The following is a 55447-nucleotide window of genomic DNA, read 5'->3' on the forward strand; positions in this document are numbered from 1 at the left end:
CGCGCTGCTCGGGCCGAAGGCCGCCGCCGTCGCCGGCCGCCGTGGCACCGGCCTGATCTCCTTCGGCCTGCTGGACCCCACCGCCTGGCACGCACCCGCGCGGCGAGGTGGTGCCCGAGCACCGCGGAACGGCCGGCGACTGGGAAGACCTGGTGTTCAAAAGCGACAAGCTGGGCCGTCGGCGGGTGGTGCGGATGGCGTATGAGATCGTCACCTTCCAAGCGCTGCGCGAGGCCCTGCGGTGCAAGGAGATCTGGGTGGTCGGCGCCCACTCCTTCCGCGACCCGGAGGAGGACTTGCCCAAGGACTTCGCCGCCCGCCGCGTGGAGAACTACGCCGAGCTGGGCAAGCCGCTGGACCCGAGGCGGCCCGGGGGTACGGCGGGCGGCCGGTGCCGGTCTGGGACGATCTGAGGCATGGCGCGTGGCGATGGTGGCGGCAGGGATGGCTGAGGTGAGCCCGAGTGGCGGCCAGTGAGCGACGTGGACATGATGACCGCGGTCGTCATGGAACAACTGGGCGCCAACCGCGATCAGTTGCGGACCCTGATCGATCCGGCACGGCGAGCCCCGCTCATGCGCGACGGCCCCGTCCAGGTGACGATCTTTGCAGGGTCGTGGATAGCGCGGCCGGGCCGCCACCGCTCCAGCCTCTGCGACAGGGCCTTGTCCAGCCCAGTGATGCGCAGCGTCTGCAACAGCAGCAGGCCGCCGGCGTGTGAGACCAGCCCGCGGCCATCGGCAGACACGGTGATCTTGCGGCGGGAAGCGGTAGAGTTCACGCGGAAAGTGCCTTCTGATCTGGGGTGGACGGGGCCTTAGACAAGTCCGATCATCCCAGCTCAAGGGCACTTTTCTTATGTGAACGATCAGGTCGGCTCAAATTCGCCGCGAAAACCGCAGGCTAACCCGGGGATCGACGGGCGGACGCCCACCCGCCCTCGACCCTGAGCTCTATCGGCTGCGTCACGCCGTGTTTGCCGCGCCGTACAGCGGCCCGATTCGTCGGGCGCCAGAAGGCGCTCGCGGCGTTGCGGGCGACGTTGGAGATCGGCACTGGCAAGGCCGTGATCACACAGGCGCTGCTCCCACGGAAGGCCTCGATCCGGCTGCTGGCCCAGTTCGTCGGCCCACCCGGCGCCTCCGACTCCAAAGGGCTGGACGAGCTGGCTGACCAACTGGGGGACCTCCCGCTGGCACTGACCCAGGCCGGCGCCTAAATCGCCCACACTCCCCGCGTCACCCTGCGCCGATACCTGAACCTGCTCAAGAACTCCCCGCGCGTATGTATGCCGCCGCGCCCGTCGACGGCGACACCGAGCGCGTGGTGGCCAAGGTCTGGACGCTCAGCCAGGCCCGCGTCCACGAGGTCAACCCGCTGGCCGCACGTCTGCTGAACCTGCTGGCCTGCTACGCCCCCGACCACCTGCCCTGCACCATCCTGGCTGGCCTGCACGACGCCGACGAGCTGCAAGTGGACGAAGCCCTGGCACTATTAGCCCAGCTTTTTCAGCCTGACAGCCTGCTTGAGGAAGACGATGCCGTCGATCATGTGGAGCTGGGCCGGGTCCAGCGGGAAATAGGCGAAATCGTGGGAGGTGCGCGGGGCGGGCTTCGTGACGGCCTCGGCCAGACGGCGGGCGTCGATGAGAGAGTGGTCCCACGGGAGCGTCGACAGGAGGCCCTCGACGGTGTCCGGGGACGGGGTGTCGTCGCCGACCCTGCCGAGGGCCGAGGCCAGGAAGGCGTACCGGTCGCCCAGGTGTGTTTCGGCGATCGCCCCCGCGCTCCACCACTCCAGCGTCTGGCCGCCGAACGACATGAAGGTCTTGTTCCGCTGTAGGTGAAGGTTGCTCGCGAAGACCAGGGCCGGGCCTTGCTCGGCGATGGCACGCAGGTTGGCGGCCATCATCGCGCCCCGCAGGGCCGACAGCCGGGGCCACCGTGCCGGGGACGCGTCGGCCAGCCAGTAGTGGTAGCGGAGCAGGCCGGTGGCGGTGCGCCCGTACAGTGCCGCGCGCTCCCTGTCCTCCGCGCTCAGCCGCGGTGCCTGCGTGTCGAGCAGCGCCACCAGGTCGTCGGCGATCAGTCGCAGCCGCTGGGCGTCGGCGGACTGGCCGATCGACTGGGACGGATCCATGGCCGTGGCCTCGTTCGACCACCGGTCGTCCGGGCCCAGCAGCGCGTCGAGAGTTTCCATCGTGCACGGGAGCGGGCCGTCGAGGAGGGCGTGGAGGGCGGTGAGCGCCTGGCGCGGGCTCGCCGCCCAATACTCCAGCGGGCCGTCGAACCCGAAGAACCGGAGCTTTTCGTCGTGCTCCTGGTTGTACGCCCGCATCCAGCTAACGAGCTCGCGGTTGGCCGGGGACGCGCCGAAGCCGTGGCTGAAGCCGCGTTCCATGACGTCATCGAGCGTGCCCGCGCCCGTCGCGATGTAGTCGTCCACCACGAGGCCCATGAGACAGTCGCTCTCGATGGCGAACGACCGGTAGCCCTCGTGCTCGACCAGATGCCGGAAGATCTCGTTGCGCGACTCGCCCAGCTCTCCCACGAAGTGCCTGGCCTCGCCCAGGCCGAGCAGCAGGGGCGTGGCGGGAAGCGAACGGAGGAACGCCGAGACGCCCGTGCCATTGAGCGGCCGGGCTGTGTCCTTGATATCCATACCTTCAACGGTATCGTTGAACATTCGGTATAAACTTTTCCGTGGAAACCCACCTCTCGTCGCGACGGACCTTCAATCGGCGATGCATCCATGAGGCCAGCGTTCTCGGCTCGCCCCACGCCCGTCTACGGCGCCGACGGCGGGACCAGCGGCAGCGACCGCCGCGCCCTCAGATGGCGGCGGTCAGGGCCAGGATTCAACACCGGCCCTCACCACGCACAATGACGGCAAATTGTGGATCTTCCTCCGCGACATGGACGGCATCCTGCGTGCGGCAACCCGGACCAACGACACGTGGAGCGCAACCCACTACGTGAGCGAACCAAAGCCATCAAGCTGACGGACGAACCCGCCTCCCACGGTTGCAAGCTGTACGTGATGTATCGCCGCTGACCACACCGCACCTGTCGAGCAGAACACTCCCGCCTCCGCACGACGGAAGCGGGAGCCGCGCGGCGCAAGCACACCGCCGACGCAGATGCGGTCCTACACCGGCGAGCACGACCGCGCGTTCGTCGAGGCGCGCCTGGCCGAGATCCGCAAGTTCCTCGACGACGACTCCCTGGCCGACGCCGCCGTCGAGGTGGCCCGCGTGGACACCGTGGAGGGTTACCGGATCTGGTCGCAGACCTACGACGGGCCCAACACCACGTTCGACCTCGACGAGCCCTTCATCAGGGAGATCGTCGACACGCTGCCGACTGGCGACGCGCTGGACGCGGCGTGCGGCACCGGCAGGATGACGGCTTACCTGGCCGGTCGCGGCCATCGGGTGCGCGGCGTGGACGGCTCGCCCGACATGCTGGAGCGGGCGCGCCAGCGGGTGCCGCAGGCAGAGTTCCGGCTGGGCGACCTGTCTTCCCTGCCGGTGCCCGACGAGTCCGTCGACCTGGTGGTCTGCTCGCTGGCGTTGACGCATGTGCCTGTCCTGGCCCCGGTGCTGGCCGAGTTCGCCCGGGTGTTGCGGCCGGGCGGGCATGTGGTGATCGCCGACATCCATCCCGAGGGTGTGGCGCGGGGGGTGGTCCCGCCCGTACGGCTGCCGGACGGGCGGCCGGGGAGGGTGGCCACCTACCGCCACCTGGTCGGGGACTATGTACGAGCCGCGCTGGCGGCCGGGCTCCAGGTGCGGTGCTGCGAGGAGCTCCGGCACCCGTCAGGGGAGCCGCGCGAGCGGACCGACGTCCTGGAGCCGTGGGACGTGTGGCCGTGGGCCCTGTGCGACCTGGCGCCCGAGGCGGCGCACGCGGCCGTCGCCGGGACGCCGTCAATGCTGTTCTGGCACTTTCAGCGCTAGCCAGCTCTCCACGGACCGCGATCGTGGTCTGGGTTGTCAAGCGATCTACCTGGTCAGAAGCTTGAAAGGGGGCAGACCAAGTAAGCCGGAAAGGGCTAATAGGGCTGGTCATAGCCTGTGATGGCTGCGCGAAGAACCCTGCCACGACCCGAGCACCTTCCCAGCAGCGGCGTGTCCGGCCGGGGAACGCGCTCAGGATCGGGTCTTCGCCTCCGGTGGGTCTTGCTGCCGGTTTCCCGTGGGTCAGGAGTCGGCCGGGCCGTTCGCGGGCCACATCGCAGCGGTGGTCGACGCAGCCTGCGGGAGTTTCGAGAGTCAACGCGCGCGTGCGTGCGCGAGGTCGAGGAGCTCAGTGCGGGCGAACCCGCCCTCGACGGGCGTCCAGGCCGCTACGGTTCGCCCAAGAATAGTGAGGGACCCATCCTGAACAACAGCGACCTGCGCGCGGTGCTGAAGAAGTTCGGCCTGTCCGGCGACCATCTGGACAAGGACGTCAAGCCGCTGGTGCGGCTGCGCAAAGGCCCGCTAGTGGCCCGGCGACTACCCTGTGGCCTTGTCTCGGACCTCCGCCGCAACAGTCCTGGTGATCTTTCGCTGGTAGCTTGGCACGGTGAGGAGTGACGTGCCTCTGAGCTTGGTGGTCGTGGCGTCCCTTGAACTACTGGCTGGGTCGAAGTCATCTTCAGGAGGTTGCGCCCTGAGAACACACCGGGCAGTGGCGACGCTCACCTGCCTGCTCGTTCTGCCGGCATGTACAGCCGGGCCCCCGCCCGCCGCGAGTCCGCCGCTGTCGGCCGCGCCGCAATCTCTCGAAGAGTCCATGGTGGCTTCCGGGTGGTATCGGGTCGCGCCCGAGGCCGACCTCGTCACGCCGGGGGGCCATGTCAGGGTGACGGGCCTGAGCGATGTTGTGGCGACGGGCCCGGATACCGCGTGGGCTGTCGGTTACTACGCCGATGCGTACGACGAGCCCCGCCAGGGCGTTCTTCTGCGAATGGACGGCAAGAGGTGGCGAATAGAGGAGAGGCTCTGGAAGCGCTTCCCCGAAGCGAGCGACACAGGGATGGGAGGTATCGACGCTGACGGCCCGGGAAACGTCTGGGCTGTGGGGAACGCCGGCGTCGGGGACAATGAGGAGGACGCGCCCTTCGCCCTGCGTTTGGACGGTCACACATGGCGGACGATCAAACCCTTGGGCGAAGGGAAGAACCGCTCTCTGAGCGATGTCGCAGTAGACGGTTCACGAGTCGTGTTGACCGGCAAGCGGTGGGAGTACACGGATGACGGCCCTTCGTTTACCCCAATCCTTCTGTCGTGGAACGGCAAGCGTTTTTACAAGCAGGAGTTCGAGCGGGGAGGGAGCTTCGACGCCGTGGACGCCGGTGCCGGACATACTTGGATAGCCGGGAGCCGGACCCCCGAGGGGTGTACCGGTTCACGTCCGGCAATCTGGCACAGGTCTTCTCCCCAGGAACCGCTTGTGAAGATGCGTCTCCCGGCAATGGGCGCTGGCGCACTCAGAGGCATCTTGCAGAAAGGTCCGTCCGATGTCTGGGCTGTGGGTGAGGCCGGCACGGGCTGGCGCTGCGGGGGAGGAGGTGTCGTCCGTCCGCTGGTATTGCATTGGGATGGGGTCTCCTGGAAGCAGGCCGAGCTACCCGGCGGACAGGGCAGCTTGCACAGTGTGACCGCTTTAGGCAGCGACGACGTGTGGATGGTGGGCTCCTCCGAGCGCAATTCCTGGGGGGTCATGCTCCTGCATTACAGCGGGCGGAGGTGGACGCGCGAGTTCCTCGCCGTTGACGGCTCGGTGGAGGAGCAATGGAACGAGTACGCACTGACTTCGATCCCTGGAACCTCGGGCCTCATACTGGTCGGTTCGGCGGGCGCCGAGGATTCCGAGGAGGCGATCGTCTACCGCCGCCGCTAGCGGTGGTTTGTTGGATCAAGGTGGGAGATAAAGGTGTAGGCCGTGGCTGCGCCGACGGCGTCGATCAGCGCTTGCAGCTCAGCAGGCGGGGGCGCCATCGACCACGCTCGCCACCAGCGCATGAGCGTGATGGCCGGGGTAAGCCAACTGCGGACCGCGCGCAGCGTGTGGGGCCAGCTCGGTGCCGGTGGGATGCAGTGAAGGCCCCGGGAACCTTGGGAATCGGCGCGTGTGCCCCCTCTCTGCCGCTTCGACAGCAGATGGCCCCGGTGGGGAGACGAACCAGGTGGCCCAGCAGAAGGAGAAGGCGCAGTTCACCAGCGCCTGATGGCGGCGGATGGCGATGTCGGAACGGACCTGGAAGTCGGCCCAGCCCAGCTCGTCCTTGATCTGCTTGTAGCTTTGCTCGACCCAATGCCGCAGGCCGTAGAGGCGGACGAGTTCGCAATGGACGGCCGGCTGCTGGGCGCCAGCAAGTGGCTCGGCCCCGGCCAAGGCCGTCAGCGTCTTGTTACGATCGCGTGGCGCCAGCAGTCCGGTCAGGTACTCGCGAAGCCCTGGCCGCTGCGCCAGATGCGAGAACAGATCGTCGAATCGGGCCGCGTACCCCTCTAACGGTCCCGGTGCCGGTGGGCACGGTTTGGGTTTGGTCGTGGCCGGCTCCCTCCGCCAGGGAACCCCCGCATAGGCGGATTACCCGCCATACGGCTTGATCCAACAAACCACCGCTAGCGGAGCTCGTACTCGACCGACTCACGGATCTCGTCCGGGAGGCCTTCGTACGCGGCGAGCCGGGCGAAGGCTGCCCGGGTCTCGGGTACGGATTTGGTGCAGCTGAGTGCGCCCACGGCTTTCGCGGCGGCCATGCCGCGCCCGACGTAGAGCTCGGCGAAGTCCATGAGCCAGGGCGTGAGGGCGGCCTCGTCGTCGACCATGAGGCCGCACCAGTAAAGGGTCTGCTCGGCGATCCAGGCGGTGATGCGGCGGGTCCAGACCTCTTGGAAGCCGCTCGTGGCGAGCCCCCGGCGGGCGCACTCGGCCTCGGCGTCGGCCATGCGCTCGGCCGTCACGTAGCGGGCGTAGGGCATGCGCTCGCGCAGGACGGCACGGATCGCAGTCCACTCGGGGTACTCGTCGTCGTAGGAGTCGTGGACGATCACCTCGTCCGGCGGTTCGGGCGTGGCGAGCGGCTCGGGCGGAAGGCAGGCTTCTAGCACGGCCCGCGCGTAGGCGAGGATCTGCTCGTCCTGCTTCTCCGAGGTCCAGATGAAGGCGTTGTCCCACGGGTACGGGTAGGCCCGTAGCACCTCCGGCAGCAGCGGCGTTTCGTGGGCGGCGGTCACTTGACTCCCAGGTATTCCATCGCGTTCTTGGGATCGTTCATCTTGCCGGAGTCCAGCGCCGCTTGTCGGCGTCGCTCCTGGCGTTCCACGCGTCGTCATCGTCCAGGACGTTCTCCGACCTGGACGACTACATGTGGAAGTTCACCTACAAGTGGGCCAAGCACAGCCACCCGAACAAGCCGAGGCGCTGGATCGTCAAGCGGCACTTCGGCAAGTTCAACAAGTTCAGGAACGACAAATGGGTGTTCGGCGACCGCGAATGCGGGGGCCTACCTGCCGAAATTCTCCTGGACGAACATCGTCCGGCACCCCTGGTCATAGGCGGGGCGTCCCCTGACGACCCCTCCCAGGCCGACTACTGGGCCCAACGGCGAAAGCGGGTCCGGACCTTCCTCGCCTGGCTGGAGGCCAGCGGCCTCGACGGCGACCCGCTCACCGACGCCCACGACCGCGACTTCGCCATCCGCGACTACAAGACCCACATGAAGACCGTGCTGCGCCGCGCGTCGAATACCGTCAACGCCCACCTCACCGCGTTGGACCACTTCTTCACCCAGCTCGGACTCGGCCCCGCCGTCGTCCGCCGCGACGACGCCCCCAAGCTCTCGCCCCGCGCCCTGGACGCCCGCCAGCAGAAGCGCTACCTGCGCGCCGTCGAACGCCGCCCCCTCGCCCGCGACCGCGCCATTGGCCGGCTGCTGTTCTACTCCGGCGTCCGGATCGCCGAGCTCGTCGCTCTGGACGACGACGACGTCCCGCTCTCGGCGCGCAAAGGCAAGGTCATCGTCCGCTCCGGCAAGGGCGAGACCTCCCGCGAGATCCCGCTCCTGGACGGCACCGCGCGGACCTCCATCACCGAGTGGCGCACCGACCGCGCCTCCTGGCCCGGCGCCGGCACCCCGGCGCTGTTCCTCAATCGCCGCGGCGGGCGTCTGTCGGCCCGGGCGAATGACCGGTATCGGCGTCGACTGCAGGATCTGTCGTGCGCTGGCCGTCCGGTTCAGGTCGAATTGGAGGTCCGCCGGTTCATCTGCGACAACTCGGCATGCCCAGTGGTGACGTTCGCCGAGCAGGTGAGCGGGCTGACCGCCAAGTACCAGCGGCGCACGGTAGGGCTGCACAACCTGCTGGAGCGGGTCGCGCCGCGCTAGCCGGCTGCGCGGGGGCTCGGCTGGCGCGGGTACTGGGCGCGATCGTCTCCCGGTTCACGCTGATCCGCCTGCTCAGAGCGATGCCTGACCCCGAGATCGGGCAGGTCACCGTGCTCGGAATCGACGACTGGGCCAAGCGGCGCGGCCAACAGCAGGCACCAGATCCTCAGCAGGTGGCCGAGCAGGCGAATGCCACCCACGCCGATAACCGGCCCCGCGTGGTGCGCGCCCGCCAGCTCTACGAGCGAGTACAGGGCCTGAAAGCCGAGGGGAAGAACGTTACCGCGGTCACCAGGGAACTTGGCCTGGCCCCCGGAACCAGCCGCCGCTATTACCACGCCGCCAACGTCGAGGAGGTGACGGCGGCCTTGCTCACTGGGTGGCCGAGCATGCTGGATGATTACAAACCCCACCTGCACCAGCGCTGGAACGCCGGATGCACCAACATCCAGCAACTGCACCGCGAGGTCACCGCGCTCGGCTTCCGCGGCAGCTACACCACCGTCTACGCCTACCTGGCACCCTTCAAAGGCAAGGCCGCGCCCCCCGCCGTCCCGGCACCGCCCAAAGTCCGTCACATCACCAGCTGGATTCGCCGCCGTCCCGGACAACCTTGACACCGATGCGCAGGTCAAGCTCAAGGACGTACGGGCGGCCTGTCCGCACTTGGACGCCCTGCACACTCACGTGAAGACGTTCGCGGAGATGATGATCGGACGGCACGGCGAACGTCTCGACGCCTGGATCGTCGCCGTCCGCGCCGACGACCTGCCCCACCTGCACACCTTCGCCAACGGACTCGAACGCGACCACAGCGCCGTCCTCAACGGGCTCACGCTGCCCTACAACTCAGGCGCTGTCGAGGGCAAAGTCTGCAAGATCAAATTCTTGAAGAGGCTCATGTTCGGCCGAGCCAACTACGACCTCCTCAGAAAAATGGCACTGCTGAACTGAGCCCCGATCACCGACCGTGATCACTCCCATAAAGCGCACCAGACCCGGCTTGATGGCGTGAGTTACCCGACGGTATTTGGCGTCTTGTTGGTGGGGCCGCTCAGTCGGTGCGGCGGGGTGGGGCAAGGACGCCGGTGACTTCGGCGATGGCTTCGCCGCCGGGTCGGACATAGAGCATGGCGGTGCGCGGGTTCTTGTGGCGGGTCTTGGCCATGATGAGGTTGACCGGGCGGTGTCGATCTCGTCTTTACCAGCCGCTCCGCCCCCACCCGCGCCCAAGACCACGCGCGCCATCCGACTGATGGGCGATGTCCCGGTTGTAGAAGGCCTCCCGATTGACGTAGGAACCCCAGTAGCCGGGCACCATCGTGGTGTGCGTGGAATCCGTGAGGCGCCACCACTCCGGTTCGTGTCCCAGCATCGGGTTCCCCGGGTAGAACGTCATGCCCAAGGCCCGGTTCTTGCCCCAGTTGAAACCGTCGTTCAGCGTCGCGTTCGGTGAATCGATGGTCAGCGCGCTGGTCGGCGGCCCCGCGTATGGCTGGATCGTGATTTTGTCGACGCGCGGCGTCTCGCTGGCGGACGCGGCCGTCAGCTTGACGGTGTCACCGGTGTTGAGCGTGACCTTGCTCGACGTATGGGTGTCGATGTTCACCGGATTGGTGTAGTCGCCGCCGTTCCGCTGCGACGTTTCCCATGAATCCACGGTGGCGGAATTCACGGAAATCGTATACGTCACTCCGCTCGCGGTCTTGCCGTTGTAGCGCGTGATGATGTCGTAGGTTCCTGTGGTGCCGGTGAAGGACTCGGTAGCGGTGCTCGTCTGCCCTGACACGCCCTGGATGTAGGTGACGGTCTCGATTGTCGCGCCGTTATAGGTGTGGTTGACTGTGGCCGTCGTGAAGTTGGCCAGCGTCATGCTCTCGGCTTCGACAACGTACGGCCCCGCCGCCTCGGCAGGTACGCCGGGCAGGACAAGTACAGTGAGGGTCGATGCTAATAAGGCAAGCAGTGCACAAGTAAATCGACGCATATGCGATCGATTCCTTTCGATAAATTCGGAGTTTCGAGACCCTCGCACACCATCTGGTTTGCCGTGAAACGTGCCGGGACAGAACGGCGCCGGCAGCCGTTGGCGGTCCGGACGACCTGCGTTTGCATGCCGCCGGTCACATCGCCGAGGAAGTCGGCCGATCCGGGCAGCGCAGGGCGACTCCAGGGCTCTGCCATCGGCGAGTGCGGGTGCGACCGCCCGTGATTGCGTCGATGCCGAAGTGCGGCCGGGGTACCTCCGGCCGTGCGAGATCACCTGAGTGGTATGCGCTGTCGCTCAGGTCTGCTTGCCGACGCTGCTTCGCGACCGGCAGGGGCGGGGAGATCGAGGCGACGGGCCGCCCGGTTGCGAGGTGATGGTGCGGGCCATCGATGCGACGCCGGAGTGTCGTCCTTCGGCCGTTCGTCGCCGGCCCCGAGTCGCTAGCCGGAATTGAGGGAGTTCCGCGTGGTGCCGCACGAGCGGACGTGCTGGGTGGGCACGGTGACGTCCTTTCATCGGTACGCCGAACGTTACGTTGGAACAAGTTGATCTGTGTTGCCTATTGTCCGTGGCCATGTAAAAGTCGGCGGATTCCAGCGATCTTCGCAACACGGGGTCATTCGACTGTTGCGACGAGCTTAGCGAAGAGCTCGGCGGGGGTCTGCCAGCCGAGGATCTTGCGGGGGCGGCTGTTGAGTTGGGCGGCGACGGCGTCGAGCTGTTCAGCGGTGAAGGAGGACAGGTCGGTGCCCTTCGGGAAGTACTGGCGGAGCAGACCGTTCGTGTTCTCGTTCGAGCCGCGCTGCCAGGGGCTGGCGGGCTCGCAGAAGTAGACGGGGATGCCGGTGGCGGCGGTGAACTCGTCGTGGCGGCTCATCTCGCTGCCCTGATCCCAGGTGAGGGAGCAGGCGAGCTCACGAGGCAGGCCGGCGAAGGTCTCGATGAGGGCGTCGCGGACGTGCTCGGAGGTCTTGCCGTCGGGCAGGTGCAGCAGCATGACGTAGCGGGTGGTGCGGTCGACCAGGGTGCCGATCGCGGAGCGGGTCCCCTGGCCGACGATGAGGTCGCCTTCCCAATGGCCGGGCACCTGGCGGTCGTCGACATCGCTGGGCCGCTGGTGGATGAGCTTGCCAGGGTCGATGAACCGGGTGGCGCGCTCGTCGCCGCGTCGACGGCGGCGCCGGGCCTGGCGGCCGGTGCGCAGGGTCTCGGGTTGGCGTTCCAAGCCGCCGCGGTAGCTGAGGTAGATCGCCTGGTAGATGGTCTCGTGGGCGAGGTGCCGGTCGGGTTCGTCGGGGAACGCGGTGCGCAGGTCTTGGCTGATCTGCTCCGGGCTCCACCGCTGGTCGAGCCGCTGCTGGATGTAGGTCTTCAGCTCCGGGTCCCGCCGAACCTTGCCCTCCTTCGAGCGCGCTCGCCGGACGGCGGCCCGCCGCTGAGCGCGGAACGGGTGGTACTTGCCCGTGCGCTCGTCGCGGTTACGGCGCACTTCCCGGCTGATCGTGGCGGGACTGCGCTTGAGCTCCCGGGAGATCGCGCGCAGCGAGGCACCGGCACGGAGCATGTCGGCGATGACGATCCGCTCGTCCTCCGACAGGAACCGTGGCGAGATCGCGTCGTCATCGGGCTGCTCGGTGATCGGCGCGTAGACGCGGACGTTCCCCGCCCGGTCTACGATCTTCCGTCCGTACCTCCACCGGTTGCCGGTCTTACGGTTGACACCGACCTCTCGGCACGCGGCCGAGTTGCTCATTCCCTGCGCCATCAGGCGAAGGTATTGATCACGTTTGTCCGCCAGTGGAGCAGGTCCACGCTTCTTAGGCCGGCGAAACGGCTTGGTCATTGCAACATCCCCAGGGCCGGGTGTTGCGACGAGCGTTAGAACCTAAGGTCTCTCCTCCCCCCCCCGCAGGTGGCCAGTTCGAGGTCACCACTGATGGCCGGTTTTGGTCCCCATTTCTCCTACGTGCTCTTCGCGTGTCGTGGGGAGGTGTGTGCCCTGGACGGTGATCGTGACGGTGTCAGCAGTCACGAGATCACCGCCCAGGGGGTCTGCCCGGCCATGAAGTCTTCGGGGGAAGTCATGGACATCATCGCCGCCTACCGCGAGGTAGGCACCTATCGCGGGGCCGCAGAGATGTGCGGCACCACGCACAAGACCGTCAAACGCATCATCGAGCGGGCGCTGGCCGGAGACAAGGCGCCGGGCCGCAAGCGCCGCGACCACAACTACGACCCGGTCGCCAATCTGGTCGCCGACAAGGTCAAGGCCACCGCGGGCAAGATGTCGGCCAAGCGGCTGTTGCCGCTGGCCCAGGCCGCGGGCTATGCCGGGTCGGCGCGCAACTTCCGGCGCCTGGTCGCCGACGCGAAGAAGGCCTGGCGGCGCGGCCATCATCGCGGGCGGCGGCCGGCGGTCTGGACGCCGGGCGAGATGCTGGTCATCGACTGGGGCGACGCGGGTGGCGGCCTGCATGTGTTCTGCGCGGTGCTGGCCTGGTCACGGATGCGGTTCGTCCGTTTCGCCGACAACGAGCGCGCCGAGACCACCCTGGCGTTGCTGGCTGAGTGTTTCGAGGAACTTGGCGGGGTGCCGAAGGTGGTGCTGGCCGACCGGATGGGGTGCCTGAAGGGCGGGGTGGTCGCCAACAAGGTCATCCCGACCGCGGACTACGTCCGCTTGGCCACCCACTACGCCTTCCGCCCGGACTGGTGCGAGGCGGCTGATCCGGAGTCGAAGGGGATCGTGGAGAACCTGGTCGGCTACGCCAAACGCGACCTGGTCGTGCCGCTGGCCCCGTTCGATGACCTGACCGTCGCCAACGTCGCGGCCCGCCGGTGGTGCGCCGAGGTCAACGCCGTCGTGCATTCGGAGATCTGCGCTGTTCCGGCCGAACGGCTGGCAGCCGAACGCGAGGTGCTGACGGGGTTGCCGTCACTGCGCCCGGCGATCGGCAAGCCACCGATCACCCGCAAGGTCGACAAGCTGTCGTGTGTCCGGTTCGGCTCGGCCCGCTACTCGGTGCCCACCCACCTGATCGGCGCAACAGTCGCCGTCGTGGAGTCGGATGGGCGGTTGCTGATCACCGATCTGGCAACCGGTGAGATCGTCGCCGACCACGCCCCGGTCGCGCCCGGCGAGGCATCGGTCGCCGATGAGCACTACGGCGGGCCACGCCCCGCACCCCGGCGCGCCGCCCGGCCCAAGACCGAGACGGAGAAGGCGTTCCTCGCTCTCGGCCCGATCGCCGAAACGTTTCTGACCGGGTCTGCCGCCTCGGGCAACACCAGGCTGGCCGCCGATCTGGTGGAGCTGGCAGCGTTGCAGGCCGCTCACGGCGAGGCGGCGCTGCTGGCAGCGCTGGAGCGGGCGGTCGCCTTCCGCCGCTGGCGGGCCGAGGACGTCCGCTCCATCCTCGCCGCAGGAGCGGGAACACCGCAGGTCCGCCCGGCCGGAGACGCGCTGGTGCTGGAGCTGCCATACGTTCCAACCCGGCCGCTGACCGCCTACACCCTCGACCAGTTCGACGTGCTGGAGCAGATCGGGGACGCCTCATGACCGCCGCTAGTGTCCCGCCGCTGGCCTCCGATCTCGATGGCGGGCTGCGCCGGCTGAAGCTGTCGACGATCCGCCGTCTGGCGCCCGAGCTCCTGGTCACCGCCCGCACCCAGCGGTGGAACCCCGAGGAGTTCCTGCGCACGCTCATCGACGCCGAGTTGGCCGCTCGCGATGAGTCCAACGCCCGGACCAGGATGAAGGCCGCCGCGTTCCCGGTCATCAAGACGATCGAAGAGTTCGACGTCCCCGCCTCCTCCATCCCCCGGGCGACCTTCGACTACCTGGCGTCGCTGGAATGGATCCGGGCGGCTGAGAACTACTGCGCGGTCGGCCCGGCCGGCACCGGCAAGTCGCACAGCCTCATCGCTTTCGGCGTCGCCGCTATCCAGGCCGGTCACAAGGTCCGCTACTTCACCGCCGCTGAGCTGGTCGAGACGCTCTATCGAGGCCTGGCCGACAACTCCGTCGGCCGCGTGATCGAGAACCTGCTGCGCGCCGACCTGATCGTGGTGGACGAGGTCGGCTTCGCCCCGCTGGATGACACCGGAGCCCAACTGCTCTTCCGGTTCGTGGCCGCGGCCTATGAGCGCCGGGCGCTGGGAATCGGCTCGCACTGGCCCTTCGACCAGTGGGGCCGCTTCCTGCCCGAGCACACCACCGCGGTCAGCCTGCTAGATCGGCTGCTGCATCACAGCATCGTCGTGGTCACCGAGGGCGAGTCCTTCCGCATGCGACAGGCCCGGAGCCGAGGCAGCGCACGCCTCACCAAGAAGTAGTCAACTACGAAGAGCTGGGGACTTTTTCATGGCCACCAGCGGCGACACGCACTTGGCCGTTGACACCTATTGAGCACTTCACAAAGATTGATGTCAACAGTTGTTTAGTTTGACGATGCTGGCTACGCTCCTGGCCCATCTATGCCCGCATCAGGTGCGGGCTGGGCGCTGCCGTCCACGCGCGTCGCCCCAGCGCGCCGGGGTCCGATGACATCGGCCGGGCGGACCCACATGTCGGCACGTCGGCGGTTCGACGTCCCGATGCGGCCGGACGACGCCTGCTCCAGCAAGGTGACTGAGGCGGGGCGGCTACGCCCTGGAACGGCTTGAAATCCACTCTGACCGATCGAGCGAAAACTTTCATTGAATACTTGCAATCTCAGGTGTAGCGTCCTGGCAAACGCCACCCCCTCGGGAGCCGCGCCATGGATCGACGCCGACTTCTCCGGCTCAGCGCCCTGACCACAGATGGCGCCCCGTCGAGAAGCCACAGCAGCAGCAGCCGGGTGTGCGTGACTTTGAGAGCTGGTTCGCAACGACGACGGCCGGATCCCCCGACAGGGCCGTGCTGTCGTCCCGCATCTTCTGGAGTGGCCCTGCGCGCGGAAGCGGGTCCCGCTCGGAAACACGGTTTCGTGCTGTGGGTCGAGGTCTGCCGCGCGATCAGCGCGGCGGCTGCGACCATCGCGAGGTGCTGTTGCCGCTGGTCTAACCGGTTGGTGGGGTGCCTGTTCGGCCTGCTGGCGGCGCTGGTCCGCGCTGATCTGTCCAAGGAGGCCGAGCTGCCGGTGCTCCGTCACGAGAGCCAGGTGCTCCGCCGTCAACTCGGGCCGGCCATGGTGGGATCACGCCGACAGGCACCGGCTTGCGGCGTTCTCCCGGTGCGCGGAGGGCGTTCCCGGTCACTCCGGCGACGACATGAACCGGCCTGCCTTGGTCTCCAGGTCGAAGTTCTCCGTCAGCGACACGATCCGCACGCCGCGCTCGCGCAGCTCCTTGACGACGCTCAGCACGTGCGCCGCCGACCGGCCGAACCGGTCGGACTTCCAGAACGCCAACGTGTCGGCCCAGGACTCCCGAAGCCGCACTTGCGGAGCCCGGCGAGGATCGCGATCAGGTCCTGCAAGGAGCGGCCGAGCCGGTCCAGGGACGGCACGACGAGGGTGTCGCCGGCGCACAGGTAGTCCAGGGCTTTCCAGAGCTCTTCGCGTTCGACGTTTTTCCCGGACTTCTTATCGGCGAGGATTCGGATGCAGCCCGGGTCGTCAGCTCCCCGCGGCTCGGAGCTTGTCCCACATGTGGGTGAGGGCGGCGATGTCGTCGCTCGCTGTCGCGGGACTACGTGGAGGCGTTCCCCGACCGGTACCAGGCTCGATTCCGCGTCGCTCACCGCGCGGGACCACGAGGTCGCGCGTGCCGTGCGGGAGGTCGCCGGCGACCTGGGAGTGACGGCGTCGCAGGTCGCCTGGACCCGCGCCCGCTCGCGCGCGGTGCATCCGCGACGGGGAGCACAGGCTGGAGGGCCAGGGCTGAATATGTAGCAGCACTTAAAGATATTCCTCATCACCTTTCACTTGTCCTTCCGGGTGCTGTCGGGCAGCCTGGCGAAGCGGACCAGCCGGACAGGGAGGCGGAAAGTGATGATCGGGGGACGTGGCTCGCTGGCGCGCATGGGCGTGCTCGCGCTGCTGTGGGGGTCGGGCTTTCTGTGGATCAAGCTGGCCCTGAACAACGGGCTGACCCCGCTCCAGATCACCTTCGTCCGCTCCGCGCTGGGCGCCGCCGTGCTCGTCGGCCTGGCGTGGTCGGCGCGCCAGCGCCTCCCGCGCGACCGGGCGACCTGGGGCCGCCTGGTGGTGGCGGCCTTCTTCTGCAACGCGCTGCCGTTCTTCCTGTTCAGCGTCGGCGAGCAGAGTGTCGACTCGGGCGTGGCGGGGGTGCTGAACGCGACGACCCCGCTCTGGTCTCTGCTGATCGGGCTCGCGCTCGGCACGGAGCGCGGCCTCGGCCCGGTCCGCCTGGGCGGGCTGCTGCTCGGGTTCGCCGGCACGTTGCTGATCTTCGCGCCGTGGCAGGCGGCCGGGCTGCTGAGCTGGGGCGCGCTGGCCCTGCTGGGGGCGGCGGCGAGTTACGCCGTCGCCTTCGCCTACATGGCACGCCGGCTCACCGGGAAGGGCACCGCCCCCATCGCCCTGTCCGCGGCCCAGCTCGTCACGGCCGCGGGGCTCAGCGCGCTGGCCCTGCCGGCGGGCGGCGCCTCGGTGAACCTGAACGCGACGGCGGTGATCGCCGTCGTCGTCCTGGGGATCTTCAGCACCGGGCTCACCTTCTACCTCAACTACCGGCTCATCGCGGACGAGGGCGCGACCAGCGCCGCCACGGTCGGCTACCTGCTGCCGGTCGTCTCGGTGGCGCTGGGGGCGCTCGTGCTCCACGAGGAGCTCGGCCTTCGCGTCATCGCGGGGATGGCCGTCGTCCTCGTCGGGGTCGGGCTGACGCGGTGGCACAGGCAGCCGGCCGGGCACGTCCAGGCGGGCCGCGAAGCGGGCACGGCGAGCTGAGTCACATGATGGCCAGCTGACCGCCGTCGATGACCAGTTCGGTGCCGTGGATGAAGGCGGCGTCGTCGGAGGCCAGGAAGGCGTACGCGGCGGCGACCTCCTCGGGCAGTCCCGCCCTGCCGAGCGGGATGTGGTCGCGCTCGTAGGCGGAGACGAAGTCGTCGGCCAGGCCGGAGGAGATGGCGGCGTTCAACGGGGTCTGGATGTAGCCGGGGCAGAGCGCGTTGACGCGGATGCCGTGCTTGCCGAGCTCGACGGCCATGGTCCTGGTGAGCAGGAGCACACCGCCCTTGGAGGCGTTGTAGTGCGCGTAGTCGGCCTCTCCGCCGAGCCCGTTGGTGGAGGACATGTTGAGGATCACGCCGCCGGAGCCGCGTGCGACCAGGTGCTGGGCGACGGCCTGGGCCATCAGGAACATGCCGCGCAGGTTGACGGAGATGATCCGGTCCCAGTGGCCGGGGGTGATCTGCAGGAACGGCTCGCGCCAGGCGGTGCCGGCATTGTTGATCAGGACGTCGACGCCTCCGAGGGTGGCGACGGCGGCCTCGACCAGCCGGTGGACGTCGGCCTCCGAGCTGACGTCGCCCGCCAGCCCGCTCACCGGTCCGAGGGGGCTCAGCTCGGCCACGGTCCGGTCCACCTCGGCCTGGTCGAGGCCGCCGAGGACGACCCGGGCCCCCTCCTGGAGGAAGCGGCGGGCCGTGGCGGCGCCGATGCCGCTGCTGCCGCCGCTGATCAGTACCCGCTTTCCTGTCAGTCCGCGCATGGTGCCCTCTCTTCAGCGCACGGCGCCGCGGGCGGCGACGCGCAGTTTGATGTGCGGGCGGAGTTTGACGCCGTGCCTGGCCGCCGTCCGGGCCATCTCGTCCACGTTGGCCCGGACCGTGTCGAGGTCGATGATCAGTGCCGAAGTGTCGATTTCGGGATGCATCGGGGTGACCGCCCTCTCGGGTGTATGGCGAGCTCCGCCCGAAAATAGCACTTGTTCCGTGATGCGCACCACCATTCCGCTATTCGGAATATAGGGGCCGGTTTTCTGGAGTCGGTCCAGGGTCGGGCGGTCGTCCGCCTGCGAAGGTCGAGTATATGGGCGACCCCTTGACAGCCGTCCGCCCTGCTGCTGTTCTTTCGCATGTACGGAACTGCATTCTGTGATGCGGAATAGGAGCGTGTATGAGACTCGGCACGGTGCGAGCGGACGGGAGCCGCTTGCCCGCAGTGGAGCGCGAAGGGCTGTGGCACGCGCTGGACGTCCCGGCGGGCACGCCGCTGGAGGCGGTGCTGGCCGGCGGGGCCGAGGAGGTCCGCCGCCTGGCCGGTTCGGCGACCCGGCCGCTCGAAGGGGCGGCGCCCGTCGCGCCGCTGCGTCCCGGCAAGATCGTCGCGATCGGGCTCAACTACCTCGACCACATCCGCGAGGCCGCGATGGACAAGCCGGAGCGGCCGCTGGTGTTCGCCAAGTTCCCCTCCAGCGTGATCGGCCCCGGCGAGCCGATCGTCATCGACGGTGAGCTGACCGCGCGGGTGGACTGGGAGGTCGAGCTGGCCGCCGTCATCGGCGCGCCGCTGCGGCACGCGAGCCCGGCCCAGGCGCTGGCGGGCGTGGCCGGCTACACCGTGGCCAACGACGTCTCGGCCCGCGACCTGCAGTTCGCCGACGGCCAGTGGACGCGCGGCAAGAGCCTTGACACCTTCTGCCCCCTGGGCCCCGCGATCGTGACCCCCGACGAGGTCGGCGACCCGCAGGCGCTGCGGCTGCGCACGGCCGTCAACGGCGAGACCGTGCAGGACTCCAGCACCGCCGAGATGCTCTTCGGCGTCGCCGAACTGCTCGCCTACTGCTCGCGCGGCTTCACCCTGGAACCCGGAGACGTCGTGCTGACCGGGACACCCTGGGGGTGCGGTGAGTTCATGGACCCGCCACGCGGCCTGCGCCCCGGCGACACCGTCGAAGTCAGCGTCGAAGGCGTCGGCGTCCTGAGCAACCCCGTGATCGCGGGAGGTGCGCGATGAGAGCGCTGGTGTTCACCGCGCCGGGCGTCATGGAGCTGCGCGAGGAGCCCGAGCCCGAGGTGGGCGCGGGCGAGGTGCTGGTCCATGTGGTCGCCTCCGGCATCTGCGGCAGCGAGCTGCACGGCGTGAAGACGCCCGGCTTCCGGGTGCCGCCGCTGGTCATGGGGCACGAGTTCGCCGGCCGCACCGACGACGGCCGGGCCGTCGTGGTCAACCCGATCCTGTCGTGCGGCGTGTGCGACGTGTGCGCGCTGGGGCTGCGCAACGTGTGCAGGAAGCGGCAGATCGTCGGGGTGCACCGGCCCGGCGGGTTCGCCGAGCGGGTGGCCGTGCCGGAAGGGACGCTGACCACGCTGCCGGAGGGGCTCGGCTGGACGGCGGCGGGCATCGTGGAGCCCGTGGCCAACGCCGTGCACGCCTGGTCGCTGGCCGGTGCCCCGGTCGGGGCGCGCGTGGGCGTGATCGGCGCCGGCGCGATCGGGCTGGCCTGCATGCAGGTCGCGGTGGCCGGCGGCGCGTCGCGGGTCGAGATCGCCGACCGGTCGGACAGCCGCCGCGAGATCGCCGCCCGGCTGGGCGCCCACGCGGCGCTCGCCGAGCTGGGCGGCGAGTACGACGTGGTCTTCGACGCGGTGGGCGCGGCCGCCACCCACGAGCAGTCGCTCGCCCGGCTACGTCCCGGCGGGGTGGCGGTGTGGCTGGGCCTGGCCTCTCCTGCCGCCGGCTTCGACGCCGCCGACCTGGTGCGGGGGGAGAAGCGGGTGCTCGGCTCGTTCGCCTACCGCGACGCCGACTTCGCCGCCGCCGTGGAGCTGGTCGGGGAGTGGGACCTGAGCTGGGTCGACACGTTCCCGCTCGGCCAGGGCGCCGAGGTGTTCACCACGCTCATGAACGGCGGGACGTCGCCGGTCAAGGCCCTGCTCACCCCCTGAACGGAGGCGCCCCATGGATCTCCCCCTCTCCAGATACCGGCCCGTCTCCCAGCTCAGGGTGCCCGTCCACCGCGTCGAGCGGGCCCGGGTGCCCGCCGTGGACGCCCACATCCACCTCGGCCGCTGGCTCAGCGCCGACGGCGAGTGGATGGCCCCGGACGTCCCCGCGCTGCTTGACATGATGGACGAGCTCAACCTGCGCGGCATGGTCAACCTCGACGGCCGCTGGGGCAGGGAGCTGACGGCGAACCTGGAGCGTTACGACGCCGCACACCCCGGCAGGTTCGCCACCTTCTGCCACGTCGACTGGTCGCTGGCCGCCGAGCCGCGCTTCGGTGAGAAGCTGGCCGCGCAGCTGCGCGCGTCGGTCGCCGAGGGTGCGGCAGGGCTGAAGGTCTGGAAGGACGTCGGCCTGCGGGTCCGCGACGGCCGCGGCGAGCTGGTCATGCTCGACGACGAGCGGCTGGGCCCGTTGTGGGCGGCGGCCGGGGAGCTGGGCGTGCCCATCGCCCTGCACACCGCCGACCCGGTGGCCTTCTTCGAGCCGCTCGACGAGCGCAACGAGCGGCTCGAACAGCTGGCGGCGCATCCCGACTGGGTGTTCTCCGGGCCGGGGTTCCCGCCGTTCGAGCGGCTGACGGAGGCCATGGAGGCGATGGTCGCCGCGCATCCGCGGACCACCGTGATCGGGGTGCACGCCGGGTGCTGGCCGGAGAACCTGGCCTGGGTGGGGCGGATGCTGGACGCGTACCCGAACTTCCACATCGACATCGCCGCCCGCATCGCCGAGCTGGGCCGGGCCCCGCGCGCGGCGCGGGCTCTGGTGCTGCGCCATCCGGGGCGGGTACTGTTCGGCACCGACGAGATCCCGCCCGTGGCGGAGGTGTACCGGAACCACTTCCGGTTCCTGGAGACGGCCGACGAGGCGTTCGCCCACTCCCTGGAGGACCCGCCGCTGATGGGGCGCTGGACGATCTCCGGCCTCGACCTTCCGGACGAGGTGCTGGGCCAGGTGTACGCGGGCAACGCGCTCAGGCTCGTGCCGAGGCTGGCATGAGGGGCAGGCCCCGCCGACCGCGGGGCCTGCGGGCCGGGCTACCTACACGGCGTGTAGGGCTTGTCCTTGAGGGAGTAGTCGGTCGCCTTCTTGATGGCGTTGAAGTTGAGCGTGGTGGCGTTGGCCTTGGGGCAGAAGGTCGACGGGGAGGTCTTGTACTCCACCTGGAAGACCGGCTTGCCGGCCGCGACGAAGGGCTTGAGCTCGTCGCACTCCTTCCACTGGAAGCACTCCTCGTTGACCGCGTAGTCGAAGGACGAGACCAGGTCGGAGACCTGGCTGAGGTCGTTCTTCAGCGCCACGGACAGGCCGTTGCGGTGCGCGATGTCGGCCAGCGCCTTGTTGAAGACGAGCTGGGTGGCCGGGCTGACCGTCCAGCCGGTGACGGACTTCCCTTCCTCGTGCGCGTTGACGACGTCGAACTCCACGCCGTCGAAGCCGGCCTGGACGCACTTGGCGACCCGGCGCTCCGTCATCCGCAGCAGGAAGTCGCGCTGGCCCTTGTCGTTGTTGATGTTGGCCCAGCGTTCGTTGGGGAACTCGTCGCTGAACGGGTTGCCGAGCAGGGAGTTGCCGTGGCTCTTGTGCCAGTCGACGAACTCCTGGTAGTCGGGGCGGAAGTCCTCGATCGACCCGGCGTCGACGTAGCAGATGGCCTTGGCGCCCCGGGCGTGGACGGCGTTGACGCCCGCGGTGTTGAGCGTGTGGTTGTTGCCGGCGACGGCGGCGTCGACGTAGAGGTCGAAGTCGAACACGGTCGGCCGGACGCAGGCGCCGCCGGTCTGCGGGGCCACGCAGATGTCGACGTTGATGCCGCCGGTCGAGGCGTAGGCGGTGTTGCCCTGGAGCTGGTACTGCCAGCGGCTGTTGACCGGGGGTTTCCAGATGGCCGCGCGGGCGGAGGCGCCGGCCTCAGCCGTCGTGGCCGTCGTGGCCGCCTCAGCGGCGGTCGCGCCGAGCGCCACCGCGGGCGCCAGGGTCAGGACGGTCGCCACGGCCAGGCGGGCGAAGCGGCGCAGCGGGGTGGAGCTCACTGTCTGGGGGATACCCAACGCACTTACCTCTGTTCCATATAGCGGAATGATATTCCGGGATAAAGGAAATCGGGGAGCATTGGAGGTTGTCAACCTTTCTCTTGACGTCGAGAATTCCGCGTAAAAGGTGCATGACGCCCGTCCGATGACCGGCAAGGCGCGCTATCAGCGGCGTTCCGTAATACGGAATTCTAGTCTGTATCGCGGATAGATGGCTATACTCACCGCACGCAGCGGGCCGCCACACCCGCCGTGCTCCGTGGAGGGAAGAGTCCCATGGCACGCATCGTGTTCGTCGGCGCGGGCAGCGTCGAATTCACCAAGAACGTCCTCTCGGACATCCTGACGTTTCCGGAGCTGGGGGAGTCCACCCTGGTCCTGCATGATATCGACGCCGAGCGGCTGGCGACCGCCGAGGCCATGGCCACCTGGATGATCGCGAAGCTCGGCCGGGGCGCCAAGGTGGAGGCCCACCTCGACCGCCGTGCCGCCGTGGACGGCGCCGACTACTTGATCAACGAGATCGCGGTCGGCGGGCACGCCGCCACGCGCGTCGACTTCGAGATCCCGCGCCGCTACGGCCTGCGCCAGACCATCGCCGACACGCTCGGCATCGGCGGCATCTTCCGCGCGCTGCGTACGATCCCCGTCATGGTCGCGCTCGGCCACGACCTGGCCGAGCTGGCCCCCGGCGCGCTGCTGCTGAACTACACCAACCCGATGGCGATGATCCCCCGCGCCGTCTACCAGGGCACCTCCTTCCGCCGGGTGGTCGGCCTGTGCCACTCGGTGCGCGACACCCAGGCCCGCCTGGCCTCGCTGGTGGGCCTGCCGCCGGAGGAGGTGTCGTTCGTCACGGCCGGGGCCAACCACCAGGCGTTCGTGCTGCGCTTCGAGCACCGGGGCGAGAACCTGTACCCGGCGCTGGACGAGGCCATCGCCCGCGATCCCGAACTGCTCAGGACCGTCCGGGTGGAGATGTACCGCCGCCTGGGCTACTTCCCGACCGAGTCCAGCGAGCACGGCTCGGAGTACCTGCCCTGGTTCCTGCACCACGACGACCAGGTGGCGCACTTCCGCATCCCGGTGGAGATCTACCTGCGCTGGTCGGAGGAGAACCTCGACACCTACGAGGAGACCAGGAGCCGGCTGGCCGCGGGCCGGGGCGTGGAGATAGAACCGGCCATGGAGCTGGCCTCGGAGGTCATCCACTCCATCGAGACCGGCACCCGCCGGGTGGTCCACGGCAACGTGCGCAACGGCGGGCTGATCTCCAACCTGCCCGACGACGCCTGCGTCGAGGTGCCCTGCCTGGTCGACCGGGCGGGGGTGTCGCCGACCAGGGTCGGCGAGCTGCCGCCCCAGCTGGCAGCGCTGAACCAGACCTTCCTCAACGTGGGCGAGCTGACCGTGCGCGCGGCCCTGGAAGGGCGGCGCGAGCACGTCTACCACGCGGCCATGCTCGACCCGAACGCCGCGGCCACGCTCACGCTCCAGCAGATCCACGACCTCGTGGACGAGATGATCGCGGCCCACGGCGACCTGCTCCCCGAGGGGGTCCGATGAGAGCGGCGCTGGCGGCGGCCGTGCTCGTCGCCCTGGCCGCGACGGGCTGCGCCGGCGCCTCCCAGGAGCAGGCGAGCGGGCCGGTGGAGATCACGCTCTGGCACGGCCAGGAGGACAACTCCGCCAAGTCGATCGAGAAGCTGGTCGGTCAGTTCAACCAGAGCCACCCGGACATCAAGGTCAGGACGGAGTCCGGCGGGGCGACCGCCGACGGCATGCTCCCCAAGATCACCGCCGCGCTCACCTCCGACACCTACCCCGACATCGCCTACCTCTACGGCTCATGGGCGCCCAACATCGCGCGCAACCCGAAGACGGCCGACCTGTCGGAGCTGGTGAAGGACCCGGCCGTCGGCTGGACGGACTTCTGGGCCAACGAGCGCGAGGCCGTCACCGTCCAGGGCAAGGTCATCGGCTTTCCCGCCGTGGTCGACAACATGGTGGTCCTCTACAACAAGAAGCTGCTGGCCAAGGCCGGGGTGCAGGCGCCAGGGCCGGACTGGACGTGGGACGACTTCAGGTCCATGGCCAAGCGGACGACCGACCCGAAAGCCGGTGTCTTCGGCACCACGTGGGCGATCAGCGGCGGCGAGGAGGCCGTGTGGGGCCTGTGGCCGATGATCTGGCAGGCGGGCGGCGACATCCTCGATCCCGACCACAAGAAGGCGGTGTTCAACTCCGCCGCGGGCCAGCAGGCGCTCACCCTGCTCAGGAACATGACGATCGATGACAAGTCGGTCTACCTGGACTCCAGCCCGGCCGAGAAGGGGCAGAAGCTGTTCGAGTCGGGGCGGCTCGGCCTGTTCCTGTCGGGCCCGTGGGTGCTCCCCGACCTGCAGGCGGCCAAGGTCGACTACGGCGTGGCGCGGCTGCCCGGCACGAACGGCAACCACGAGACGGTCTCCGGGCCCGACAACTGGGTGGTGTTCCAGCACGACGAGCGGCGGGTCAAGGCGGCCGCCACGTTCCTGGGCTGGCTCACCTCGCCCCAGCAGCAGCTGGTGTGGATGACCGACACCGGGTCGCTGCCGATCCGCGAGTCGATCACCAAGCTGCCCGGCTACCAGGGATATCTCAAGAAATATCCGGGCATCGAGGTGGTCTCGGCCAACCTGGCCAACGCCAAGCGGGTCAGGCCGGCCACGACCAGGTACCCGCGGGTGTCGTCCTTCATGGCCGACGCGATCGCGCAGACCCTCCTGGGCAAGACCGACCCCAAGACGGCCCTGGACCAGGCGGCGGCCAAGTCGGACGCGGCGCTCGCCGTGCCGGGATCATGACCAGCTCCGCCCCGGCGCTGAGCCGCCCCACCCCCGCGCGCCGTCGGCGTCCCGACCGCCGCAAGCTGGCCGACAACCTCGCCGGATGGTCGTTCGCGGGCCCGGCGACCCTGGTCATCCTCGGGTTCTCACTGATCCCCATGGCGTGGGCGCTGGCGCTGTCGTTCACCGACTCCGACCTGATGACGCCGGGGCGCAACGTCGGGCTCGACAACTACCGGGCGCTGCTGGTGGATCCGGTCTTCTTCCAGGCGCTGCGCAACACCGGGCTGCTGCTGGTGCTGTACCTGCCGGCCTCGCTGGCGGCGGGCCTGCTCGTGGCGGTGCTGCTGAACAGGAAGGTGCGCGGGATCGGCTTCTACCGGACCTGCTTCCTGGTGCCCTACGTCGCCTCCGCCACCTCGGCCGGGCTGCTCATGGGCTACATCTTCGACCGCGACTTCGGGCTGATGAACGGGCTGTTCGTCAAGGTAGGGCTGCCGGTGCAGGGCCTGCTGAGCAGCCCCTCGCAGGCGATGTTCGTGCTCACCCTGATCTTCTTCTGGACGCGCTTCGGGTTCGCGGTGGTGATCTACCTGGCCGCCATCCAGGAGATCAGCAAAGAGGTCCTGGAGGCCGCCTCGATCGACGGCGCGGGGCGGTGGGCGAGCTTCCGGCACATCATCGTGCCGTCGGTCCGGCCGATGACGATCTTCCTCGCGGTCTGGGGGGTGATCGACGCGCTGCAGTTCTTCGACCTGGTGGTGACCACCACCAAGGGCGGCCCGGCCAACGCGACGGTGACGATCGTCTACTACGTCTGGCAGCTGGCCTTCAGCTTCTTCACCGCCGGGTACGGCGCGGCGGTGGCCTACGTCCTGTTCGCCGGGACGCTGGTGCTGATCGTGGCGGGCCTGCTGGTCGCCCGGCGCAGGGGGGTCATGCGATGAGGCGTCGCCGTCTGCCCAGCGGGTGGCATCTGGTGCTCGTGCCGATGTCTGCGGTGACCGTGCTGCCGTTCGTCTGGATGGTGCTCAGCTCGGTGATGACCCAAGGGGAGCTCAACCGCTTCCCGCCGCCGGTGTGGCCGGCGGGCATCGACCTGGGCGGCTACCGCAAGGTGCTGGAAGGCTCGGACTTCCCGCGCTGGTTCCTCAACAGCGTCATCGTCTCGGGCGCGATCGTGCTCGCCCAGCTGGCGCTGTGCAGCATGGCGGGCTACGCGTTCGCCCGGATCAGGTTCGTCGGCTCCAAGCTCACCCTGGTGCTGGTCATCGCCACGGCGCTGATCCCGTTCCAGCTCACCGTGATCCCGACATTCCTGATCTTCAACAAGGTGGGGCTGACCGACACGCTGGGGGCGCTGATCGTGCCGCAGCTCAGTTCGGCGGTCGGCATCTTCCTGATGACGCAGTTCTTCCAGTCCTTCCCCAGGGAGCTGGAGGAGGCCGCCCGCATCGACGGGTGCTCGCGTTTCGCGGTGTTCTTCAAAGTGGTGCTGCCGGTGGCCAGGCCCGCCCTGGCCGCGCTGGCCGTCATCACGTTCATCACGGCGTGGAACGACCTGTTCTGGCCGATGGTGGCGATCACCTCCGAAGCCAGGTACACCGTGCAGGTGGGGCTGACGTCGTTCCAGGGCCAGCACCGCGCCGACTGGCCGGCCATCATGGCCGGGACGGTGCTGACGACGCTTCCGGTGCTGGGCGTGTTCCTGTTCGGCCAGCGCCGCTTCGTCCAGGCGCTCACCGGCGCGGTCAAGGGCTGAGAGCGCTGGGCAGGGTCGGCTGGGGCTGCGCGGCCAAGGTCAGCTGAGGCTGCGTGGCCAAGCCCGGCAGGGGCCGTTAGGCCAGGTCGTGGTAGGGGTTGGCGGGCAGGCCGGTGCTGGAGGTGCGGCAGCGCCACAGCTGCCCGCCGGTCCGGCCGTCCCAGGCGGTGGTCACGTACAGCACGTCGAGGTCGCCGCCGCCGAAGGCGCAGCTCGTCACGTTGGTGGCGGGGATCTCGAGGCTCAGGTCGGGCCGCCCGTCGGGGCGCAGCCGGACGACCGCCCCGCCGCCCCACAGCGCGACCCACACGTGGCCGGTGGAGTCGACGGTGATCCCGTCGGGCTGCCCGCGGGTGATCTCGGCGAACACCCGGCGATCGGCCAGGCCCCCGCTGACCGGGTCGTAGTCGAAGACGTCGACCCGGCCGGTGGGGGTGTCGACGTAGTAGAGCAGCCGCTCGTCGGGGCTCCAGGCGATGCCGTTGGAGATCGTCACGTCGTCCAGCACCCGCTCGCAGCGGCGGTCGGGGCCGAGCCGGTAGAGCGCGCCCGCGCCGGGTGCGTCGTCCTCGGCCTTGGTGCCGGCGAAGAAGCGGCCCGCGCGGTCGCAGGCGCCGTCGTTCATCCGGTTGCCCGGCCGCTCGGCGGCCGTCACCGGCGCGAGCAGCTCCAGCCGGCCGCGCTCCAGGACGGCGAAGCCGTCCCTGACGGCGAGCGCCAGGCCGCCGGAGGTGGTGGGCACCGCGACCCCGACCGGCTGGCCGACGTCGATCGTCTCGTGCGAGCCGTCGGCGGGGTCGAGGTGGTGCACCAGGCCCGCGGGGATGTCGACCCACAGGAGCGTGCCTGTGCGCCCGTCCCAGCGCGGCCCCTCACCCAGCCGGGCGTGGGGCACGGGGACGATCTCCGGCTCCAACACTGGCACACCTCTGTTCTGTATAGCGGAAAGCCATTCCAATCAGCGGTCAGGACATCATCGGGAGGATCACGCTGTCAAGCGTCAGGCCTGCTCGGCGACCGCCCGCCGCAGGCTGTGGCCGAGCTCCTCCATCCGGGCCGGCGACATGCGGTCCTTGATGGCGGTGACGCTCACCGCGGCGACCGGGGCGGTGCGTCCCATGAAGACCGGCACTGCGACGCACCGCACGCCCGGCTCGTTCTCCTCCAGGTCGAGCGCGTAGCCGCGCTGGCGGACCTGGTCCAGGTGGGTGGCGAGCTTGGCCGGGTTGCTGATCGTGTTGCGGGTGCGGGTGGCCAGCGGGCCGTACCTGTCGGCCCACGCCCTGATCGCCTCGTCGGTCGGGTACGTCCAGGCCAGCAGCGCCTTGCCCACGCCGGTGCAGTGCGCCGCGTTGCGCCCGCCCACGACCGAGGTCATCGTGATCGATCGCACCGCCTCGACCTTGTCGAGGTAGACGACCTCGGCGCCGTCGAGCATGGCCATGTGCACGGTCTCGGCGAACTCCTCGCTCACCCGCAGCAGCAAGGGGCGGACCAGGGTGCGCAGGTCCATGCTCTCGTAGAACCTGAAGGCCGTGGCGAGCAGCTCGGTGCCGAGGAAGTAGGGGCCGCTGGGCTCGGGCTGGGCGGCGAAGCCGCGATGCTTCAGCGCGCCGAGCAGCCGGTGCAGCGAGCTCTTGGGCAGGCCGAGCCGGGTGGCCAGCTCGTCCAGCGTCACCCCCCTGCTGTGCTTGCCGATCTCCTGCAGGATCAGCAGGGCCCGATCGACGCTCCCCACCGGGGACTGAGCCTCACCCATGAACTCTCCCTCGCCCGTTCCGAATAATGGAATGCTAGAGCGCATTGCGGAACCGTCCAACACCTCGCTCCGGAATCCGGGCGCCGGCTGGACGTTCACCCTACGGGCTCGCCGGGCACCTCAGGGTCACGGCCCGGTTTCACCCCTGGTGCTCCAGCAGGAGCAGCGCGATGTCGTCGGTGCGCTGTCCGATGTGCGGATGGTGCTGGATGAGCGTTTCGGCCAGCTCGGCGAGGGGCTGGCGCCGAGCCCGGGTCAGCCGCCTGACCAGGCCGGCGAGCCCGTGGCCCAGGTCGGTGCCGGGCCTCTCGATGAGTCCGTCGGTGTAGAGGGCCAGCACGGCGCCGGGCGGCAGCGAGTGCTCCAGGACCGGGTAGGCGGCGCCGGGGTCGATGCCGAGCAGCAGGCCGGGCGGGACGTCGATGATCTCTACGCGGCCGTTCGGGCCTCGCAGCAGCGGCGGCGGGTGACCGGCGCTGGCCAGGGACAGGGTCTGCTGCCGCAGGTCGAGATGGATGTAGAGGCAGCTGGTGAACAGGTCCGGCTCCAGGTCGATGAGCAGGCGGTTGGTGTGGGAGAGCACCTCGCGCGGGCTGGCCCCGGCGGCGGCGTGCGCGTGCACGGCGGTGCGCACCTGTCCCATGAGCGCGGCGGCGGCGATGTTGTGCCCCTGAACGTCGCCGATGACGGCGGCGGCCGTGGTGTCGTCCAGCCGGATCAGGTCGTAGAAGTCGCCGCCGATGTCCATGCCGCTGGTGGCGGGCAGGTAGCGGGCGGCCACGTCCAGGCCGGCGATCTGGGGCAGGCTGCGCGGGAGCAGGCCGGCCTGCAGGTACTGGGCCAGCCGGTCCTTGGCGTCGAAGAGGCGGGCGCGCTCGAGCGCCTGGGCGATCAGACCGGCCAGCGAGGTGAGGGTGGCGCGCTCGTCCGGGCTGAACGGGTGGGGGTGGTCGTAGGCCAGCACGCAGGTGCCGATCGGCCGGCCCGAGGCGATCAGCGGCAGGAACGCCCAGGCGGACATGTCGTCGAGGTGCTCGGCGTGCGGGTAGCTCTGGTGGAGCTCGTCCCAGGTGGCGAAGAACGCGCCCTCGCCGGTGGTCTGGGTGCGCTCGCCGGGCGTGGCCGAGGTCAGCGGGACCCCGTCGAAGCGTTCGAGGAGCACGGGGCCGTAGCCGCGCGACCCGACGATCCGCGTCCGCCCGCCCTCGGCGAACGAGACGACCAGGGCCTGGACCCCGCACACCGGCATGACCTTGTCGGCGACCAGGTCGACGACGTCCCGCACGGTGACCGCGCGGGTCAGGGCCGCGGCGAGGTGCATGAGGTTGTAGAGCGCGTCCGCTCGCGCCGGCCTGTTGGCCACGGTCACGGGGCCGGCTGTCTGCCAGGACGCCCAGCCGCCGGAGTGCTCGGCGATCGGTGCCCGCTGCTCCGGCGGCGCGGCGTCGGAGGTGATGCGCAGGCTCACCCCCGACGGGTCCGGATATAGGTGGAAGGTCAGCTTCGGGCCGTCGGGATGGCGGGCGGTCCAGGAGGTGACCTGCTGGCTGACCACCGCCGCGCGGTGACGGTCCTCGAAGGCTGGGTCGCGCAGCCACGAGAGCACCTCCCAGGGCGCCCTGCCCAGCACGTCGGCGGCGGCGCAGCCGAGCAGGTCGGCCGCGGCGGAGCTGATGAAGGTGACGCGGCCGTCCAGGTCCAGCGCGGCGCAGCTCTCGGGCAGGCGGTTGAGGCAGTCCATCGCGGCGAAGGCCTGCTTGGGGCCGGCCGCCCGGGCGCGCGCCGGGCTCAGCAGGCGCGGGCGGGGGCCGGGAAGGACCGGACACCCGCGGTCGGCCGCCTCCCGCATCAGGGCCCCCATCTTGCGGCAGGTGGACTCGATCACCTTCAGCTCGTGCCGGGTGAGCTGCTGCGGATGCAGTTCCGGCCACAGCAGCAGCAGAGCGCCCCAGTCGTCGGCGCCGGTGTGAATGGGGGCGGCGGCCATCGCGCACCGGTACGGCAGGGCCAGCGCGGCTCCAGGGAAGCAGCGGGCCAGCTCCTGGTGGTCGGAGAGCCACACCAGGGACCGCTCGCGGACGGCTTCGGCCGCCGGAACCTGGCCGTGCAGCCCGACCCTGGCCCACGGCCTGGCGATCTGGGTCGGAAGCCCGATCGCCGCGTCCATCACCAGGACCTGCTCGCCGGGTGACAGGAGGTAGATCGTGCCGATGTGCGCTCCGGCGTCCCGGACGGCCTGAACCAGCAACGCGTCCAAACCGGGCGCGTTCCGTTTGGATCCGGTGGCGAAACCGGCCTGGCTCCGCATGCTCACTCAGTCTCACTCCTGCGGCGGGATCAAAACCTCAAAACACCGCATAGTTGGACAATATGCCCAGGTCGGGGGGTGGAGTCGACCCCTGGTGGGCTGCTGGTGCCCGCATGTCCGAAACATGGACAGCCGTTCATCGGCCCCCGAGCACCTCGGCCGGGCGTGAGAAACCGCAGGACGCCGGTGCCCGGCTACCCCGTGCCGGAGCATCCGAAGTCGCTGGGCGCGTATCCGCTGTACCGCGGCCCGGGCTTCACCCGTACGGCCGTACGCACACCTACGAGAAGGACTGAGACCCGAGACGGCGGAGCAGGCGCTCTCGCCGGTCAGCCGGAAGGAACGCCGCGGCGGCCGCGCTGAGCTGCGCGGACCGGTCGTCCGCGCCGGTCCAGCCGAGCTCGCGGCGCAGCACCGCGAGCTCGTCGCCGAGGGTGGTGCCGGAGACCGTGCGGGCGTCGGTGCTGACGGTGACCGGGACCCCGCGGGCCATGAGCCGCCGCGCCGGATGCGCGGCCAGCGACGGCACGGCGCCGGTCTGCAGGTTGGACGTCGGGCAGGTCTCCAGCGTGACGGCCTCACGGGCGAGCCTGTCGACCAGGGCGTCGTCGTGGACGGCGCGGACCCCGTGCCCGATCCGCCGCGCGCCCAGCTCGTCGAGGGCCTGGCGGACGCTGTCGGGGCCCTGCGTCTCGCCCGCGTGGACGGTGACGGGGAGCCCGGCCTCGTGGGCGAGCCGGAACGCCGCCGCGTGCGGCGCCGCCGGGATCGCCTCGTCGCCGGCCAGGTCGAGCCCTGACACGCGATGGGCGTTCTCGGCGGCCAGTTCGGCGACCCGGATGCTGGTCGTGACGGGGTCGGGGCGCAGGCAGCAGAGGATCAGCCCGGTCCGCACGCCCGTCGCGGCGGCGCCCTCGGCGAGCCCCTCGCTCACCGCGTCCAGGATCTGGGGGAGAGTGAGCCCCCGCCGCTGGTGCAGTTGCGGCGCGAAGCGGGCCTCGCCGTAGACGACGCCGTCGCGGGCCCAGTCCTCGACGAGTTCATGGGCGGTGCGGCGCAGCGCCCCGCCTGTCTGCATGACCGAGAGGGCGACGTCGATGCGGCTGATGTAGGCCGGGAGGCTGAGCGGCCGGGCGGGCGCCACGGCCAGGTCGCGTACCGGGCCGGGCAGGCTCACGCCCTGCTCCTCGGCGAGCTGGGCGATGGTGGGGACGCGGACGCTGCCGTCGAGGTGGCAGTGCAGCTCGATCCGCGCGCTCATGCCGCAGAAGCCGTCGAGGCCGGTCGCCGTGCGGCACCAGTCGGCCACGGCGGCGTTGACATCGAGCTGACCAGGCGCAAGGGGCCTCCCAGAAATCTACTCGAGTAGATTGGGATGCTACACGAGTAGAATCCGTCCGGACGAGGGAGGTGCGGGCGCTGAGCAGGCCGACTCGTGACGACGTGGCACGCCTGGCCGGCGTGTCCACCGCGGTGGTGAGCTACGTGCTCAACGAAGGCCCCAGGCCGGTAGCCGAGGCCACCCGCCGCCGGGTCCTCGACGCCGTCGCCGAGCTGGGATACCGGCCGAGCGCGCTCGCCAAGGCGCTGCGCTCGCAGCGCACCAACCTGCTCGGGCTCGTCGTCCCCGACTGCGCCAACCCGTTCTTCGCCACGCTCACCAAGGACGTCGAACGGGCCGCGTTCGCGGCGGGTCTGCTCACCCTCGTCGGCAACGCGGCGTTCGACGAGACCACCGAACTGGCCTACCTGCGCGCCTTCCTGGAGCTGGACGTGGCGGCGGTCGTGCTCATCGACGCCGTCGGCACCCCGCCCGTCCGCGAACTGCTCGCCGGCCATGCCGGCCGCGTGGTGATGCTGCACCGGAGCCTCCCCGGCGTGCGCGGGATCTCCGTCGTCAGCGACAACCGGCACGGAGGCCGCCTGGCCGCCCTGCACCTGCTCGGGCACGGGCACCGCGCCGTCGCCTGCCTGACCGGGCCGGACCGCCTCGCCCCCGTACGGGAACGGGAACGCGGCTGGCAGGAGGCCCTGGAGGAGGCCGGGCCCGCGGCCTGCGGCCCGCTGGTGCGCTGCGACTACAGCCGGGACGCGGCCGCGGAGGCCACCCTGCGGCTCCTCGACCAGGCCGAACCGCCGACCGCGATCTTCGCGACCACCGACGAGCTGGCACTCGGCGCGCTCGCCGCGGCGAGCAGCAGGGGAGTTCCGGTCCCCGACCGGCTGGCGGTGGTCGGCATGGACGGCATCCCCGAGGCCGCGCACTCCCATCCGCCGCTCACCACGGTCGCCCAGGACGTCGCGGGCCTCGCCGAGCAGGCCGTACGCGCGGCCGCGGGCCGGCTGCACGAGCCGGTGACCCTGCCGGTGACCCTGATCCCGCGCCGCACCTGCGGCTGCTGACCCCGGCTGTGGTGCGGCCCGCGTTGAAGGGGAAGGCCCTGGGGTGAGCACGGACGTGAGGGGAGGGCGATGACCAGGAAGATCCGAGTCCGGGTACGCCGGGTCTACGAGGAGCCGACGACGGACGACGGCACGAGGGTGCTGGTCGACCGGATCTGGCCACGGGGGCTGAGCAAGGCCGACGCCGCCCTCGACGAGTGGTGTCGGGAGGTCTCCCCGTCGACCGAGCTGCGTCAGTGGTACCGCCACGACCCCGGCCGCTTCGCCGAGTTCGGCCGCCGCTACCGCGACGAGCTGCGGCAACCCGAACGCGCGGCCGCGGTGGCGCACCTGCGCGAGCTCGCGGAGCACGGGATGCTGACGCTCCTGACCGCGACCAGGCAGGCGGAGATCAGCGAGGCGGCCGTACTCGCCGAGCTCCTCCAGGAGTGAGCCGGCTGCTCCATGAGCCGGGACGCTCCACGGGTGGCGCCGCTCGTGTCGGGGCGTCCCCTTGGGTGCCGGACGCGCCGAGCCGCCCAGGTGACCAACGGGTGTATCCGCTCCGCCTCGTGGGGCCGCGTCGGGGCACAGTTGAGCAATTGACAACCAATAGTTGGATTTGGCATCAAATGCGGTCAATTTTCACAGAAAGTATCAAACGCCACTAGCATCACTGCGCGTGTCCCCTGAGCAACCCCATACGCCAGCCGTCTTCGTCGACCAGAGCGGGCGCCGGAGGCGGCTGATCATGGTCGGCTCGATCATGTCGAGCGTGCTGACCCTCACGGTGCTCGCCGTCCTGATCGGCGGCGCGTTCTCCGGCACGAAGCTCTCGGTGAACGGATGGCCGGGCGATCGCCCAGGAGCGGTGGGCGCCACGGCCTCGCCGGATCGCTCGGCGACCGCTCGGACGAGCCCGTCCGGGCGTCCGACCCCCACGCCCACCCGGACGACGGCGCGCCCCACCCCCAGCGAGCCGGCCAAGTCTGCCGAGCCCACCTCGGCCGAGCCCACCACGTCCGCCGTGCCGCCCCACGAGCCGGCGCCCCGGCGGACTACCCCGTCGCGGCGGCCCTCACCCACCGTGCGGCCGAGCACGCCGGAGCCGAGCGAGGAGCCCACCGCCGAGCCCACGCCGGAGCCGACCGAGAACGGTGACCAGCCGCCTGGAGCGCACAGGACCCCGCCAGGGCTCGACCCGAACCGGACAAAAGGTCCAAAAAAGTGAGCGGCAAGGACGTGCAGGTCTGGCCGCCTCCGCCGGTTCCGGCCTGGCAGGACCCCTCCACGATGCAGGCGCCGGGCCGGCCGGCCCCGACGCTGCCAGGCCGGCCGAGCCAAGGCTCGACACCACCGGGCCGGCCGATCCCGACGCCGCCGATCCCGACGCCGCCGGACGAGCTGATCCCGATGCTGACGGAGCCGTCGCGTGTCATGCCCGCCGACCCCCGGGGCCACTGGTTCCTGCTGGCCTTCGGCATGCTGCTGGCCGCCGCCGCGCTGCTGCTCAACGGATTCGTGACCAACGTCGTCGGAGAGACCCGCGCCGCCCCGCCCGTCGCCGACCACCCGTCTCCCCAACTGGAGAAGGTCCGGCAGGGCGGCCCCATCCTCAACCTGACGGGCGGCGAGCCCTCCAGCGCCCGCCTGCCGGCCAGGACGATCGCCCTGACCTTCGACGACGGCCCCGATCCCGCCTGGACTCCGCAGGTGCTCGAGGTGCTGAGAAAGCACGGCGCGACGGCGACGTTCTTCACCGTCGGCTCCAAAGTGGCCCAGTACCCCGACCTGGCGCGGCGGATCGTCGCCGAGGGCCACGAGCTGGGCAACCACACCTACACGCACGCGGACCTGGCCACGGTTCCCGGCTGGCGGCTCAGGCTGGAGCTGTCGCTGACGCAGAAGGCACTGGCCGGGGCGACGGGGGTGCACACGACGCTGGCCCGCCCGCCGTACTCCGCGACGCCCGCCGCGATCACCGGCCCGCAGTGGGAGGGCATGAGGTCGCTGGCGCGTGAGGGGTACCTGGTCGCGCTGACCGACCTCGACACCAAGGACTGGGGCCGCCCCGGCACGGAGAAGATCGTGGCGTCGTCGCTTCCGCCCGGCGGGCGGGGCGCCGTCGTCATGATGCACGACTCGGGCGGTGACAGGCGGCAGACGGTCGAGGCCCTCGATCGCGTCCTGACGGAACTGTCCGGCGACGGCTACCGCGCGGTCACGGTGACCAGGGCGCTCGGCATGCCGTCGGCGCACCGGCAGGCCGGGGGAGCGGACCGGTTCGCGGGCGCCGTCCTGAACGCGGCCCAGCGCGCCTCGGGGCTGTTCGCCGGCGCGCTGTCGTGGGTGCTGTTCGTGGCGGGGGCGCTCACCCTGGCGCGATTGGGCTTCTTCGCCGTCCTCGCGTGGGTGCACGCCCGCCGCAACAGGGGCGGCAAGCGGCGAAAGGGCCGCGCGCCCGCCTGGCCCGAGCCCCCGCCGGTGACGGTGATCGTGCCCGCGTACAACGAGGCGGCGGGGATCCAGGCGACGATCCGCTCGCTCGTCGACACCACCTACGCGGGGGAGCTGGAGGTCCTCGTCGTCGACGACGGCTCGACGGACGCGACCGCCGAGCTGGCCGCGGAGCTGGGGCTCGGCAACGTCCGGGTGATCCGCCGTCAGAACGGCGGCAAGCCGGCCGCGCTCAACACCGGCATCGCGCAGGCCAGGCACGAGCTGCTCATCATGGTGGACGGCGACACCGTCTTCGAGCCCGCCACGATCGGCCATCTGGTCCGCCAGCTGGCCGACCCCGCGGTGGGCGCGGTCAGCGGCAACACCAAGGTCGGCAACCGGCGCGGCATGATCGGGCGCTGGCAGCACATGGAGTACGTCATCGGGTTCAACCTCGACCGGCGCGCCTTCGAGCTGCTTGACTGCATGGCGACCGTGCCGGGCGCGATCGGCGCGTTCCGGCGTTCGGCCCTGCTGGCGCTGGGCGGGGTCAGCGTCGACACGCTGGCCGAGGACACCGACCTGACGATGGCGCTGTGCCGGGCCGGTTGGCGGGTGGTCTACGAGGAGAAGGCACTGGCCTGGACCGAGGCGCCGGCCTCGCTCGGTCAGCTGTGGAAGCAGCGCTACCGCTGGTGCTACGGCACCCTGCAGGCGATGTGGAAGCACCGGCGCGCGGTGCTCGAGCCCGGCCCGTTCGGCCGCCGCTGCCTCGGTTACCTGGCGCTGTTCCAGGTGGTGCTGCCACTGCTGGCGCCGGTCGTCGACCTCATGGCGATCTATCGTACGGCGCTGGGCGATCCGCTGCCGGTCGTGGCGGTGTGGGCCGGGTTCGTCGTGGCGCAGGCGGCGACCGGCTGGTACGCGCTCCGCCTGGACGGCGAGCGCGTCTCGGCGCTGTGGGTGCTGCCGTTGCAGCAGTTCGTCTACCGCCAGCTCATGTACCTGGTCGTCATCCAGTCGGTGGCGACAGCGGTGCTGGGGGTGCGGCTGCGCTGGCACACCATCCGCCGCGAGGGCACCTTCGACGGCACCGGCCGGCCGCACGCCAACCCGGCGATCAGCCCTTGACGGGTAAGGCGCCACACGGGGAGGCGTCCGAGCGGTTGCGGCGCGGATCGTCGTGTGCCTAAGCTCCCCAGGGCTTGATGATCGAGGAGGGGGCGGCGTGAGCAGCGGATTCGCCTCGGGTGAGGAGCAGTGGCGGGCCCGGCTGGGGACACTTCGCCAGGTCGTCCGCCAGGAGGTGGTGGCTCGGCAGCTCGAGGCGCACCTTCCGGACGAGCCGTCCCGGTCCGTCCTCGACGTGGGATGCGGCCAGGGCACGCAGGCCGTGCGCCTGGCGCGCCGCGGCCACCGCGTGACCGGGCTGGACTCCTCCGCGCGGCTGCTCGGGGATCTCCAGAGCGCTCTGGAGGCGGAGGCTCCCGAGGTCCGGGAGCGGGTGCGGGCCGTCCGCGGCGACGCCGAGCGGCTGACCGACGTGTTCGGGCCGTCGAGCTTCGACGCCGTGCTCTGTCACGGCGTTCTCATGTACTTCTCCGACCCGGGGCCGCTGCTCGACGCCGTCGCGCAGGTCGTCGCCCCGGGCGGCACGGTGTCGCTGCTGGTCCGCAACGGCGACGCGCTGGCGATGCGGCCAGGGCTGCTGGGTGACTGGGAGAGCGCCGGGCAGGCGTTCGACGGCGCTTCATACCTCAACCGGATCGGGGTGGCCGCCCGCGCCGACCGTCTCGACGACCTGACCGCCGCGCTCGCCGGGCGAGGGCTGTCCGTACGCGAGTGGTACGGCGTCAGAGTGTTCACCGACGCCGCGGCCTCCGACGCGCCCGTGCCCGGCCACGAAGAGCTCGGGGCTCTGCTCGCGAGCGAGGAGCGGGCCGGAAGGACCGACCCCTACCGCCGGGTGGCCGCCCTCCTTCATGTGATCGCCGTACGGGAGTAGGCCGCCCCGCGTCAGAGCCCCCGGGTCAGAGCAGGGTGGACGTCACTGGCGTCGCGGACGCATCGACGACATGTCGAGCCCGCCTTCGAGGACGCGCCCGATCAGGAAGCCCAGCACGCCGAGGACGAGCACGATCAGCAAGGCGACGAGGCCGCCGAACGCTCCTGCCAGGCCGACCACGGTGCCGAAGAGCAGCCCGGTGACAGACCAGATGGGGAAACCCTCCATGATGATCTTCCCTTCTTTGCGGGCTTCGCGAAGCGACCTACCCGGCGGTTTGTCCGCGTAAGGCTGGTTTTGTGTAGAGCAATCCTTGCTTCGAGGCCTCCGCCAGGTAATCTGCGTCGCGCGCCGGTACGGAGTCTGACGGACCAGAGCGCGTCAAAGGAAGCCATCGGACTCTTCACACTTGGGGGACAGGTGCCAGCGGCCCAGCGGATCACCTCTCGCAACGCCCGGTTCCAGCAGTGGCAGGCGCTGCTCACCAACCGCGGCAAGCGCCAGCGGGCGGGGGAGTTCCTGGTGCAGGGCGTGCGACCCATCTCACTGGCGGTGGAGTACGGCTGGCCGGTGCGTACACTGATCTTCGATGGGGGCCGGAGTCTGTCGCGGTGGGCTCAGGAACTGCTGCGGGCGGTACGGACGGAGCAGATCGCCATGGCTCCGGATCTGCTGGCGGAGCTCGGTGAGAAGAACGAGTCCGCCCCCGAGGTGATCGCCGTGGTGGGCATGCCCGCCGACGACCTCGGCCGGATAGCGGTCGGGGACGACTTCCTCGGGGTGCTGTTCGACCGGCCGACCAGCCCAGGAAACATCGGGAGCATCATCCGCTCGGCCGACGCCTTCGGCGCGCACGGCCTGATCGTGGCTGGGCACGCCGCCGACGTCTACGACTCCAAGTCGGTTCGCGCCAGCACCGGGTCACTGTTCGCCCTGCCCGCCGTCCGGGTACCGTCGCCCCGCGAGGTGACCGACTGGGTGGCCGTCCAGCGTGCCTCGGGGCGGCCGGTCGTGCTGGTTGGGACGGACGAGCACGGCGACTGCGACGTCTTCGACTTCAACTTCACCCAGCCGCTCCTGCTCCTGGTCGGCAACGAGACCAGCGGACTCAGCAACACGTGGCGCGAGTTGTGCGATTACACGGTGAGCATCCCGATGACCGGCGCGGCGAGTTCCCTGAATGCGGCCAACGCCGCAACGGCGATCCTGTACGAGGCTGCTCGGCAGCGGATCGCCGCACGGAACCGCAGTCTGCGCAGCACGCGCTGACCAGGAGCCGCGGCCCCGAAATCGGTTGCCTGCCACCCTGAACCCGGCCGAGGACCGCGGGCGTGCAGGCAGTGCTGTCACGGCGTTCTCATGTACTTCTCCGACCCGGGGCCGCTGCTCGACGCCATCGCGCCGGTCGTCGCCCCGGGCGGCATGGTGTCGCTGCTGGTCCGCAATGGGGACGCGCTGGCGATGCGGCCAGGGCTGCTGGGTGACATACCTGACCGGGCATGCTCGAAGCGATTTACTCGGCGGTTTGTCCGCGTAAGGCTGGTCTTGTGTAGAGCAATCATTGCTTCGAGGCGGGTACGCCTGCGGGGTTCCCCGGGAGTTGGGTGAAAGGTCCGTCCGTTTTCGGCGGTTATGTGTTTCTGTATCCACTTCGCGGGAAGGGAGGTCGCGGCGGTGCAGCAGAGTAAGGAGGCCGGGTCATGAAGGACAGGTGCCGGGTGGCACTGGCTCTCATCGCAGGCTACGTCCTTGGCCGACGCCACAAACTGCGTTGGGCGGCCGCACTGGCGGCAGCCGGAGCGGTCGGTGGGATGCGGCGAAGCGAGGGCGGCCTGCTGAAACAGGGGATCAAGATGATCGGTTCGTCCCCGGAGATCGAGCAACTCACCAGTCGGCTGCGCGGAGAGCTGGTGGAGGTCGGCAAGGCGGCCGCCGTCGCCGCGACGAGCAGGCAGATCGACTCCCTGACCGAGAAGCTCCACGGCCGGGCCGACTCGCTGCGGCACGCGGGCCGCCCGCGCGCCGCGGAGGAGGAGCCGGAAGAGGAGGAAGAGTACGTTGAGGAGGACTACGAATCTCCAGAGGAGGGGACTCGCGCTCAGCGGCCGCGGACACGTTCCGCCCCGCCGGTGAGCCGTGGGCGGAGGTGAGGTCCATGACTCAGGCGACCAAGGCGAAGCCGGTCCAGAAGGCCGCGCAGGAACTGCCGACGGAGCTGTTGGTACAGGGGCTGCAGAAGCTCGCTCAGGCTCTGGTGGAGCGGGCGCTGTCGTCCATGACGGGCCGGATCGAGGGCCTGACCGGCCGGCTCACGGAGTTCGCCGAAGGCGGCGGCACCGGGCTGATCAGCGCCATCACCGGGTCGGACAAGCTGAGCGTCGGGAAGATCCTTGGAAAGGGCCTGCTGGCCGGGGCGGGGGAAGCCGTCAAGGGGGCGTTCCAGGGGCTGGGCAAGAAGGGCAAGAAGGGCGGAAAGCTCAAGGTCACGAACATCGTTGAATCGATCGACGTGGGCGCTCCGATCCGGGTCGTCTACAACCAGTGGACTCAGTTCCAGGATTTTCCGGGCTTCATGAAAAAGGTGGAGAACGTTGAGCAGGAATCCGACGAGAAGCTCAACTGGAAGGCGCAGATCTTCCTGTCTCACCGGTCCTGGGAGGCGCACATCCTCGAGCAGGTGCCCGACCGGCTGATCATCTGGCGGTCGAAGGCGGCCAAGGGCCACGTCGATGGTGCGGTGACCTTCCACGAGCTCACCCCTGATCTCACCCGCGTGCTGGTCGTCCTCGAATACCACCCGCAGGGGCTGTTCGAGCACACCGGCGCCCTCTGGCGGGCGCAGGGCAGGCGGGCGCGTCTGGAGCTCAAGCACTTCCGACGGCACGTCATGACGCAGGTCCTGCTGCATCCCGAGGAGATGGCGGAGGGCGGCTGGCGCGGCGAGATCCACGAGGGCGAGGTGGTCAAGGACCACGAGGAGGCACTCGAGGAAGAGCGGGCCGAGGAAGAGCGGGCCGAGGAAGAGCGGGCCGAGGAAGAGCGGGCCGAGGAAGAGCGGGCCGAGGAAGAGCGGGCCGAGGAGGAGCCAGAGAAGGAAGAAGAGCCGGAGGAACTCGAATACGAGGAGGAAGAGGAACCCGCGGCCGAACACGAGGCAGAGGAAGAAGAGCGACCCCGTCGCCGCGCCGAGCCTGCCAGAGGTCGAGGCGTCCGACGCCCGGTGCGGCTGCGTCCCGCGGAAGAAGAGGAAGCACCGTCGCGGCCGGTTCGCCGCAGGGCGGGGGCTCGCCGAGGGTGACGCCGCCGCCAGGCGGGGCGAGATCGAGGAGCTGGGAAATGACTGTGCAACCCGCGGCGGGCGGAATGGCAGAGCGTCCGACTCCGACGGGTCTGGCGGACGTGATCGACACCATCCTCGACAAGGGCCTGGTGCTCGACGCCTACGTCCGGGTTTCGCTGGTCGGCATCGAACTCCTGACCATCGACGCGCGCATCGTGATCGCCAGTGTCGACACGTACCTGCGCTTCGCCGAAGCCGTGAACCGGCTGGACCTCGCAGAACAGGGCCAGGGGCTGCCAGAGATCATGCAGGAGGTGAAGGGGGGTCAGATCGGCGACAAGAGCAAGGAGATGGCGCAGGGGGTGCTGGAAGCCGCCGGTGAGAAGTTGCACGACATCGTCGGTGAGCTCGGCTCGGAGCGGGACTCCGCCCACCGCCGGAAAGAGGAGAGCTGATCATGGCCGAATCCGTCGAAACCGCCCCAGCCGCCGCTCCGGACGAGAGCACAGCCCAGGAGCAGGGCCCCAGCGCCTACGTCTACGGAATCGTCCCGGCGGACGTGCAGGTCTCCGACGACGCGCGCGGGGTCGGATCCCCTCCGGCGCCCGTGCGGCTGGTACCGCACGGCGAGATCGGGGCGCTGGTGAGCGAGATCGCCATCGACCGGCCGCTCGGCACACCCGACGACCTCATGGCGCACCAGCAGCTGCTGGACGCCACCGCGGCCGAGGTGCCCCTGCTTCCCCTCCGCTTCGGCGCGGTGATGACGAGCCTGGAAGCGGTGGCGGACGAGCTGCTCGCGCCCCATCACGACGAGTTCCTCGCCGCCCTCGACGAGCTGGAGGGCCGGGCCGAGTTCGTGGTCAAGGGACGCTACGACGAGCGCACGTTGCTCAGGGAGGTGCTGAGCGAGAGCCCTGAGGCCGCCCAGCTGCGCGATGAGATCAAGGGCAAGCCCGAGGACGCGACCAGGAACGCCCGGATCCAGCTCGGGGAGCTGGTGAGCCAGGCGGTCAGCGCCAAGCGGGAGGCCGACACGGAGAACATCCTCGACCGGCTCGCCCCGCTCAGCGTCCTGACCGTGGTGCGCGACCCGTCCCACGAGGAGGACGCCGTGCACCTGGCGCTGCTCGTCGAAAGAGACCGGCAGGACGACGTGCGGGAGGCCGTGGACGAGTACTCCCAGCAGTGGGAGGGGCGGATCGGGCTGCGCCTGCTCGGCCCGCTGGCAGCGTACGACTTCGTGCTGACCGCCGGGCAGGAGGGCGGCTGATGGGCCTGATCAGCATCCTCTTCGGCTGGCCGGTGGCGCCGCTCCGCGGCGTGATCCGGCTCGGAGAGGTGATCCAGGAGCAGGTCGAGCGCGAGATGCGGGATCCGGTCGTGGTCCGGCGCCGGTTGGAGGAGATCGAGAGGGCCAGGGCCGCCGGCCAGATCTCGGAGGAGGAAGAGGCTCTGGAGATGCAGGAGGTCCTGCAGGGCATGGTCGGCGGGCCCGGCCGGGCCGAGCCCGCACGGCAGGAAAGGAGGAGGTGATTTCGTGCCTGCCAGGCGAAGGGCACGCGACGAGGGGGAGACCCGGGTACCGGTTTCGGCGCGTTCGAGGGAGCCCGCCGACGACTCCACGGAGACGAGGGAGCCGAGACGTCGCCCTCGCAGCCTGTCAGCCGCGACAGCGGGCGGCCTCGGGCTGCGTCACATCGCCGATCTGACCAGCAGGGAGATAGAGGGCGTGACGCGGGTGATGCCGGAGGACGAGGGGTGGCTGGTCGACGTCGAGGTCGTCGAGGACCGCCGCGTCCCCTCGTCCGGCGACATCCTCGCGCTCTACGAGGCCGAGCTGGACATGGAGGGCAACCTGCTCGCCTACCGAAGGCTGCGGCGTTACCGGCGCGGCAGCGGCGACAGCCAAGAGGGGCCGCGATGACCGAGCAGTACCGGCCGGGGGCGGTGGAGCGCCGACCCTACACTTCCACGATGCCCGCGGGACGCGAGCCGGCCAACCTCGGCGACATCCTGGAGCGGGTCCTCGACAGGGGCGTGGTGATCGCCGGCGACATCCGGGTGAACCTCCTGGACATCGAGCTCCTCACGATCAAGCTGCGGTTGATCATCGCTTCGGTCGACACCGCCAGGGAGATGGGCATCGACTGGTGGGAGCACGACCCCTGGCTCACCGGCAAGGACCAGACCCTCGTCGAGGAGAACCGCCGGCTGCGCGATCGGATCGCGGCACTGGAGGAGGGCCGCCCGAGGCGCCGCTCCATCGAGCCCGTCGAAGCCCAGGTCGAGGCGGTCGAGGATCGGCAGGTCAGGCGGGATGAGCGCGACGGTTACAGAAGGGATGAGCGTGGTGGCTGACGCGGGCACGTACCTCTACGCGGTGGCCCGGGACGTGGACGTCCTCTGCCCGGAAGGCCTCAGGGGGGTGGCCGGCCAGGCCGTGCGGACCATCGCCCGTTCGGGGCTCGTCGCGTACGTGAGCACCGTCCCGCTCGACCAGTTCGGCGAGGAACCGCTGCGGCGATCCATGGAGGATCTCGACTGGCTGGGCGAGACCGCGCACGCCCACCACCGCGTGGTGGAAGCGGTCGCGGCGGCGGCTCCGGTGGCCCCGGTGCGGCTCGTCACGGTCTACAGCGGCGAGGAGCAGGTCCGCCGGCTGCTGGACGAGCGGCACGACGACTTCGTGGAGATGCTCTCGCGCGTCGCCGGCCGGCAGGAATGGGGAGTGAAGGCGTACGTCGAGAAGGCCCAAACTGCCGCCCAGCCTGCCGCCCCGCAGGAGCGCGAGGCGAGCCGCCAGGAGTCCTCCAGCCCGGGAACGGACTACCTCAGACGGCGCCAGGCGAGCCTGCGCACCCGCGAGGAGACGTGGCGGCAGGCGGGGGCACGGGCGGAGCGCATCCACGACGTCCTCAGGTCCGTCGCGGTCGCGAGCCGCCGCCACCGGGCGCAGGATCCGGAGCTTTCAGGACGGGACGACTGGATGGTCCTCAACGGCGCCTACCTCGTCGACGAGGAGCGCGCGGAGGAGTTCGCGCGGGCCCTGGACGAGCTGCGCGGCCAGGGGATCGAGCTGGAGCTCACCGGCCCCTGGGCGCCCTACTCGTTCACCGTCCTGGAGGAGGGAGGCGCGCGGTGACCCACGACGAGCCGCGCGGCGCCGTCCTGGCCGCCGAGGGTCGGCTGCCGGCCGAGCGGGTGGCGCTGGTCGACCTGCTCGATCGGCTCCTGGCCGGCGGCGTGGTGGTGAGCGGGGACCTGGTCCTGTCCATCGCGGACATCGACCTGGTCCGCATCTCGGTCCGCGCACTGATCATGTCGGTTCGCGAGTCCGGCACGGCAGCTGAGGGAGGCGGGTACGACCAGATCGGGCGATGAGCCGGGCGTGCGGAACGCGCAGCAGGTGCGGGAGGCGCGCTCCGGCCGCCTGCGCATCGAGGCCGACCGGGAGGCGGTGGAACGCGACCTGTCGCGCCTCGTCCTCACCCTGGTCGAGCTGGTGCGTCAGCTGGTGGAGCGCCAGTGCGTGCGGCGGATGGAGCAAGGGGACCTGTCGGACGAGCAGGTCGAGGTGCTGGGTGTGACGCTGATGCGGCTCGAGGAGGCCATGACCGAACTGTGCGAGCGGTTCGACCTGTCGCCGGCCGACCTCAATCTCGACCTGGGGCCGCTCGGGACGCTCCTTCCCGAAGACCGGTAGTACGCGACAGCGGAAGCGTCGCGAAGGCCGGGGCAGGCGAGAGGGGAGCTTCGCGAAGAACAGGTGGCACGTGACAGCGGAAGCCTGCCTCCCGGGTGGGCTTCCGCTGCAGTCTGTCACTCAGTGACTTGTCCTATCTCTTGAATGCGTCCTTCACCTTCTCCCCGGCCTGCTTGAGATTGGCCTTGACCTTTTCAGCCTTCCCCTTGGCCCGGAGCGACGCGTTGCCAGTGGCTTCGCCGAGGCGTTCCTTGATCGTGCCCTTGGCCTCGTGGGCCTTGCCCTTGGCTTTGTCGTCCATTCCCATGACTGAGCCTCCCCCTGCGGCCCGTAGTCCGCATAAACACTCTAGTTTGATAGATGCCATTTAGCACTACTTAGGGTCTTTGTCGTGAAATATGGCCGTTTGGGTGGATCTGGGTGTGGTGTGGTTGGCGGCGATCCAGGTGTCGATCCGTTCCCGCTGGGCGAACAACCAGCGAATACGGGCCTCGCGCTCCCGTGGCACCTCGGGCGCCGGCACCCGCCACCACCGCGCGGTGATCCGGGCCGCGGCCGGCAGCCTGTGCCACATGTCCCCGAGGGTGACCAGGTCGTCGAGCCCGGTGTGCGCCACGAACACCACGTCCGCCGCGGGACAGGCGTCGATCGCGGCGATGGCGCCACCGGGGCGGGGCGGCAGCACGTGCTCCAGGCGGCGGGCCCTGGCCGCCTCCTCCGCCAGCCCTTTCTCCTCCAGCTGCCTGATCGCCAGGCGGCGGCGACGCGGCGTGAAGTTGCCGCCCTCGAGGAAGAGGACGAGCGCGTCGCCGCTGTCCATGGTCGACGCCAGCCGCCGGATCTCCCCGATCACCCGGCGCCGGCCGCCCTTCGCCGGCACGAGGGCGTTCGGCAGCCGGTTGACCACCACGTCCACCGAGGGGTCGAACTGGAGCTTGGTCTTCATCACGATCCGCGGCCGCCTGCCGTACCGGGCGAGCAGATGGTGGACGAGCAGGAATGAGTCGCCCGGCCCCGCGTGCCGTGACAGGACGATCACCGGCCTGGCCCGCAGGGCCGCCCGGTCGGCAGGCGTGAGCAGCGGTTCGTGGATGTCGACGGCCAGGTGGAAGACGCTCTCGGCCGCGCCGTACACCTTGCCCAGGAACCAGGTGATCAGGGCGTAGTGCCGGTCCTGGTACTGGTCGCGGTTGAGCCGCCCGCCGAAGCCGCTGGCCACCCAGAGGCCGAGGCAGGCGATCAGCAGGGCGCACTCCAGCGTCAGGCAGGCCGCGCCGAACCACACGAACCGCGTCCCCCTGCGTCGTGGGGGCGGGGTGCCGAGCGAGGCTGCCGTGCCCAGGACCAGCCAGGCGGGCAGCGTGAGAAGCAGGACCGGCGTCAGCACGATGAGCAGCGGGGCCAGGACGACGCGCCGCACGATCCGGGGCGGGAGCACGGAGACCTCCTGCCTGGCATGGACCCAGAAGAGGCCCAGAACAGCCCAGAACGGGCCGGGCCCAGAACGGGACGGTGGACCAGATCTCATCGGACCACGACAGCGACCGCCTGTATCCCTATATACCAGTAGCGGCAAAAATTTGTATATAGGCGGATGGCTCGTGGCGTCACCGGCTCCACATCCCCACCCGTACCGGCACGTCGGGGCAGGCGTGGAGCAGGGGAGCGTGGTCGGGGGCCGGCAGGCCCGCCGCCTGGAGCAGGTCCTGCTCCAGCGCGACCAGCCGGGCGTGGCGCAGCGGCAGGGGCGGATGCTCGACCTCGGCCGTGGCCAGTCCGCCCGCGACCACGGTGAACAGCCGGTAGCGGGCGGTGAGGAAGTCCGGCAGCCCGTCCCGCTCGGACTCCTCCAGGCGCGGGCCCACCTCCACCTCGGCGTCGCACCGGGCGCCCGGCCCCGGCCAGCGGCGCCGGCAGCGGTAACGGCACCGGGCGCCGTCAACCCGCAGGGACATCCGTGACCAGTGGAAGGGCAGCCAGTAGCCGGCCCGCCCTGCGAGGACGGCGGGAAGGCGGGCGGCGTCCAGCGACAGCAGCCAGATCCCGCCGCGCCCTCGCTCGTCGCGGACGTACGTGCGCACGTTGACCTCGGGGAACCGCGACAGCCACGGCAGGGCCGGTGTGCCCGGCAGCCTGACGCCCTCCATGAGGAAGGGGACCAGGCTGACCCAGGCCGTCCCGTCGAAGGTCTCGACCGTGAGCGAGGCGGGCACGAGCGGACGGACGGCGGCGGCGGGATAGCGCCAGTGCAGGAACGCCTGCGCGGACCAGCGCAGGCACATCACCGGCCAGGCGACTCGCGGAGGCGACGGAGCCCGCATAGTCATTCCCGGGCACCTACCCCGGTGCGTGGCGGCAACCCGCCGAGCGGAGCCGGTCCGTGCGCCCCGCGCGACGCTCGCCTGCCGGACGGACGCGGCGACCGCCCGCAGGAGCGCAGGCACGTCGCTGCTCGCCTTAGTTTGGAAGGAGGGCCACTTCCACGCCCTCGGCTGTGGGAGCCGGCCCACTTTCCCGCCCCCGCCGCTCGCGACGACGACGCTCTCCCCCAGAGCGTTGCCGCAGTTCAGCGCGGGTTCACCTATTGACTGGATAATCCACAGCGACGCATACTAACCCTCATGAAGCCACAGGAGTCCACAGAAGCGGGCAGTCGTGCTGCCTGCTGAGCGGCATTCGCGGATCGAGGAGGCGCTACGGTCCTCCCGCATCGTCAGCACCGACGACCTCGCCAGGGAGTTCGGGGTGTCGGCGGAGACGATCCGGCGCGACTTCGTGCTGCTGGAGCGGCAGGGGGCGCTCGCCCGCGTGCACGGCGGGGCGACCAGCACGCTGGGCCGGGCGGCAGGGGAGGAGGCGCCGTTCGCCGAGCGCGCCGAGTCGGCCGCCGAGGCGAAGAAGCGCATCGGGCGCACCGCCGCCGCGCTCGTCCGGCCCGGCCAGACGGTCGTGATCGACGTGGGCACCACCGCCGTCAGCATGGCCCGCGCCCTCCCGCACGACTTCTCCGGAACCGTGGCCACCTGCTCCCTCCTGGTCGCGGCGGAGCTCGCCGAGCGGCCCGGGATCGACGTCCTGGTCTGCGGCGGCAGGCTGCGCGGAGGGGATCTCGCGCTGTCCAACTCGATCGCCCAGGCGTTCTTCACCGATCTGCACCCCGACGTCGCCTTCCTCGGCTCGGGCGGCGTCGACGCCGCGGCCGGGCTGACCGACTACCACCTCGACGAGGTCGCCGTGCGCAGGGTGATCCTGCGGAACGCGCCGCTCTCCTACGTGCTCGCCGACTCCAGCAAGTTCGGCAGGGTCGTGCGGCACCGGGTCGCCGGGGTGGACGAGTTCGCCGGTTTCATCACAGAGGCGGAGCCGCCGCCGGAGGTGCACGCCGCCATCACGAGTAAGGGCGGGGTGATCATCTCTTCGTGATCTCCAGAGGAGCCGGGCGACGCGGGCACGTCACCCGGCTCGGGACCACCCCAGCCGGTTCACCATCTGACTAGCGACAACGGAGTTGGGCAATCCATGACCCAGTATTCACCATCCCCCCTCGGAGAGCAGTCATCCGGCGGCGTCGAGGAGTTCGGTTACAAGCAGGCGATGAAGCGCGGCACCGGCCGATTCGCCTCGTTCGCGGTGGCCTTCGCCTTCGTGTCGATCGCCACCGGCATCTTCACCACCTACGGGTCCGTGCTGAACAGCTCGGGGCCCGCCGGCATCTGGACCTGGCCGATCGTGATCATCGGCCAGCTCGCGGTGGCGTTCATCTTCGGCGCCCTGGCCGCCCGCATCCCCGTGAGCGGATACTCCTACCAGTGGGTGTCCCGCCTGGCGAACCCGGTGCTCGGCTGGATCATGGGCTGGATCTCGTTCACGTTCCTGGCGATCGTGGTCGTGGCCGTCGACTACACCATCGCCTCCACCGTGCTTCCCGTGCTGCTCCAGTACGAGGGCTCCCCGCTGAACGCGTGGGTGATCACCGGCGTGGTCATCCTGTTCCAGGCCCTCCTGGTGGCGCTGTCGACCAAGTGGACCGAGCGGGTGAACAACTTCGCCGTGTCGGCCGAGCTCGTCGGGATGATCGCCCTCGTGGTGCTCCTGCTGGTCGTGGGGTTCGTCGCCAAGGAGGTGAACTTCGCGAACCTGTTCAGTACCGGCAACGTTCCCGCCGAGGGCTATTTCAGCCTGGGAACCCTCAACTCGGCGGGTCCGTGGATGCTGGGCTTCCTGCTCGGCGCGTTCACCATCGTCGGCTTCGAGTCGGCGGCCAACCTCGCGGAGGAGACGAAGGACCCGGCCAGGGTCGTCCCCCGCGCCATGTGGCAGGCGGTGCTCGCCTCGGGCGTCCTCGGCTTCCTGTTCCTCATCGCGGTAACGCTGCTGGCCGGTGACCCGGTCGAGCTGGCCAAGTCGGGAACCCCGATCGCGGACGTGATCGCCCGGGTGCTCGGCCCGGTCGTCGGCACCGGCCTGCTGGTCCTGGTGGTCATCGCCATCTTCGCCTGCGGCATGGTGATCCTGATGACCGGCGTCCGGCTGGTGTGGGCGATGTCCCGCGACGAGCGGTTCCCCGGCTGGCAGGCCCTGCGCAAGATCTCCCCGACGTTCGGCACGCCGCTGAACGCCACCGTGTTCATGTTCGTCGTCGGCGAGCTGATCCTGGCGATCTTCTCCCACCGGACCGGCGCCCTGTTCAGCCTGTTCGCCGCCGCCACCCTGCTGCCCGCGATCATCTACACCGGCACCGTCGTCATGTACGTCGTCAAGCGCAGGTGGCTGCCCCCGAGCAAGGGGTTCAACCTGGGCCGCTGGGAGATCCCGGTGATCGTCGTCGCGCTGGTCTGGCTCGTCTTCGAGCTGCTGCTGTTCCGCGACGACTCCTTCGCCGACCCGTGGCGGTACGTGCTCGTCATGCTCGCGCTGGGCGCCGTCTACCTGGCCTACCTGCTGGTCAGGCGGGGTGGGGCGAAACGGCTGGCGATGCCCGACATGCACTCCATCGACGCGGAGCTCGCGGAGCTCGACGCGGACGCCGTGAACCGGGATCAGGTGCACCGGCCGTGACGACGATCCTGGCGATAGACCAAGGGACCTCCGCCACCAAGGCGGTCGTCGTCGACGGCGAGGGCCGGATGCTCGGTCTCGCCGAGCTCCCCGTCCGGCCCACCTACCTGTCCGGCGGCGGGGTCGAGCAGAACCCGAGAGAGCTGCTCGACTCCGTGCTCAACGCGGGCCGCAAGGCCGTCGCGCAGGCCGGGGTGCGCATCGACGGCGTCACCATGGCCAACCAGGGCGAGACCGTGCTGGCCTGGGATCCCGGCACCGGCGAGCCGCTCTCCAACGCCATCGTGTGGCAGGACCGCCGCTCGCAGGGCATCTGCGACGAGCTGGCCGGCGACGGCCGGCGGATCGCCGACACGACCGGGCTGGTCCTGGACCCGTACTTCTCGGCGCCCAAGATGGCCTGGCTGCGCCGCAACGTCACCAGGGAGGGGGTGGTCACCACCTCCGACTCGTGGATCGTCCACCACCTGACCGGGCAGTTCGTCACCGACGCCGCGACGGCCAGCCGGTCGCTGGTCACCCGGCTCGACGACGTCGAGTGGGACCGGGAGCTGCTCGAGCTGTTCCAGCTCGGCGACGAGCGCCTGCCGCGCATCGTCGCGTGCGACGAGGTGGTCGGCCGCACGTCCGCGTTCGGCGGAGATGTCCCGGTTGGCGGGCTCGTGGTCGACCAGCAGGCCGCGCTGCTCGCCGAGAACTGCCTGACGGCGGGCGACGCCAAGTGCACCTTCGGCACGGGCGCGTTCCTGCTGGCCAACACCGGCGGCTCGGCGGCACGCTCCACGGCGGGGCTGGCGGCGTCGGTCGCCTGGCATGTCAGGGGCGAGACCACCTACTGCTTCGACGGCCAGGTGTACACCGCCGCCTCCGCGGTGCGCTGGATGCAGGACCTCGGCTTCATCCGCACCCCGGCCGACCTCGACTCCGTCGCCGCGGACGACCCCGAGGGCGTCCTGTGCGTCCCGGCGCTGGCGGGCCTGGCCGCGCCCTGGTGGCGTCCGGACGCCAAGGCGGCGTTCACCGGGATGACCCTCTCGACCGGCCCGCAACACCTGGTGCTGGCCGTGCTGCAGGGGATCGCGGCGCAGGTCGCCATGCTCGGCGAGCTCGTGGCGGGCGACCTCGGGCAGCCGCTGACCAGGCTCAGGGCCGACGGCGGGCTCACCAGGAGCCGGGTGCTCATGCAGGCGGTCGCCGACCTGGCGCAGGTCCCGATCGACGTCTACCCCTCACAGCACGCCACCCCGCTGGGCGCGGTGGCGCTCGCTCGCGCCGCGCTCGACCCCTCGCTGTCCCTCCGGGACGCGGTCGACGAGTGGGAGCCCAGCACCAGCTACGAGCCCAGATGGCCCGTCGAGCAGGCGCGGGAGTTCCGCGCCCGATGGGATGGGGCCGTGGCCGCGACCCTGACGAGAGAAGGAGAAAGGTGAACAGCACGCCGTCCATCACCACGTACGACGTCGCGGTGATCGGCGCCGGCATCGTCGGCTCGGCCATCGCCAGGAAGCTGGCGGGCCACGAGCTGAGCGTCGCGCTGCTGGAGGCGCGCGACGACGTCGGAGACGGTACGAGCAAGGCGAACACCGCGATCCTGCACACCGGGTTCGATGCGACACCGGGCACCCTCGAATCCCGCCTGGTGCGTGAGGGCTACCGCCTGCTGTCGGAGTACGCGGAGCGGACCGGCATCCCGGTCGAGCGCACCGGCGCCCTGCTGGTGGCCTGGAACCAGGAGGAGCTGGACGCCCTGCCGGGCCTGCGGGAGAAGGCGGAGCGGAACGGCTACACCAAGACCCGGATCGTCGGCCCCGACGAGGTCTACCGTCAGGTGCCCCACCTCGGGGAAGGGGCCCTGGGCGGGCTCACGGTTCCCGACGAGTCCATCATCTGCACCTGGACGACCAACCTCGCCCTGGCCACCGAGGCGGTCCAGCGCGGCGCGACGCTGCTGCTGAACCGGCGAGTCCACGCGGTGGAGGACGGCGGCGAGCACACCGTGCTGCGCACCTCGGGCGGCGACGTGCGCGCCCGCTGGGTGGTGAACGCCGCCGGCCTGGGCGCGGACGTCGTCGACCGGCTGTTCGGTTACGACCGTTTCACCGTCACCCCGCGCCGCGGCGAGCTCCTCGTCTACGACAAGCTCGCCCGGCCGCTCGTCGACCGGATCGTGCTGCCGGTGCCCACCTCCCGCGGCAAGGGCGTGCTGATCAGCCCGACCATCTACGGCAACGTCATGCTGGGCCCGACCGCCGAGGACCGCACCGACCGCACCGACACCGGCACCTCGGAGGAGGGGCTCGAGTTCCTGCTGGGCAAGGGGGAGAAGCTGCTGCCCGAGCTGCTGCGGGAGGAGGTCACGGCGACGTACGCCGGCCTGCGGGCCGCCATCGACCGTCCCGACTACCTCATCGAGGCCGACGCGCGGCGACGCTACGTCCTGGTCGGCGGGATCCGCTCGACCGGGCTCACCTCCGGCATGGCCGTCGCCGAGCACGTCGCCGGGCTCGTGGACAAGGCCGGGCTGGCACTGCGGCCACGCGAGGACCTGCCGGAGCCGCCCCGCATGCCCAACCTCGGAGAGGCGTTCCTCCGCCCCTACCAGGACGCCGCCAGGATCGCCGCCGACCCCGCCTACGGCACGGTGGTCTGCTTCTGCGAGCGGGTCACCGCCGGCGAGATCCGCGACGCACTCCGCTCGCCGATCCCACCGGCCGGTGTGGAGGGGCTGCGCCGCCGCACCCGCGCGATGAACGGGCGCTGCCAGGGGTTCTTCTGCGGCGCCGAGGTCAACCGATCGATGAACACCAGGCAGGACGACAGCCGATGACGACCGACCTCACCACCCTCACCCCGGCCGTCGCCATCGTGGGCGCGGGCCCGGCCGGTCTGACAGCCGCCCGCGCGCTCGCGCCGAGACTCGGCGGCGACGTCCTCGTCCTGGAGCGGGAGAGCACGGCGGGAGGCATCCCCCGGCACAGCGACCATCCCGGCTACGGCATGCGGGACATGGGCCGCTTCATGAGCGGCCCCGCCTACGCCCGCAGGCTCGTGCGGCAGGCGGAGGCCGCGGGCGCGACCATCCGGACGAACGCCACCGTGACGAACTGGGCCGGCGAGCGCGCGATCGAGGCCACCACCCCGCAGGGCCGCATCCGTGTCGAGGCCGGGGCCGTCATCCTGGCCACCGGCGCCCGCGAGCGACCCCGCCCCGCCCGGCTCATCCCCGGCGACCGCCCGCGCGGCGTCTACACCACCGGGCACCTGCAGAACCTCGTCCACCTCCAGCACGGCAGGCCCGGCAGGAGGGCCGTCGTCGTCGGCGCGGAGCTGGTGAGCTGGTCGGCCGTCCTGACCCTGAGCGAGGCGGGCTGCAAGACCGTCCTGATGACCACGGAGTACCCGAAGCCGGACTCCTACTCCTTCTTCACCGTCCCCGGCCGGATCCTGTTCCGCACCAGGGTCGCCACCCGCACCCGCGTCACGAAGATCATCGGGCGTCGGCAGCTGGAAGCGGTGGAGATCGCGGACCTCGACTCCGGTGAGCGGCGGATCGTCGAGTGCGACACGCTCGTCCTGACCGGCGACTGGATCCCCGACAACGAGCTGGTGCGGGCCGCAGGGATCGCCCTCGACCCGGGAACACTGGGCCCGCTGGTCGACAGCGCGTTGCGCACCGACCGTCCCGGCGTCTTCGCGGTGGGCAACCTGCTCCACCCGGTCGACACCGCCGACATCGCCGCCATCGACGGCTCGCACGTGGCCGCGTCCGTCCTCAGATGGCTGGACGGCCAGGGCGCGCCCGCCGAGCACGTACGCCTCATCGCCGACCCGCCCTTCCGCTGGGTGGCGCCGGAGCTCTTCCGCCCCGGCGACCCGGCACCCGCCCGCCGGCGCCTGCTCCTGTGGAGCGATCGGTACGTTCCGGCCCCGCGGATCGTGCTCCGGCAGGACGGCAGGGTCATCGCGCGCGAGCGCGTCTGGTGGCCGATGGCTCCCGGACGGGTGTTCCGCGTTCCCGCGCACATCCTCACCGCCGTCGACTGGCGAGGCGGGCCCGTGCACGTGGGCGTGGACTGACGTCCTCCCCGGTTCGAAGGCCGGGGAATCTCCCCCGCCAGGCCGCTGAGACGGGCAGCCTGACGTCCCGATCGTGGGCCGCGCCGCACAGGCAGGCCCACGAAGGGGCGTGATGCGGAGGTACGGGTACGGGGTCTCTGCCGTCGCGGATCCGCACAGTTCGGAGGCGAGTGACCCCCTACTCCTCCTGATCGAGATGGACGTCCCGCGCGACCGCGCCGTGATCATGCTGTGTGCGGAAGTCGTCGGCCGCCTGGAAGCCGTCGCCTGAGCCTGGGGCTGTTCTGAGATCCCGCTGCTCGACCACCCACGCGGCGATCTGAGCGCGAGAGGTGAAGCCGAGCTTGCAGAGGATGTGCTCGACGTGTCCCTCGGCCGTGCGCGGCGCGATCGTCAGCTTCGCGGCGATCTCCTTGTTGCTGAGGCCCTGGGCGATCAGGTTCGCGACGTGGGCCTCTCGCGACGTGAGCTCCTGCGGCGTGTTCGACCGAGCGCCGGCCCTCGGCCTGCGGTTCTCCTGCTCCTCGAGCGCGTAGGCGATGACCTGGTCGAGCATCAACCGGGTGCCGTGGCGCAGTTCGGTGTCGAATGTGCGTTTACCGAGTGCGTCGCGCAGCAGCTCGACGCATTGGTCGTGGCGGCTGTTCAAATGGCGCATGCCGAACAGCGGGGCACCGACGCGCTGCCAGATGGTTTCGGCTCCGCCGAGCAACCTCGCGGCGCAATGATGCCGGCCTTCGGCTTCGGCGATCCAGGCCAACATTTCGATGCAGAAACCGATGGCCCACTGTTCGTTGAACACCTTGGCCAGGCACAGGCCGTCGCGTACGGCTGCCGCGGCCCGTTGCCGATCGCCGATCTGCCAGGCCACCAGCCCGAGGTCCCAGAGCATGTAGGACTTGAACCAGCGCTCGCCATGGGCGGCGCACAACGCCAAAGCCTCCTCGCATACGGTGGTCGCCTCGTGGGCGTCGTTGCGCAACGCGGCGACGGCGGCGAGGTAGAAGCGGTCGTCGAGGGCGCCGATGAGGTCTCCGTTGGCTGTATGCCGTGCCAGGGCTTCCTCGAGCAACCGGTGAGCCTCGACCAGGTCGCCATTCGACATGGCGGTCATCCCGGCGAGCTGGGTGGCCCAGGCGCAGGCGTGCGCGTCGTTCAGTTGCCGGCCGTGGCGCATGCATTCCGCGATCATGGATTGCGCGGAGGCGACGTCCTCCTGCACGATGCGCAGGTAGCCGTTGACCCAGAGCGCCTGAGCGCGTGACGGGCTTGGTTCGGTCGCCAGCCGCACGCCCCTGTCCAGCCAGCGGCGTCCCTCGCTGGTCAGCCCGGTGGCGATCCAGAAGTACCACAGCGCGCCGGCGATTCTCAGCCCGTACTCGGCCTCACCGGGCTCGGTGAAGCAGTATTCAAGAGCGATCCGGATGTTGCTGTGCTCGTCCTGCAGGCGCCGCAGCCACCGTTCCTGATCTGGACCGAACCACTGGGCCCATGCCTGCTCCACCAGGTGCCCGTAGTACCTCTGGTGACGTGCGCGCA

At 70.2% G+C, this 55447-nt stretch carries 57 protein-coding genes and 2 pseudogenes (1 of these 59 cut by a window edge); 40 read left to right on the plus strand and 19 right to left on the minus strand.

Annotation, left to right across the window (positions count from 1 at the left end):
- Nucleotides 1-110 precede the first annotated feature (110 nt).
- Nucleotides 111-413 carry a hypothetical protein gene (locus ABZ297_RS16475; RefSeq protein ID WP_355345945.1) on the plus strand — a complete coding sequence of 101 codons (303 nt, stop codon included), beginning with the start codon at nucleotides 111-113 and terminating at the stop codon, nucleotides 411-413.
- A gap of 119 nt (nucleotides 414-532) precedes the next feature.
- On the opposite strand, the gene ABZ297_RS16480 is transcribed toward ABZ297_RS16475, so the two are convergent.
- Nucleotides 533-781: a transposase gene (locus ABZ297_RS16480; protein WP_355346147.1), complete on the minus strand. Its 249-nt coding sequence runs from the start codon at nucleotides 779-781 to the stop codon at nucleotides 533-535.
- Nucleotides 782-976: 195 nt separating this feature from the next.
- Here ABZ297_RS16480 and ABZ297_RS16485 point away from each other — a divergent pair, with 195 nt between their 5' ends.
- Entirely contained in the window at nucleotides 977-1219 is a 243-nt protein-coding gene (locus ABZ297_RS16485) for a hypothetical protein (protein WP_355345947.1), read from the plus strand.
- A 275-nt stretch (nucleotides 1220-1494) separates the two neighbouring features.
- Here ABZ297_RS16485 and ABZ297_RS16490 read toward each other — a convergent pair whose 3' ends face one another.
- On the minus strand, nucleotides 1495-2661 hold the full coding sequence (locus tag ABZ297_RS16490; protein ID WP_355345950.1) for an erythromycin esterase family protein: 1167 nt from the start codon (nucleotides 2659-2661) through the stop codon (nucleotides 1495-1497).
- Between the two features lie 478 nt (nucleotides 2662-3139).
- Here ABZ297_RS16490 and ABZ297_RS16495 point away from each other — a divergent pair, with 478 nt between their 5' ends.
- From ABZ297_RS16495 to ABZ297_RS16510, 4 genes are all read left to right on the plus strand, one after another.
- Entirely contained in the window at nucleotides 3140-3958 is an 819-nt protein-coding gene (locus tag ABZ297_RS16495) for a class I SAM-dependent methyltransferase (protein ID WP_355345952.1), read from the plus strand.
- 330 nt (nucleotides 3959-4288) lie between these two features.
- Nucleotides 4289-4579, plus strand: a complete 291-nt coding sequence (locus tag ABZ297_RS16500) for a hypothetical protein (protein ID WP_355345955.1) — start codon at nucleotides 4289-4291, stop codon at nucleotides 4577-4579.
- Nucleotides 4569-5888: a hypothetical protein gene (locus tag ABZ297_RS16505; RefSeq protein ID WP_355345958.1), complete on the plus strand. Its 1320-nt coding sequence runs from the start codon at nucleotides 4569-4571 to the stop codon at nucleotides 5886-5888. Before ABZ297_RS16500 ends, ABZ297_RS16505 begins: the two co-directional genes overlap by 11 nt.
- Nucleotides 5889-6215: 327 nt before the next feature.
- On the plus strand, nucleotides 6216-6503 hold the full coding sequence (locus ABZ297_RS16510; RefSeq protein WP_355345961.1) for a hypothetical protein: 288 nt from the start codon (nucleotides 6216-6218) through the stop codon (nucleotides 6501-6503).
- A 113-nt stretch (nucleotides 6504-6616) separates the two neighbouring features.
- On the opposite strand, the gene ABZ297_RS16515 is transcribed toward ABZ297_RS16510, so the two are convergent.
- Entirely contained in the window at nucleotides 6617-7231 is a 615-nt protein-coding gene (locus ABZ297_RS16515) for a hypothetical protein (RefSeq protein ID WP_355345964.1), read from the minus strand.
- 62 nt (nucleotides 7232-7293) lie between these two features.
- Between ABZ297_RS16515 and ABZ297_RS16520 the strand changes: the two genes are divergently transcribed.
- The 3 genes and pseudogenes from ABZ297_RS16520 to ABZ297_RS16530 all read left to right on the plus strand — a co-directional run.
- Entirely contained in the window at nucleotides 7294-8382 is a 1089-nt protein-coding gene (locus ABZ297_RS16520; protein WP_355345967.1) for a tyrosine-type recombinase/integrase, read from the plus strand.
- Nucleotides 8383-8462: 80 nt separating this feature from the next.
- Complete coding sequence (locus tag ABZ297_RS16525) at nucleotides 8463-8999, plus strand: hypothetical protein (protein ID WP_355345970.1); 537 nt, start codon at nucleotides 8463-8465, stop codon at nucleotides 8997-8999.
- A gap of 43 nt (nucleotides 9000-9042) precedes the next feature.
- Nucleotides 9043-9336, plus strand: a pseudogene (locus tag ABZ297_RS16530) (transposase); the annotation flags it as partial.
- Nucleotides 9337-9583: 247 nt separating this feature from the next.
- Here ABZ297_RS16530 and ABZ297_RS16535 read toward each other — a convergent pair.
- Both ABZ297_RS16535 and ABZ297_RS16540 read right to left on the minus strand, forming a co-directional pair.
- Nucleotides 9584-10255, minus strand: a complete 672-nt coding sequence (locus tag ABZ297_RS16535) for a hypothetical protein (RefSeq protein WP_355345973.1) — start codon at nucleotides 10253-10255, stop codon at nucleotides 9584-9586.
- A 733-nt stretch (nucleotides 10256-10988) separates the two neighbouring features.
- Complete coding sequence (locus tag ABZ297_RS16540) at nucleotides 10989-12137, minus strand: IS30 family transposase (RefSeq protein WP_355345976.1); 1149 nt, start codon at nucleotides 12135-12137, stop codon at nucleotides 10989-10991.
- A gap of 297 nt (nucleotides 12138-12434) precedes the next feature.
- Here ABZ297_RS16540 and istA point away from each other — a divergent pair, with 297 nt between their 5' ends.
- Both istA and istB read left to right on the plus strand, forming a co-directional pair.
- Nucleotides 12435-13931 (plus strand): IS21 family transposase, encoded by a 1497-nt coding sequence (gene istA / locus ABZ297_RS16545; protein WP_355345979.1) that lies wholly within the window; start codon nucleotides 12435-12437, stop codon nucleotides 13929-13931.
- On the plus strand, nucleotides 13928-14707 hold the full coding sequence (istB, locus tag ABZ297_RS16550; protein WP_355345982.1) for an IS21-like element helper ATPase IstB: 780 nt from the start codon (nucleotides 13928-13930) through the stop codon (nucleotides 14705-14707). Before istA ends, istB begins: the two co-directional genes overlap by 4 nt.
- A gap of 902 nt (nucleotides 14708-15609) precedes the next feature.
- Here istB and ABZ297_RS16555 read toward each other — a convergent pair.
- Together ABZ297_RS16555 and ABZ297_RS16560 are read right to left on the minus strand one after the other, a co-directional pair.
- Nucleotides 15610-15795 (minus strand): recombinase family protein, encoded by a 186-nt coding sequence (locus ABZ297_RS16555; protein WP_355345985.1) that lies wholly within the window; start codon nucleotides 15793-15795, stop codon nucleotides 15610-15612.
- Nucleotides 15714-16271 (minus strand): recombinase family protein, encoded by a 558-nt coding sequence (locus ABZ297_RS16560; protein WP_355346139.1) that lies wholly within the window; start codon nucleotides 16269-16271, stop codon nucleotides 15714-15716. Before ABZ297_RS16560 ends, ABZ297_RS16555 begins: the two co-directional genes overlap by 82 nt.
- Before the next feature lie 76 nt (nucleotides 16272-16347).
- On the opposite strand from ABZ297_RS16560, the gene ABZ297_RS16565 reads away from it, so the two are divergent.
- Nucleotides 16348-17268, plus strand: coding sequence for a DMT family transporter (locus tag ABZ297_RS16565; RefSeq protein WP_355345988.1), 921 nt, complete (start codon nucleotides 16348-16350; stop codon nucleotides 17266-17268).
- A 1-nt stretch (nucleotide 17269) separates the two neighbouring features.
- Here ABZ297_RS16565 and ABZ297_RS16570 read toward each other — a convergent pair whose 3' ends face one another.
- Nucleotides 17270-18034 (minus strand): SDR family oxidoreductase, encoded by a 765-nt coding sequence (locus ABZ297_RS16570; RefSeq protein ID WP_355345991.1) that lies wholly within the window; start codon nucleotides 18032-18034, stop codon nucleotides 17270-17272.
- Nucleotides 18035-18046: 12 nt separating this feature from the next.
- Nucleotides 18047-18199 carry a hypothetical protein gene (locus ABZ297_RS16575; protein WP_355345994.1) on the minus strand — a complete coding sequence of 51 codons (153 nt, stop codon included), beginning with the start codon at nucleotides 18197-18199 and terminating at the stop codon, nucleotides 18047-18049.
- 242 nt (nucleotides 18200-18441) lie between these two features.
- Between ABZ297_RS16575 and ABZ297_RS16580 the strand changes: the two genes are divergently transcribed.
- Genes ABZ297_RS16580 through ABZ297_RS16590 form a run of 3 tightly spaced genes read left to right on the plus strand, consistent with a single transcriptional unit; the run spans nucleotide 18442 to nucleotide 21270 of the window.
- Nucleotides 18442-19281, plus strand: coding sequence for a fumarylacetoacetate hydrolase family protein (locus ABZ297_RS16580; protein WP_355345997.1), 840 nt, complete (start codon nucleotides 18442-18444; stop codon nucleotides 19279-19281).
- Nucleotides 19278-20213, plus strand: coding sequence for an alcohol dehydrogenase catalytic domain-containing protein (locus tag ABZ297_RS16585; protein ID WP_355346000.1), 936 nt, complete (start codon nucleotides 19278-19280; stop codon nucleotides 20211-20213). Before ABZ297_RS16580 ends, ABZ297_RS16585 begins: the two co-directional genes overlap by 4 nt.
- Nucleotides 20214-20226: 13 nt before the next feature.
- Nucleotides 20227-21270, plus strand: coding sequence for an amidohydrolase family protein (locus tag ABZ297_RS16590; protein WP_355346003.1), 1044 nt, complete (start codon nucleotides 20227-20229; stop codon nucleotides 21268-21270).
- A 38-nt stretch (nucleotides 21271-21308) separates the two neighbouring features.
- Here ABZ297_RS16590 and ABZ297_RS16595 read toward each other — a convergent pair whose 3' ends face one another.
- Complete coding sequence (locus ABZ297_RS16595; RefSeq protein WP_355346006.1) at nucleotides 21309-22304, minus strand: endo alpha-1,4 polygalactosaminidase; 996 nt, start codon at nucleotides 22302-22304, stop codon at nucleotides 21309-21311.
- A gap of 276 nt (nucleotides 22305-22580) precedes the next feature.
- Here ABZ297_RS16595 and ABZ297_RS16600 point away from each other — a divergent pair, with 276 nt between their 5' ends.
- From ABZ297_RS16600 to ABZ297_RS16615, 4 genes are read left to right on the plus strand one after another with little or no spacing between them, the layout of a single operon-like run.
- Nucleotides 22581-23870, plus strand: a complete 1290-nt coding sequence (locus tag ABZ297_RS16600; RefSeq protein WP_355346009.1) for an alpha-glucosidase/alpha-galactosidase — start codon at nucleotides 22581-22583, stop codon at nucleotides 23868-23870.
- Complete coding sequence (locus ABZ297_RS16605) at nucleotides 23867-25150, plus strand: ABC transporter substrate-binding protein (protein WP_355346012.1); 1284 nt, start codon at nucleotides 23867-23869, stop codon at nucleotides 25148-25150. Before ABZ297_RS16600 ends, ABZ297_RS16605 begins: the two co-directional genes overlap by 4 nt.
- On the plus strand, nucleotides 25147-26079 hold the full coding sequence (locus ABZ297_RS16610) for a sugar ABC transporter permease (RefSeq protein WP_355346015.1): 933 nt from the start codon (nucleotides 25147-25149) through the stop codon (nucleotides 26077-26079). Before ABZ297_RS16605 ends, ABZ297_RS16610 begins: the two co-directional genes overlap by 4 nt.
- Entirely contained in the window at nucleotides 26076-26894 is an 819-nt protein-coding gene (locus tag ABZ297_RS16615) for a carbohydrate ABC transporter permease (RefSeq protein WP_355346018.1), read from the plus strand. The genes ABZ297_RS16610 and ABZ297_RS16615 overlap by 4 nt, the downstream gene beginning before the upstream one ends.
- Before the next feature lie 76 nt (nucleotides 26895-26970).
- On the opposite strand, the gene ABZ297_RS16620 is transcribed toward ABZ297_RS16615, so the two are convergent.
- The 4 genes from ABZ297_RS16620 to add all read right to left on the minus strand — a co-directional run bounded on the left by ABZ297_RS16620 (nucleotide 26971) and on the right by add (nucleotide 32270).
- Complete coding sequence (locus ABZ297_RS16620; RefSeq protein ID WP_355346021.1) at nucleotides 26971-27813, minus strand: SMP-30/gluconolactonase/LRE family protein; 843 nt, start codon at nucleotides 27811-27813, stop codon at nucleotides 26971-26973.
- 81 nt (nucleotides 27814-27894) lie between these two features.
- Complete coding sequence (locus tag ABZ297_RS16625) at nucleotides 27895-28653, minus strand: IclR family transcriptional regulator (protein WP_355346024.1); 759 nt, start codon at nucleotides 28651-28653, stop codon at nucleotides 27895-27897.
- A 139-nt stretch (nucleotides 28654-28792) separates the two neighbouring features.
- Entirely contained in the window at nucleotides 28793-30961 is a 2169-nt protein-coding gene (locus ABZ297_RS16630; protein WP_355346141.1) for a SpoIIE family protein phosphatase, read from the minus strand.
- 280 nt (nucleotides 30962-31241) lie between these two features.
- The gene (gene add / locus ABZ297_RS16635) at nucleotides 31242-32270 is read right to left on the minus strand and encodes an adenosine deaminase (protein WP_355346027.1); all 1029 of its coding nucleotides are present in this window, start codon (nucleotides 32268-32270) and stop codon (nucleotides 31242-31244) included.
- 134 nt (nucleotides 32271-32404) lie between these two features.
- Between add and ABZ297_RS16640 the strand changes: the two genes are divergently transcribed.
- The 5 genes from ABZ297_RS16640 (at nucleotide 32405) to ABZ297_RS16660 (ending at nucleotide 37787) form a co-directional block, all read left to right on the plus strand.
- Nucleotides 32405-33364 carry a LacI family DNA-binding transcriptional regulator gene (locus ABZ297_RS16640; protein ID WP_355346030.1) on the plus strand — a complete coding sequence of 320 codons (960 nt, stop codon included), beginning with the start codon at nucleotides 32405-32407 and terminating at the stop codon, nucleotides 33362-33364.
- Nucleotides 33365-33433: 69 nt separating this feature from the next.
- Nucleotides 33434-33796: a DUF488 family protein gene (locus tag ABZ297_RS16645; RefSeq protein ID WP_355346033.1), complete on the plus strand. Its 363-nt coding sequence runs from the start codon at nucleotides 33434-33436 to the stop codon at nucleotides 33794-33796.
- A gap of 229 nt (nucleotides 33797-34025) precedes the next feature.
- A complete protein-coding gene (locus tag ABZ297_RS16650) occupies nucleotides 34026-34574 on the plus strand; it encodes a hypothetical protein (RefSeq protein WP_355346036.1) in 549 nt (182 codons plus the stop codon).
- Entirely contained in the window at nucleotides 34571-36913 is a 2343-nt protein-coding gene (locus ABZ297_RS16655; RefSeq protein ID WP_355346039.1) for a bifunctional polysaccharide deacetylase/glycosyltransferase family 2 protein, read from the plus strand. The genes ABZ297_RS16650 and ABZ297_RS16655 overlap by 4 nt, the downstream gene beginning before the upstream one ends.
- Before the next feature lie 97 nt (nucleotides 36914-37010).
- Nucleotides 37011-37787 carry a methyltransferase domain-containing protein gene (locus ABZ297_RS16660; protein WP_355346042.1) on the plus strand — a complete coding sequence of 259 codons (777 nt, stop codon included), beginning with the start codon at nucleotides 37011-37013 and terminating at the stop codon, nucleotides 37785-37787.
- A gap of 42 nt (nucleotides 37788-37829) precedes the next feature.
- Here ABZ297_RS16660 and ABZ297_RS16665 read toward each other — a convergent pair whose 3' ends face one another.
- Nucleotides 37830-38015, minus strand: coding sequence for a hypothetical protein (locus ABZ297_RS16665; protein ID WP_350811621.1), 186 nt, complete (start codon nucleotides 38013-38015; stop codon nucleotides 37830-37832).
- A 192-nt stretch (nucleotides 38016-38207) separates the two neighbouring features.
- On the opposite strand from ABZ297_RS16665, the gene ABZ297_RS16670 reads away from it, so the two are divergent.
- From ABZ297_RS16670 to ABZ297_RS16720, 11 genes and pseudogenes are all read left to right on the plus strand, one after another.
- Nucleotides 38208-39056 carry a TrmH family RNA methyltransferase gene (locus ABZ297_RS16670; protein ID WP_355346045.1) on the plus strand — a complete coding sequence of 283 codons (849 nt, stop codon included), beginning with the start codon at nucleotides 38208-38210 and terminating at the stop codon, nucleotides 39054-39056.
- Between the two features lie 431 nt (nucleotides 39057-39487).
- Nucleotides 39488-39937: a hypothetical protein gene (locus ABZ297_RS16675; RefSeq protein WP_355346048.1), complete on the plus strand. Its 450-nt coding sequence runs from the start codon at nucleotides 39488-39490 to the stop codon at nucleotides 39935-39937.
- A gap of 5 nt (nucleotides 39938-39942) precedes the next feature.
- The gene (locus tag ABZ297_RS16680) at nucleotides 39943-41085 is read left to right on the plus strand and encodes an SRPBCC family protein (RefSeq protein WP_355346051.1); all 1143 of its coding nucleotides are present in this window, start codon (nucleotides 39943-39945) and stop codon (nucleotides 41083-41085) included.
- Nucleotides 41086-41150: 65 nt separating this feature from the next.
- A pseudogene (gene gvpJ, locus ABZ297_RS16685) lies at nucleotides 41151-41327 on the plus strand (gas vesicle protein GvpJ); the annotation flags it as partial.
- A 197-nt stretch (nucleotides 41328-41524) separates the two neighbouring features.
- Nucleotides 41525-42340 carry a GvpL/GvpF family gas vesicle protein gene (locus ABZ297_RS16690; RefSeq protein ID WP_355346054.1) on the plus strand — a complete coding sequence of 272 codons (816 nt, stop codon included), beginning with the start codon at nucleotides 41525-41527 and terminating at the stop codon, nucleotides 42338-42340.
- A complete protein-coding gene (locus ABZ297_RS16695) occupies nucleotides 42340-42603 on the plus strand; it encodes a gas vesicle protein GvpG (protein WP_355346057.1) in 264 nt (87 codons plus the stop codon). Before ABZ297_RS16690 ends, ABZ297_RS16695 begins: the two co-directional genes overlap by 1 nt.
- A gap of 4 nt (nucleotides 42604-42607) precedes the next feature.
- Nucleotides 42608-42994 carry a gas vesicle protein GvpO gene (gene gvpO / locus ABZ297_RS16700; protein ID WP_355346060.1) on the plus strand — a complete coding sequence of 129 codons (387 nt, stop codon included), beginning with the start codon at nucleotides 42608-42610 and terminating at the stop codon, nucleotides 42992-42994.
- Between the two features lie 50 nt (nucleotides 42995-43044).
- Complete coding sequence (locus ABZ297_RS16705; RefSeq protein WP_355346063.1) at nucleotides 43045-43428, plus strand: gas vesicle protein; 384 nt, start codon at nucleotides 43045-43047, stop codon at nucleotides 43426-43428.
- On the plus strand, nucleotides 43412-44212 hold the full coding sequence (locus ABZ297_RS16710; protein WP_355346066.1) for a GvpL/GvpF family gas vesicle protein: 801 nt from the start codon (nucleotides 43412-43414) through the stop codon (nucleotides 44210-44212). The genes ABZ297_RS16705 and ABZ297_RS16710 overlap by 17 nt, the downstream gene beginning before the upstream one ends.
- The gene (locus ABZ297_RS16715) at nucleotides 44209-44451 is read left to right on the plus strand and encodes a gas vesicle protein (protein ID WP_355346069.1); all 243 of its coding nucleotides are present in this window, start codon (nucleotides 44209-44211) and stop codon (nucleotides 44449-44451) included. The genes ABZ297_RS16710 and ABZ297_RS16715 overlap by 4 nt, the downstream gene beginning before the upstream one ends.
- A gap of 7 nt (nucleotides 44452-44458) precedes the next feature.
- Entirely contained in the window at nucleotides 44459-44773 is a 315-nt protein-coding gene (locus tag ABZ297_RS16720; protein ID WP_355346072.1) for a gas vesicle protein K, read from the plus strand.
- 133 nt (nucleotides 44774-44906) lie between these two features.
- Here the strand turns inward: ABZ297_RS16720 and ABZ297_RS16725 are convergent, their stop codons facing one another.
- From ABZ297_RS16725 to ABZ297_RS16735, 3 genes are all read right to left on the minus strand, one after another.
- A complete protein-coding gene (locus ABZ297_RS16725) occupies nucleotides 44907-45080 on the minus strand; it encodes a CsbD family protein (protein ID WP_355346075.1) in 174 nt (57 codons plus the stop codon).
- Nucleotides 45081-45146: 66 nt separating this feature from the next.
- Nucleotides 45147-46211: a 1-acyl-sn-glycerol-3-phosphate acyltransferase gene (locus ABZ297_RS16730; RefSeq protein WP_355346078.1), complete on the minus strand. Its 1065-nt coding sequence runs from the start codon at nucleotides 46209-46211 to the stop codon at nucleotides 45147-45149.
- Nucleotides 46212-46380: 169 nt separating this feature from the next.
- Entirely contained in the window at nucleotides 46381-47100 is a 720-nt protein-coding gene (locus tag ABZ297_RS16735) for a DUF2071 domain-containing protein (RefSeq protein ID WP_355346081.1), read from the minus strand.
- Between the two features lie 328 nt (nucleotides 47101-47428).
- Between ABZ297_RS16735 and ABZ297_RS16740 the strand changes: the two genes are divergently transcribed.
- The 5 genes from ABZ297_RS16740 (at nucleotide 47429) to ABZ297_RS16760 (ending at nucleotide 53908) form a co-directional block, all read left to right on the plus strand.
- Nucleotides 47429-48196: a DeoR/GlpR family DNA-binding transcription regulator gene (locus tag ABZ297_RS16740; protein ID WP_355346084.1), complete on the plus strand. Its 768-nt coding sequence runs from the start codon at nucleotides 47429-47431 to the stop codon at nucleotides 48194-48196.
- Between the two features lie 96 nt (nucleotides 48197-48292).
- Complete coding sequence (locus tag ABZ297_RS16745; RefSeq protein WP_355346086.1) at nucleotides 48293-49831, plus strand: amino acid permease; 1539 nt, start codon at nucleotides 48293-48295, stop codon at nucleotides 49829-49831.
- Complete coding sequence (locus ABZ297_RS16750) at nucleotides 49828-51261, plus strand: FGGY family carbohydrate kinase (RefSeq protein ID WP_355346089.1); 1434 nt, start codon at nucleotides 49828-49830, stop codon at nucleotides 51259-51261. The genes ABZ297_RS16745 and ABZ297_RS16750 overlap by 4 nt, the downstream gene beginning before the upstream one ends.
- Entirely contained in the window at nucleotides 51258-52658 is a 1401-nt protein-coding gene (locus ABZ297_RS16755) for an NAD(P)/FAD-dependent oxidoreductase (protein WP_355346092.1), read from the plus strand. The genes ABZ297_RS16750 and ABZ297_RS16755 overlap by 4 nt, the downstream gene beginning before the upstream one ends.
- The gene (locus ABZ297_RS16760; RefSeq protein ID WP_355346095.1) at nucleotides 52655-53908 is read left to right on the plus strand and encodes an FAD-dependent oxidoreductase; all 1254 of its coding nucleotides are present in this window, start codon (nucleotides 52655-52657) and stop codon (nucleotides 53906-53908) included. Before ABZ297_RS16755 ends, ABZ297_RS16760 begins: the two co-directional genes overlap by 4 nt.
- A 178-nt stretch (nucleotides 53909-54086) precedes the next feature.
- Here the strand turns inward: ABZ297_RS16760 and ABZ297_RS16765 are convergent, their stop codons facing one another.
- Nucleotides 54087-55447, minus strand: the 3' portion of a protein-coding gene (locus ABZ297_RS16765; RefSeq protein ID WP_355346098.1) for a LuxR C-terminal-related transcriptional regulator. The gene runs 1072 nt beyond the window's last position; 1361 of the gene's 2433 nt are visible here — the last part of the coding sequence; its start codon lies off the right edge, out of view; it ends in the stop codon at nucleotides 54087-54089.

The organism is Nonomuraea sp. NPDC005983 (assembly GCF_040614375.1).
Taxonomy (GTDB): domain Bacteria; phylum Actinomycetota; class Actinomycetes; order Streptosporangiales; family Streptosporangiaceae; genus Nonomuraea.

Excerpts from the sequence above, each read along its gene's own strand:
- ABZ297_RS16725 (WP_355346075.1), bottom strand. The coding sequence starts at position 45,080 with ATGGGAATGGACGACAAAGCCAAGGGCAAGGCCCACGAGGCCAAGGGC.
- ABZ297_RS16540 (WP_355345976.1), bottom strand. The coding sequence starts at position 12,137 with ATGGCGCAGGGAATGAGCAACTCGGCCGCGTGCCGAGAGGTCGGTGTC.
- ABZ297_RS16575 (WP_355345994.1), bottom strand. The coding sequence starts at position 18,199 with ATGCATCCCGAAATCGACACTTCGGCACTGATCATCGACCTCGACACG.
- ABZ297_RS16525 (WP_355345970.1), top strand. The coding sequence starts at position 8,463 with ATGCCTGACCCCGAGATCGGGCAGGTCACCGTGCTCGGAATCGACGAC.
- ABZ297_RS16560 (WP_355346139.1), bottom strand. The coding sequence starts at position 16,271 with ATGAGGAATATCTTTAAGTGCTGCTACATATTCAGCCCTGGCCCTCCA.
- ABZ297_RS16705 (WP_355346063.1), top strand. The coding sequence starts at position 43,045 with ATGCCCGCGGGACGCGAGCCGGCCAACCTCGGCGACATCCTGGAGCGG.
- ABZ297_RS16630 (WP_355346141.1), bottom strand. The coding sequence starts at position 30,961 with ATGCGGAGCCAGGCCGGTTTCGCCACCGGATCCAAACGGAACGCGCCC.
- ABZ297_RS16745 (WP_355346086.1), top strand. The coding sequence starts at position 48,293 with ATGACCCAGTATTCACCATCCCCCCTCGGAGAGCAGTCATCCGGCGGC.
- ABZ297_RS16570 (WP_355345991.1), bottom strand. The coding sequence starts at position 18,034 with ATGCGCGGACTGACAGGAAAGCGGGTACTGATCAGCGGCGGCAGCAGC.
- ABZ297_RS16625 (WP_355346024.1), bottom strand. The coding sequence starts at position 28,653 with ATGGGTGAGGCTCAGTCCCCGGTGGGGAGCGTCGATCGGGCCCTGCTG.
- ABZ297_RS16535 (WP_355345973.1), bottom strand. The coding sequence starts at position 10,255 with ATGACGCTGGCCAACTTCACGACGGCCACAGTCAACCACACCTATAAC.
- ABZ297_RS16510 (WP_355345961.1), top strand. The coding sequence starts at position 6,216 with ATGGCGGCGGATGGCGATGTCGGAACGGACCTGGAAGTCGGCCCAGCC.
- ABZ297_RS16760 (WP_355346095.1), top strand. The coding sequence starts at position 52,655 with ATGACGACCGACCTCACCACCCTCACCCCGGCCGTCGCCATCGTGGGC.
- ABZ297_RS16645 (WP_355346033.1), top strand. The coding sequence starts at position 33,434 with ATGACCAGGAAGATCCGAGTCCGGGTACGCCGGGTCTACGAGGAGCCG.
- ABZ297_RS16665 (WP_350811621.1), bottom strand. The coding sequence starts at position 38,015 with ATGGAGGGTTTCCCCATCTGGTCTGTCACCGGGCTGCTCTTCGGCACC.
- ABZ297_RS16605 (WP_355346012.1), top strand. The coding sequence starts at position 23,867 with ATGAGAGCGGCGCTGGCGGCGGCCGTGCTCGTCGCCCTGGCCGCGACG.
- ABZ297_RS16495 (WP_355345952.1), top strand. The coding sequence starts at position 3,140 with ATGCGGTCCTACACCGGCGAGCACGACCGCGCGTTCGTCGAGGCGCGC.
- ABZ297_RS16600 (WP_355346009.1), top strand. The coding sequence starts at position 22,581 with ATGGCACGCATCGTGTTCGTCGGCGCGGGCAGCGTCGAATTCACCAAG.
- ABZ297_RS16580 (WP_355345997.1), top strand. The coding sequence starts at position 18,442 with ATGAGACTCGGCACGGTGCGAGCGGACGGGAGCCGCTTGCCCGCAGTG.
- ABZ297_RS16690 (WP_355346054.1), top strand. The coding sequence starts at position 41,525 with ATGGCCGAATCCGTCGAAACCGCCCCAGCCGCCGCTCCGGACGAGAGC.
- ABZ297_RS16680 (WP_355346051.1), top strand. The coding sequence starts at position 39,943 with ATGACTCAGGCGACCAAGGCGAAGCCGGTCCAGAAGGCCGCGCAGGAA.
- istA (WP_355345979.1), top strand. The coding sequence starts at position 12,435 with ATGAAGTCTTCGGGGGAAGTCATGGACATCATCGCCGCCTACCGCGAG.
- ABZ297_RS16590 (WP_355346003.1), top strand. The coding sequence starts at position 20,227 with ATGGATCTCCCCCTCTCCAGATACCGGCCCGTCTCCCAGCTCAGGGTG.
- istB (WP_355345982.1), top strand. The coding sequence starts at position 13,928 with ATGACCGCCGCTAGTGTCCCGCCGCTGGCCTCCGATCTCGATGGCGGG.
- ABZ297_RS16735 (WP_355346081.1), bottom strand. The coding sequence starts at position 47,100 with ATGACTATGCGGGCTCCGTCGCCTCCGCGAGTCGCCTGGCCGGTGATG.
- ABZ297_RS16585 (WP_355346000.1), top strand. The coding sequence starts at position 19,278 with ATGAGAGCGCTGGTGTTCACCGCGCCGGGCGTCATGGAGCTGCGCGAG.
- ABZ297_RS16615 (WP_355346018.1), top strand. The coding sequence starts at position 26,076 with ATGAGGCGTCGCCGTCTGCCCAGCGGGTGGCATCTGGTGCTCGTGCCG.
- ABZ297_RS16610 (WP_355346015.1), top strand. The coding sequence starts at position 25,147 with ATGACCAGCTCCGCCCCGGCGCTGAGCCGCCCCACCCCCGCGCGCCGT.
- ABZ297_RS16710 (WP_355346066.1), top strand. The coding sequence starts at position 43,412 with ATGAGCGTGGTGGCTGACGCGGGCACGTACCTCTACGCGGTGGCCCGG.
- ABZ297_RS16675 (WP_355346048.1), top strand. The coding sequence starts at position 39,488 with ATGAAGGACAGGTGCCGGGTGGCACTGGCTCTCATCGCAGGCTACGTC.
- ABZ297_RS16565 (WP_355345988.1), top strand. The coding sequence starts at position 16,348 with ATGATCGGGGGACGTGGCTCGCTGGCGCGCATGGGCGTGCTCGCGCTG.
- ABZ297_RS16490 (WP_355345950.1), bottom strand. The coding sequence starts at position 2,661 with ATGGATATCAAGGACACAGCCCGGCCGCTCAATGGCACGGGCGTCTCG.
- ABZ297_RS16695 (WP_355346057.1), top strand. The coding sequence starts at position 42,340 with ATGGGCCTGATCAGCATCCTCTTCGGCTGGCCGGTGGCGCCGCTCCGC.